The organism is Pseudomonas sp. IPO3774, from assembly GCF_013386835.1.
Taxonomy (GTDB): Bacteria; Pseudomonadota; Gammaproteobacteria; order Pseudomonadales; family Pseudomonadaceae; genus Aquipseudomonas.
Map to the genome: position 1 here is coordinate 22732 of NZ_JACAQY010000008.1, position 56792 is coordinate 79523.

A 56792-nucleotide genomic window follows, 5' to 3' on the forward strand; every position below is an offset into this window, starting at 1 on the left:
CCCGCTCCCACATTTGATGGGGTTTGCAAAACGGGTTTAGAAGTCGCCCCAGAGTTGTTGGGCTACGGCCAGCGCCACGACTGGCGCAGTTTCGGTACGCAGCACCCGTGGGCCCAACCGTGCGGCATGAAACCCCGCACCTTGTGCCGTTTCGACTTCGCCATCAGTCAATCCACCCTCCGGCCCGATCAGGAAGGCCAGGCTCCCAGGCTTGGCGTGGCTCACCAGGGGCTCGGCCACCGGGTGCAGCACCAGCTTCAAATCCGCTTCGGCCTGTTTCAACCAATCCGCCAGCAACAGCGGTGGGTGAATCACCGGCACTCGCGAGCGACCGCACTGCTCGCACGCGCTGATCGCCACCTGGCGCCAGTGCTGCAGGCGTTTGTCGGCGCGTTCGTCCTTGAGGCGCACTTCGCAGCGGTCGCTGAAGATCGGGGTGATTTCATTCACCCCAAGCTCGGTGGCTTTCTGGATCGCCCAGTCCATTCGCTCGCCACGGGACAGGCCCTGGCCGAGGTGAATCTGCAACGGCGACTCGACCTGCCCGGCGAAGGTTTCGGTGACTTGCACCACCACGCGTTTTTTGCCGACTTCCAGCAAGCTGGCGCGAAACTCCTGGCCGGAACCGTCGAACAACTGCACGGGGTCGCCTTCGCTCATGCGCAATACGCGGCTGATGTAGTGCGCCTGGGCTTCCGGCAACTCGTGGTCGCCAAGGCTCAGGGGGGCGTCGACAAAAAAGCGGGACAGTCTCATTTCTGTTCTCTGGAAATAGTGTGCAGGGCGGACGCGGAGCGTCCATGGCTGCATTCCCACGCGGAGCGTGGGAACGATCAACTCAATCAGCCCGGATCACGAAACCCCGGGTGGAAATCCTTGGGCACCGCCACGCTGACCTTGCTGTTGGTGGCAATGTCGATCCCTTCGCTGGCCACTTCAGCCAGGAAGTCGATCTGCTCCGGGGTGATCACATACGGCGGCAGGAAGTACACCACGCTGCCCAACGGCCGCAGCAACGCGCCTCGCTCCAGCGCATGTTCGAACACCTTCAGGCCACGGCGTTCCTGCCACGGGTAGGCGGTCTTGGTGGCCTTGTCCTGCACCATCTCGATGGCCAGCACCATGCCGGTCTGGCGCACTTCCGAGACGTGCGGATGGTCCACCAGGTGCGCGGTGGCGGTGGCCATGCGCTGGGCCAGGGCCTTGTTGTTTTCGATGACGTTGTCTTCTTCGAAGATATCCAGGGTCGCCAGGGCCGCCGCACAGGCCAGCGGGTTACCGGTGTAGCTGTGGGAGTGCAGGAAGGCGCGCAGGGTCGGGTAGTCGTCGTAGAAGGCGTCGTACACATCGTCGGTGGTGACCACCGCGGCGAGCGGCAGGTAGCCGCCGGTCAGGGCCTTGGACAGGCACAGGAAGTCCGGGCGGATGCCGGCCTGTTCACAGGCGAACATCGTACCGGTGCGGCCAAAGCCCACGGCGATTTCGTCGTGGATCAGGTGTACGCCATAGCGGTCGCAGGCTTCGCGCAGCAGCTTGAGGTACACCGGGTGGTACATGCGCATGCCGCCGGCGCCCTGGATCAGCGGCTCGACGATCACGGCGGCCACGGTGTCGTGGTTTTCGGCCAGGGTCTGCTCCATGGCCAGGAACATGTTCCGGGAATGTTCTTCCCAGCTCATGCCGTCGGGGCGCAGGTAGCAGTCGGGGCTCGGCACCTTGATGGTGTCCAGCAGCAGGGCTTTATAGGTCTCGGTGAACAGCGGCACATCGCCTACCGACATCGCGGCGATGGTTTCGCCGTGGTAGCTGTTGGTCAGGGTGACAAAGCGCTTTTTGTTCGGCAGGCCGCGGTTGAGCCAATAGTGAAAGCTCATCTTCAGCGCGACTTCGATGCACGACGAGCCGTTGTCGGCGTAGAAGCAGCGGGTCAGGCCTTCGGGGGTCATCTTCACCAGGCGCTCGGACAGCTCGATCACCGGCTGGTGACTGAAACCGGCGAGGATCACGTGTTCCAGCTGGTCGACCTGGTCCTTGATGCGCTGGTTGATGCGCGGGTTGGCGTGGCCAAACACGTTGACCCACCAGGAACTGACGGCGTCGAGGTAGCGTTTGCCTTCGAAGTCTTCCAGCCAGATGCCTTCACCGCGCTTGATCGGGATCAGCGGCAGTTGCTGGTGGTCTTTCATCTGGGTGCAGGGATGCCACAGCACCGCAAGGTCGCGTTGCATCCACTGGTTATTCAAACCCATGTTCATTCTCCTCGAAGCGGCTCGCGACGTGCGCGGGCGAAACAATCGCGCAAGCCTATGCAATGCCGGCCTGTGTCACAACCCATTGCGAGTCTGAAGCGTAAATTGGTGGTAAACGCAGGACAGTCCGTCACGTTTCTTCTGGATAGTCCTTAATCTCTTGTTAACTTACTCTGCATACGCTCTTGATCGTATTTCTCGATATTTCAAAGCGAAATTTTCCGCTTTAATTCGATAGGTAAATCGATAGTCTTGCCACAGCTCTTACGGGATTTGGGACATGCAACTACGTAATTCACCGGCCCGCTATGGCTGGGTCAGCATCGTTTTGCACTGGGGCGCGGCCCTGGTGGTGTTCGGTCTGTTCGCATTGGGCCTGTGGATGGTCGGTCTCGACTACTACAGTGCCTGGCGCAAAGACGCCCCGGACCTGCACAAGAGCATCGGCATTACGCTGTTCGCCATCATGCTCGTGCGGATCGTCTGGCGCCTGGTCAGCCCGCCGCCGCCACCGCTTGCCAGCTATAGCCGCATGACGCGTCTGGGGGCTGCGTTTGGCCACGCGTTCCTGTATCTCGGGCTGTTTGCCGTGATGATTGCCGGTTACCTGATTTCCACCGCAGACGGTGTCGGGATCCCGGTGTTTGGCTTGTTTGAGATTCCTGCGCTGGTTTCCGGGCTACCGGACCAGGCAGACACTGCAGGTGTGGTGCATTTGTACCTGGCCTGGGTATTGGTGGTGTTCGCCGGCCTGCATGGCGTGGCCGCGCTGAAACACCATTTCATTGATCGTGATGTGACCCTGGTTCGTATGCTGGGGCGCAAAGCCTGATGTTCAACCTCGACTCACAAGGAATAGAAAGCATGTTGAAAAAGACTCTCGCCGCTCTGGCCATCGGTTCTGCCCTGCTGACTGCCGGTCAGGCGATGGCAGCTGACTACGTTGTCGACAAGGAAGGCCAGCACGCCTTCGTTGACTTCAAGATCAGCCACTTGGGCTACAGCTTCATCACCGGTACCTTCAAGGACCTGGACGGCAAGTTCAGCTTCGATGCTGCCAAGCCTGAAGACAGCAAGATTGAGTTCAACGTCCGCACCGCCAGCGTGTTCACCAACCACGCCGAACGTGACAAGCACATCGCCAGCAAAGACTTCCTGGACGTTGGCAAGTTTGCCGATGCCAAGTTCGTCTCCACCAGCGTCAAGACCACTGGCAAGAATGCCGCTGGCCAAGTCACTGCTGACGTGACCGGCGACCTGACCTTTCACGGCGTGACCAAGCCGATCGTCGTCAAGGCGACCTTCCTGGGTGAAGGCAAGGATCCATGGGGCGGCTACCGTGCCGGCTTTGAAGGTACTACCTCCTTCAATCGCCAGGACTTCGGCAAGCAGATGGACCTGGGCCCAGCGTCCAACAACGTTGAGCTGTACGTGACGTTTGAAGGTGTGAAAGCGAAGTAATTTTCGCCGGCCACACAAAAATGCCCCGGATCTCGCGATCCGGGGCATTTTTTATGGCGCTTTGAAAACTCAGCGGTTGCGGGTCAGCAACGCCGGTTTTTCACCACGTGGACGGCCCGGCAGTTGATCCAACTGCTCAGGTGTCAGCGTGCGATCGCTTTTCGACTCTTTGTGGATGATCTTCGGTGCCGGGCCGCCGCGCGGGTTTTGCACCGCTGGCTCCGACAGGCGAGGTTGATCATCACGCGCCGGGCGACGGTTGCGCGACTCTTCGCGACGGGCCTGGCCGTCACGCGGTGCACCGTTGCGCGGGCCGCTGCGCTTGGCAGGCGGGGTGCCGGTGGTGGCGCCGTTGCTGCTGCGCGGACCGTTCTGGCGACCTTGCGGCTGCCCGCCGGTACGCGGAGTACCTGCGCCTGCGCCCTGGGCTGGAGCGCCCGGACGACGACCACGGCCCTGGGCCGGCTTGGCCTGGGGCACGTAGTCAACGCGGTTACCGAAGTTGTCCACGTCGTCGTCCAGGAACTCGTCCGGAGCACGGTCGGCAGCAGCACGTGGCGGCTGGCTCGGCTGGCGCTGTTCGCGGGCCGGGGTGCCTTCACGGGGCTTTTGCTCACGGGCCGGGCGTTCGCCACGGCCATTGGTCGCAGCCTTGTCCTTGCCGCCCTTGTCCTTGCCCTTGTCTTTACGACCGCCACCACCGCCGCCGCCGTTCGGGCCATCGCCCTTCGGACCGCGTGGGTTGTTGCGCGGGTTGCGCACGTCCGGACGTTCGCGCACTTCAGGCTTCTCGGCCTCAACGGCGCTGGAGTCGAAGCCCATCAGGTCGCCGTCGGCGATTTTCTGCTTGGTCATGCGCTCGATGCTTTTCAGCAGCTTTTCTTCGTCCGGTGCGACCAGGGAAATGGCCTCGCCCGAACGACCGGCCCGGCCAGTACGGCCGATACGGTGCACGTAGTCTTCGTCGACGTTTGGCAGCTCGAAGTTGACCACGTGGGGCAGTTGGTCGATGTCCAGGCCGCGAGCGGCGATGTCGGTGGCGACCAGGATGCGCACTTCACCGGCCTTGAAGTCGGCCAGGGCTTTGGTGCGGGCGTTCTGGCTCTTGTTGCCGTGGATCGCGACGGCGGTGAGGCCGTGCTTGTCCAGGTACTCGGCCAGGCGGTTGGCGCCGTGCTTGGTGCGGGTGAACACCAGCACCTGTTCCCACGCGCCGGCGGTGATCAGGTGGGCCAGCAGCGAACGCTTGTGGGCGGCCGGCAGGCGGAATACGCGCTGCTCGATACGCTCGACCGTGGTGTTCGGCGGCGTGACTTCAATGCGCTCGGGGTTGTGCAACAACTTGCCCGCCAACGCGGTGATGTCGTTGGAGAACGTGGCCGAGAACAGCAGGTTCTGGCGTTTGGCCGGCAGGCGCGCGAGGACCTTTTTCACGTCATGGACAAAGCCCATGTCGAGCATGCGGTCGGCTTCGTCCAGCACGAGGATTTCCACGTGGGACAAATCGACGCTGCCTTGGCCGCACAGGTCGAGCAAGCGACCCGGGCATGCAACCAGTACGTCGACACCGCGGGACATGGCCTGAACCTGTGGGTTCATGCCGACGCCGCCGAAGATGCAGGCGCTGACGAACTTCAAGTCGCGGGCATACAGCTTGAAGCTGTCATGCACTTGGGCGGCGAGTTCGCGGGTAGGGGTCAGGACCAGTACGCGCGGTTGGCGCGGGCCATGACGCTGGGATTTGTCCGGGTGACCGTTGGGGAACAACCGCTCCAGGATCGGAAGGGCGAAGCCGCCGGTTTTACCAGTACCTGTCTGAGCCGCAACCATCAGGTCGCGGCCTTGCAACACGGCGGGAATGGCCCGCTGTTGCACCGGAGTAGGCTCGGTATAGCCCGCTGCCTCGATGGCGCGGACTAAAGCCTCGGAGAGACCGAGGGAAGCAAAGGACATGAGTAATCCTGTTTTAGTTAGGGCTTGGCCCAGAGGGATAGTCTTGCCTGGCGTGAATGGCGTTTAGATGAACGCAATCCCGTCCGGTCCTGCTGGGGCTGGCGGGCACTCAGACGGCTCGCGCGGGCTTGAAAGCTGCGCTGTAGCGGGGTCGGGTGCCTTTTGCAAGACCGAAGCGTCCGGGCGTAAGCCTGGCGGAAAGGCCGGAGTATAACAGAGCAATCACTCTGCGCTGCTTTCCTGCTGCTCAACGGTGCGTACGGGCAGGGCCGATGCGCTGGTTTGCGGGCTGCTGCCCGCATATTTGGCGCTCAAGGCCGCGTAGGCAGGCTCTTGCTTGAAGCGTTTGAGTTCGGCGGCGAAGCGTTGCACCAGCAAATCCATGCCGGCACCGCGGCGCACGGCCAGGAACTGTGGCTGGCTGCTGACCACCTGGGGTGCCTGGGTGACCTGGTCCTCAAGTCCAAGGGCCTTGAGTACATGCTGGCCAACCCGACGGTCCGTGATCACCAGGTCGATCCGGCCAAGGGCCAGTTTGCCGAAGTTGGCCTCATGGCTGGCGGCCGGCTCCTGCTTGAAGAGGGTGGACTCGCTGAATTCGGCGCCATAGAGGTAGCCAGGCGAGGTGCCGATGGTCAGGCCGCGCAGGTCGTCGAAGGTCTGGAACGGGTGTGGGCGCTGATTGGCGTAGAACAGCACGAACTCCACCTCGGACAGCGGCTCGCTGGGGTACAGCAGCACCGCGTCGCGTTCATGGCTGTGGAAAATATCCAGTGCGCCGTCGGCCTGGCCCTGGTCGAGCATCGCCAGGCAGCGCTTCCAGGGCAGGAATTGCCAATCCACATCGATGCCCAGGCGCTGGAACACGATCACCGTGGTCTCGTAGTCGAGCCCGCGCATGGTGCCGTTGTCGTCGTAGACGTAAGGCGCCCAGGGCTCGGTGACAATGCGCAGTTTCTCGCCATGGGCACCGAGGCTCAGGCAAGCGAAAAGAACAGCAGTCAATAACCGGAAAGTGACAGGCATACCCTGAGATTACGACTGTATCGGGCTAAAGAGAAGCTCTGGCACAGTGATCTGCGGGCGCCCGCCAGGTTTACTTGCCCGGAGATTTGATCAGGTGTTCGTAGATCGCCTCGCGCCGCTCGCCGAGAATCAGCCGCACCACGGGATTGTCAAACCAGTGCTCCAGCAGATGGGCATCCACCGGTCGACCCTGGCGCTCTTCCTGGTTTTGTCGGGCCTTGTCCCACCAAACCGGGCCACACGCCTGGTCGAACTCGTTTTCATGTTCGTAGCAGCCGTAGAGGATTTCCCGGATGAACTGCTGTTGGTGCTTGGGCAGTGCCAGGGTGATCAGCTTGTACATCAAGCGTTGCAGACGAGGCGGGCGGGGCAGGTGGGCGGAAACCTGGCGCGTGTCATCCAGGGCCGTGGCGCCGGTGGGGTTTGCCCCATGCTTGGCGATCCACGCCTTGACCTTGGCCCGGAACAGCTGCTTGCGGCTCCAGTAATGGTGGATCAGGTCCGGGCATTCGCGCACGTTGAGGGTGCGATAGGCGGCAATGGACAGGCAGAACTCTTCCAGGGTGTAGGCGCCCTGGGCATGGGGAAACAGTTCGTCCATCAACTCGATCGAGCGGTCGAGGATGTGCGCGTCCCGCTGCGTCAGGCCCATGACCCCCGAATTGAGGGTCATCATGTCATCGTCGGCCACGCCCATGTCCAGCAGGCGCTGGTACAGGGCGCTGTACAGAATGCTTTCGTGGTTGTCGCCGTATTTGGTGTAGAAGGCGTTGCACAGCAGGGTGCCCGGCTGCACGCGTTCAAACAGCGCCAGGGGCGAATGGTGGAAAAACGTATCGGTGTCGATCAGCAGCGCCACTTCGGATTCTTGCAACACTTGCCGCAGCACTACGTGCTTGGTGCGAAAGTGGTAGCCGTGAGGCTCGCTCCAGCGTTTGCGCGTGGCTTCGTCCAGCGGGCGTACCCGTACCGGCAGCAGGCGGTAGGGCTCGGGGTTGTCGGTGAAGACCTGGATGTCGATGCCTGTGTCCGGCTCGTCCCGCAGGAACGACAGGGCGCTGGCGATGCTGAATACCGCTTCCTGATGGTAAGTCTCTGCGCCGAACACCAGGTAGACCAGTTGCGGGCGGGACGTCGGGGCGGTTGTATTCATGGACTGCAGAATTCCGTGGGCGTTTAGAACGGCAAAGGCCCTCATTATGAGGGCCTTTGCATTTCGGAACAGACCTTAGCGTGGCAGCTTCAGGTTGTTCCAGACAGCGAGGCTTGGCTCAGCCTGGTTCAGGGTATAGAAGTGCAACCCTGGCGCGCCACCTTGCAACAATTGTTCACACATTTCGCTGATGACCTGTTCGCCGAACGCCTGGATGCTCTTGACGTCGTCGCCGTAGGCTTCCAGTTGTTTACGAATCCAGCGTGGGATTTCCGCGCCGCAGGCGTCAGAGAAGCGCGCCAGTTTGCTGTAGTTGGTGATCGGCATGATGCCCGGCACGATCGGGATGTTCACGCCCATCGCTTGTACACGCTCAACGAAGTAGAAGTAGCTCTCTGCGTTGAAGAAGTACTGGGTGATCGCGCTGTTGGCGCCGGCGTTGGCCTTGCGCACGAAATTCTGCAGATCGTCTTCGAAATTGCGCGCCTGGGGGTGCATCTCCGGATAAGCGGCCACTTCGATGTGGAAGTGATCGCCGGTTTCTTCGCGAATGAAGCTCACCAGGTCATTGGCGTAGCGCAGCTCGCCGCTGGCCATGCCCATGCCGGACGGCAGGTCACCGCGCAGGGCGACGATGCGCTTGATGCCGGCTTGCTTGTATTGGGTCAGCAGGCTGCGCAGGTCGGCCTTGCTGTCGCCCACGCAGGACAAATGCGGAGCTGCAGGTACTTTGACTTGGCTTTCCAGCTGCAGCACGGTGTTGATCGTGCGATCGCGGGTGGAGCCACCGGCACCGTAGGTGCAGGAGAAGAAATCGGGGTGGTAGCTGGCCAACTGCTTGGCAGTTGCCATCAGTTTTTCATGCCCAGCATCGGTCTTGGTCGGGAAGAACTCGAAGCTGTAGCGACGGTCTTGGGACATGGTCATACCTATGGAAACTCATAAAGCCAGAAGGTGCACACCGTCAATGTGGGAGCGGGCTTGCTCGCGAAGGCGGTATGTCAGTAGTAGATAAGTCGACTGACACACCGCCTTCGCGAGCAAGCCCGCTCCCACAAAAGCCTGCCCCCACATGGGGAGCAGGCAGCAGGCAAATCAGTAGCGGTAAGCGTGCGGCTTGAACGGGCCTTCGACCGTCACGCCGATGTAGTCGGCCTGGGTCTTGGTCAGTTGAGTCACTACGCCGCCGAAGCCGCGGACCATTTCCAGGGCCACTTCTTCGTCGAGTTTCTTCGGCAGTACTTCCACGGTCAGGCGCTCGGCTTTCTGGGCGGGCGACAGGTCGGCGTATTTCTGGCCGAACAGGAAGATCTGGGCCAGTACCTGGTTGGCGAACGAGCCATCCATGATGCGGCTTGGGTGGCCAGTGGCGTTGCCCAGGTTGACCAGACGGCCTTCGGCCAGCAGGATCAGGTAGTCATCGTTCTGCGGGTCGAAATCGCCAGCACCGGTACGGTGAACCTTGTGTACCTGTGGCTTCACTTCTTCCCATGCCCAGTTCTTGCGCATGAAAGCGGTGTCGATTTCGTTGTCGAAGTGACCGATGTTGCACACCACGGCGCGCTTTTTCAGGGCCTTGAGCATGTTCGAGTCGCACACGTTCACGTTGCCGGTGGTGGTCACGATCAGGTCGATCTTGCCCAGCAGGGCCTTGTCGATGCTGGCTTCGGTGCCGTCGTTCTGGCCGTTGATGAACGGCGAAACCACTTCGAAACCGTCCATGCAGGCTTGCATGGCGCAGATCGGGTCGACTTCGGAGACTTTAACGATCATGCCTTCCTGACGCAGGGACTGGGACGAACCCTTGCCCACGTCACCGTAGCCGATCACCAGCGCTTGCTTGCCGGACAACAGGTGGTCGGTGCCGCGCTTGATCGCATCGTTCAGGCTGTGACGGCAGCCGTACTTGTTGTCGTTCTTGCTCTTGGTCACCGAGTCGTTGACGTTGATGGCCGGGATTTTCAGCTCGCCCTTGGCCAGCATGTCCAGCAGGCGGTGTACGCCGGTGGTGGTTTCTTCGGTCACACCGTGGACGCGGTCGAGGATCTGCGGGTACTTCTTGTGCAGCAGTTCGGTCAGGTCGCCGCCGTCGTCGAGGATCATGTTGGCGTCCCATGGCTTGCCATCCTTGAGGATGGTTTGCTCCAGGCACCACTCGTACTCTTCTTCGGTTTCGCCTTTCCAGGCGAACACGGCGATACCGGCAGCAGCGATAGCGGCAGCGGCCTGGTCTTGAGTCGAGAAAATGTTGCAGGACGACCAGCGTACTTCGGCACCCAGGGCAACCAGGGTTTCGATCAGCACGGCAGTCTGAATGGTCATGTGGATGCAGCCGAGAATCTTCGCGCCCTTGAGCGGCTGCTCAGCGGCGTACTTGCGACGCAGGCCCATCAGGGCTGGCATTTCGGATTCGGCGATAAAGGTTTCGCGACGGCCCCAGGCAGCGAGGGACATGTCGGCGACTTTGTAGTCGGTAAAACCTGCAGGCGTGATTACAGCGCTCATGAAGAGCCTCCATTCGTAGTGTGCGAATGGGCGCCGTTGTGCGTTTAGTATCCAGCTGGCTAACCAGGCCGGACAACGCCCCATCCGAGCCTGACAGGTCGAGCCTGCTGCAGCGCCCCTCGGACAGGTGGCGGGAGAACGGTATCAATCGAAGATGACCGTTTTGAAGCGGAGGCGATTATAGCCGCCTGCGCCTGACTTCTAAAGCCTTTCTGTCGGCGGCATGAAGATCGCTCATGGGGTTGATAGGCAATGGCTCATAGAGCTTGGGCCCGGCCTCTGCCATGATGTTGCCCATCATTTCGCAACACGCTTTGGAGTGAACATGAACTTCCACACTCGCAAATGGGTAAAACCCGAAGACCTCAACCCCAACGGCACCCTGTTCGGTGGCAGCCTGCTGCGCTGGATCGACGAAGAAGCGGCCATCTACGCGATTGTCCAGTTGGGCAACCAGCGGGTGGTGACCAAGTACATCTCCGAAATCAACTTCGTCAGCGCCTCGCGCCAGGGCGACATCATCGAACTGGGCATCACCGCCACCGAGTTCGGTCGCACCTCCATCACCCTGACCTGTGAAGTGCGCAACAAGATCACGCGCAAGAGCATTCTGACGGTGGAAAAAATGGTCTTCGTGAACCTGGGTGAAGACGGTCTGCCGGCGCCCCACGGCCGTACCGAGATCAAGTACGTGAAGGATCAGTTCCAGTCGGAAGGCCTCGGCGAGTAATCCTGCGCAGGGCCAGTGAACGCTCTTGATCAACCATAGGTCGTACCTGAACATCGCCCCCCGTTCAGGTATCACCATGGCCACGCAAGAAGACGGCAAGACCCCCAATCTGTCGCAGGAAGAGCAGCACGACGTCGACAAGAACCAGCCGCCTCGCGCGGCGGTTCTGCATGAAATCATCCGCACTCAAGGCGATCAGGAACTGGAGCGCAACGTCGCCGCGTTGTGGTGGTCGGCGCTGGCCGCCGGCCTGACCATGGGCCTGTCACTGATGGGCATGGGCTTGCTCAACTCGCGCCTGCCGGATGGCGAAGAGTTCAAGGTGATCGCCAGTTTTGGTTACTGCGCCGGCTTTCTTGCCGTGATCCTCGCCCGTCAGCAGTTATTCACCGAAAACACCCTGACCGCGGTGTTGCCGGTGATGAGCAAACCCACGCTGAAGAATTTCGCACGCCTGCTGCGTTTATGGGCCGTGGTGCTGGTGGGCAACCTGTGCGGCACCTTGCTGGTGGCGTACGTGATGCTGCACTTGCCGATCTTTGACACCAAGACCGACCTGGCCTTCCTGGAAATCGGGCGCAAGGTCATGGAAAACGACGCCTACCAGATGTTCGCCAAGGGCATCGTGTCGGGCTGGATGATCGCCACCATGGTCTGGATGATCCCATCCATGGAAAGCGCCAAAATCTGGATCATCATCCTGATCACCTACCTGATGGCACTGGGAGACTTCACCCACATCGTGGTGGGCTCGGCGGAAGTGTCGTACCTGGTATTCGCCGGCGAGCTGCCGTGGAAAGACTTCTGGCTGGTGTTCGCCGGGCCGACGCTGGCGGGCAATATCATCGGCGGCAGCTTTATCTTTGCGTTGATCAGCCATGCGCAGATTCGCAGCGAAAGCAGCCTGCCGGGCAAAGCCGCTGCGGACCCGAGGCATCCGCAGCAGATCAACAAGGGTCAGTGAGTCTCCGGCGCCGCAGCAGGCGCCGGCTCATCCTTGGTCACATGCTTGACCAGCTTGCCGATGCTCAAGCCCTGCAACAGGATCGAAGACAGCACCACGATGTAGGTGATGCTCAGCAGCAAGTCACGCTCCGGGCCCAGTGGCAGGGCCAGGGCCAGTGCCACGGAAACCCCGCCGCGCAAGCCGCCCCATGTGAGGATGCGGATGGTGCCGCGGGGCACCGTGCGCCAGCGCCGCAGCAGCAGGATCGCCGGGGCCACCGTCAGCAGGCGTGACAACAGGATTGCCACGGCCAGCAAACTGGCGGCCAACACGTGCAGCCAGTTGAACGGCAACAGCAGCAGTTCCATGCCGATCAGCGCAAACAGCAGGGCGTTGAGCATGTCATCGAGCAGTTCCCAGAAGCCGTCCAGGTAGCGCCGGGTCATGTCGTTCATCGCCAGCTTGCGGCCGAGGTTGCCGATGATCAGGCCCGCCACCACCATCGCAATCGGTGCCGAGACGTGCAGTTCAGTGGCCATCGCCGAGCCGCCGATCACCAGGGCCAGGGTCAGCATCACTTCGATCTGATACTGCTCGATGCTCTTGATCATCAGATACACGATGTAGCCGATCAGCCCGCCAAACACCACGCCGCCAATCGCCTCATGGGCAAACAGCATGGCCGTGGCGCCGACCGTAGGCGTCTCGCCCAGTTGCGCGATGCCCAGCAACACGGTGAACACCACCACCGCCGTGCCGTCGTTGAACAGCGATTCGCCGACGATGGTGGTTTTCAGTGGTTTCGACGCATTGGCGGTCCGCAGCACACCGAGCACGGCAATCGGGTCGGTGGGGGAAATCAGCGCGCCGAACAGCAGGCAGTACAGGAAACTCACGTGCCAGCCGAACAGGGCAAAGATGTAGAAGGCCAGGCTGCCGATCACCATCGTGGCAATCAATACGCCGAAGGTGGCAAGCAGGCCGATGGGCCAGCGGTAGCTGCGCAGGTCGCTCAGGTTGACGTGCAAGGCGCCGGCGAACAGCAGGAACGAGAGCATCCAGTTCATCAGCAGGTCGCCGAAGTCGATCTGGCCGATCAACTGCTGGATGCGCTCTTCAAGGCCGGGGTAGCCGATAAAGCTCAAGCCTTGCAGCAGCAGGGAAAACATCAGTGCCGTGACCATCACACCGATGGTGGGCGGCAGGCCGATGAAGCGGTAGTTCACATAGGTGAGCAGGGTGGTGAGGCAAATAAACGCAGCGACAAGTTCAAGCATCCGGGGTCCTTGGATGGAGGAGTGAGTAGAGATCATATGTGGGAGCTGTCGAGCCCCAGCGAGGCTGCGATGGCATTACCTGGGTGAGGCTGCAAGACCGCAGCGCCTGTATCGAAGCCGCCCTAAAGCTCGACAGCTCCCACACAGAACACATTTATCAGTTGGCTACGTTGACCGCAGCAAGGCGACGACGTTGCAGGTCGATGAACAAAAGTGCCGCCGCCACCATCCCGCGGATCCAGGCACCGAGCGGCAGGCGAGGATCTCCTTCGGTAATCGTGACGCTCTGATCAGGCATACGCAGGCCGACCCCCGGATCGGCGAAGATCGGGCAGCAGCAAAAATTTATTGGTCCAGGTCTTTGCGCAACTGAGTGCGGCGTGGTCGGCTTTAGTATAAACAGGTGCTGAAATATGGCGAATCAATTCCGCTTTTTATGACTGGGGAGTCACCGTGATTGCAACAGCTCTGGTACTGGTAGCGGCGTTGTTGCATGCGACGTGGAACACCTTGATCAAATTCAGCGGCGAGCGCCTGTTGGTCATCGCGTGCATGGACACGGTGGCGTTGCTGTTTGTGGTGCTGGCGGTGGGGTTTGTATCGTTTCCGCCACTGGAAATCTGGCCGTGGATCATCGCCTCGGCGTTGTTTGAATTGCTCTACCGCTACCTGCTGATCCAGGCCTATCGCGTGGGTGACCTGGGCTTGGTGTACCCATTGATGCGCGGCTTGTCGCCTTTGGTGGTGCTGGCGCTGACGCTGGTGTTTGCCGGTGAGGTGCTCAGTACCCAGCAGATTCTCGGCATTCTGCTGATTCCGTTCGGCATGCTGTGCCTGTTATGGCAGGGCGGCGGTGGCGACCGGTTGCCCTGGTCGATGCTGCCGGTGGTGGCGTTGATCGGCTTGTGTATCGGTTGCTACACCTTCCTCGATGGCCAGGCATTGCGCCGTTGGTCACACCCGCTGGACTACCTGGTGTGGCTGACGCTGATAAGCGCATGGCCGTTTCCGTTGCTGGCGATGGTGCGCAAACGGGCGGCGTTCGGGCTGTTCTGGCGCACGCAGTGGCGGCTGGGGCTGAGTGTCGGGTTGTGCGTGTTGTTGAGCTACGCTCTGGTGCTTTGGGCCATGCAGTTGGGCTCGATTGCCGAAGCCGCTGCGCTGCGGGAAGTCAGCGTGATCCTGGTGGTGCTGTTCGGCATGCGTTACCTGAAAGAACCTTTCGGCCGCCCACGGCTCATAGCCTGTGGGTTGGTGCTGATCGGCATGTTCGTGATGAAACTCTAACCGTCGGATAAAACTAAAAAAGGAATGGGTTATGACAGTCGCTTTCTGGTGTGTGTTGATCGCAATCTTTCTGCCGTACCTGTGCACGGGCGTGGCCAAGTTCAGCGGCGGCAAGTTCGGGCCCCGGCAGAACCATGACCCGCGGGCGTTCCTCGACACCCTCGAGGGGTTTGCCAAGCGCGCCCACAGTGCGCAACTCAACAGCTTCGAAGTGACCCCGGCCTTTGCGGCCGCGGTGATCATTGCCCATCTGGCTGGCGTTGCGTCGCTGGTGACGATCAACGTCCTGGCGGTGCTGTTCATCACCAGCCGGTTGCTCTACATCATCTGCTACCTGGCGGACTGGGCGATGCTGCGGTCGGTGGTGTGGGCGGTGGGGATGGCGTTGATTGCGAGCTTCTTCTTCGTCTCGATCTGAAGCCTGACACTGTTCAAATGTGGGAGCGGGCTTGCTCGCGAATGCGGTCGATCAGTCGATACATCCGGTGACTGACACACCGCATTCGCGAGCAAGCCCGCTCCCACACAAGCCCGCTCCCACATAGACCTTGGTGTTCTTCAGGTGCCTGTCGGCGCGTCCGGCACTTTTGGCAATGCTGCGCCTTTGGGCCACAGCATCCAGATCTGGCCCTGCTGCTTCATGTTGCCCGCCAACTCACCAGCGGCATCACCGGTGCCCCAGAACAGGTCGGCCCGCACTTCGCCGGTAATTGCACCGCCGGTGTCCTGCGCGGCCACCGGGCGGGCAATCGGCGCGCCATCCGGTCGGGTAGTCGACAGCCACAACAGGCTGCCCAGCGGAATTACCTTGCGGTCCACCGCGACGCTATAACCCGCAGTCAGTGGCACGTTCAGCGAGCCACGGGGGCCTTCGTTGCTGTCGGGGCGTGCACTGAAGAATACGTAGCTGGGGTTGCTTGCCAGCAATTCAGGAATGCGCTGCGGATGCGCCTTGGCCCAGGCCGCGATGGCGCCCATGGTCACGTCTTCTTTTTTCAGCTCGCCTTGCTCCACCAGCCAGCGGCCGATGGGGCGGTACGGGTAGCCATTCTGGTCGCCGTAACCGACACGCAATTGGCGGCCATCGGCCAGTTGGATGCGGCCAGAACCCTGAATCTGCAGGAATTGCAGGTCCATCGGATTGGTCAGCCAGGCGATGGGCTTGGCGGTGGAGCCTTGGTGGTTGATGGTGCTGGCGTCGTCATAGGGTTTGAGTACCCGGCCTTCCAGGCGACCGCGCAGGCGCTTGCCCTTGAGCTCCGGGTAGATGCTTTCCAGGTTGACGATGATCAGGTCATCCGGCACGCCGAACACCGGTACATGGGCGGTGGCGGTTTCGGTGAGGCTGCCGGGGTAAACCGGTTCGTAGTAGCCGGTGATCAGGCCGTTGGGGCTGTTGTCGGCCGAGCGCAGGCCGTAGACGTCGAGGTTGGCCTTGAGGAAGTCACGAATCGCCACTGCGGTCGACGGCACGGTGGCCGATGCCGCGCACGTCGGGCCCCATACCGGGTCAGCCTTGAGGCGTTGACAGGCACTGCGCCAGGATTCAAAGCCGGCTTGCAGGTCGCTGTCCGACACGGCCGGCAGGTTTTCCCAGGTGGCGCCGACGTAGGTAGCAATGGCGTGGGGCTTGGCTTTTTCGTCCTTGCCGGTGTCGCAACCGGCCAGCAGCGCGATCATTGGCAGGGCCCACACGAGGCGGCGCCAAGGCTTAAAACGGGTATTCATACACAAAATTCCTGAAGCGATTGCTCGTATCGGCTGGCGTTCGAGCAACCCTTATTATTAATAGGGGTATTGGTCTTTGCGGGCGGGGCGAGGATACTGGCCGCCGTTTCCCGTGACCTTGAGCCATCATGACTTTTAAAAGACTGACCGTTGTATTGCTGGCCTGCCTGACACTGTCCGCCTGCGGCGGGGTTGATCCGAATTCGCCCCTTGGCCAGCGCAAGGCCATTTTCAAGCAGATGCTCAAGACCGGCGAAGACCTGGGCGGCATGTTGCGTGGGCGCATTCCATTCGACGGCGGCAAATTTGCCGAAGGCGCGGTCAAGCTTGATGCGTTGTCCCACGAACCGTGGAAACATTTCCCGAGCGTGCGTGAAGAAGACCACACCAGCGCCAAGGACGACGTGTGGCAGCAGCAGGCACGTTTCCAGGAAATGGCTCGAAACCTTGAAACGGCCACCGGTGAATTGGTGATCACCAGCCAGGTCCAGCCCTACAAGGCCAGCAACCTCGGGCCGGCGGTGCAGAAAGTCGAAGATGCCTGCACCGCGTGCCATAAACAGTTCCGCGATCACTGAGGCCGTCTTACTTGTCCAGTTCGTCCAGGGCTTCCTGCAAGTCCTTGCGTGACTGGGCCAGCTTGTCCTTGCGCTTGTTGATCTTGTCGGAGTCACCCTTCTTCATGGCCTTGTCGAGGTCAGCCTGACGGCGGCTGACTTCGTGCTTGGCGTCGAGCACCTTGTTTTCCCGCTCCTTTTTCAAGGAGGCATCGGTGCAGTTGGCGGTGACTTCACTCAAGGCTTTTTCCAGGCCGGCTTGTTGCTCACTGTTGCCGTGGGCCTTGGCTTGTTCGATCTGGGTGCTGATGGACTCGCGCTTGGCGGCGCAGCCTGTGAGTGGCGCAGCTTCCTCGGCTGCCAGCAATGGCGCGGACATAAGGGTAGCGACGGTCAACAGGGCAAAAGGTGCAAGAAATTTCATAAAGGCTCCAAGGCAAACAAGGTCGCAATCAGGTGGGCAGGATGAATTCTGCCGGCACCGGTTAATGCCGTCGGGCAGAGGTCAAAAACCATCTATCCCGGCAGCCCGTAATGTTTCACTCAAGGCCAGCACCTGCGGGTCGCGAAAAAAGGCGCTCAGTTGCGCCGCGCGACCCGGGCCTATGCCGTCTTCGGCCAGCCAGGCTTGAGTGTCTCTGGCGGCCAGGGTTTGCCAGCCGCCTTGTAGATTGTTGCGGGCCGTGGGCGGTACTCCCAGGGCCATCAGCCATTGCGCGAACGGTCGCTGCCGGGCGCTGCGCAAGCTGTCGAGTAAACGCGCACTGCTGCGTTCGCCGAAGCCATCAATGTTAGCAAGCTCTGCCTCATCCAGGGTTAACCAATCGAGCAGGCCGTCGATCAGGCCGGCCTGGATCAAGGTGTTCCAGGTTTCGCGGCCGATGTGTGGCAGGGCCAGGCCCTGGGCGCCGCTCAGCCAGGTCAGGCGCGCGAGCAGCTGTTCTTCGCAACCCGGGGCCAGTTGCCAGCAACTCAAGGGGTGGAAGTCCCTGGCCTGCGGGACCTGCAACTCGGCCCGTGGCTGGCTGCGCAGGATGACGCGGTCAAGGCGTGGGATGACGTGCCCGGCGAGGCTGATGGAGACCTGGTCGCCAGTACGGATATCCAGTTCCCGCCAGCGTTTCAGCGAACCGACACTGACCCGGCTGATCTTCCGGTCATCGAGCAGTACCGGTTCCAACTCCAGGATGGAGGTGATGCGCCCGGTGCGGCCAATCTTGAAGTGCACCTTGCGCACATGGGCCAATGCCTTGGCCACCGGGTACTTCCAGGCAACCGCCCAGTAGGGCGCGCTGACCCGCCAGCGCTCGGCCGGGGCCCGCTGGCCTTGATGCAATACCACGCCGTCGCTGGCGAAGGGCAGCGGGTGGCTGTACCAATAGCTGCGCCAGTGCGCCGCTTCGGTAATGTCCTTGATCGGGTGGCTGTAGCGCCCGCTGTCGGTGAAGCCCCATTGCGCCAGTTGGCTCAGCCGCTCGGAAAAGTCATCAGGGCCCTGGGGCCAGGCCCAGACAAACAGACCGATATTGGCGGCCTCGGCGTCGCTCAACTGCCGGCGATTCATCAGCCCGGCCACTTTGCCGCGGGCGCCGAGGCCACCTTTGGCAGCTTGCACATGGTCATTCAGTCGCCAATAGAGTTCGCCCTGCAACAGCAGGTCAACGGGCTCGGGCAGTTGCTGCACGATCCCCGGAATCCGGCGGGCGGAGGCTGACCAATCCTGGCCCAGCCGGCCATCGCCGCGACTGATGACCCGGCTCAACCGGCCCTTGCGGTAAACCAGCGTGACGGCGACGCCATCGACCTTGGGCTGGATCCACACGTCCTGGCGAGTCCCCAGCCAGGTTTGCACGGCGTTATCGTCCAGCAGTTTTTCCAGGCCGGTGTGGGGCGTCGGGTGGGCGGTCGTGCCTCGCGCGCTGCCCAGCGGGTCGTCCGTGACTGGGGCGGAGGGAGTGAAACACCTGCGCCATTGGGCAAGGCGCTGGCTGGCCTGGTCATACAGCTCATCGCTGATCAATGACTGGCCGAGCCGGTGGTAGCTGTCATCCCACAAGCGGATTTGTTGCGCCAGGGTGCTGATCTGGGCCCGGGCGTGATCGGCCGCCCAGTCGGGGCACCCCTGCGACCACGCAGTGAGTGGCGAGAAGCTGAGTAAAAGGAAAAACAGCCAGCGCATAAGTGACGTCATCATGAGCATCCTTGCTCTGAAAAGGGCGCCCAGCCTAAGCCATCCCAGCGGGCATAAAAAAGCCCCGCAACCGCGAGGCTTTTTACCCGATGTTTCTGCTCGTTTGAACAGAACGCCGGGGCTTTGTGTACACCGTAGGACGATTACAGGCCGGCGGCAGTACGCAAGTCGTTGGCACGGTCGGTCTTTTCCCAGGTGAACGTAGTGAACGTGTCGTTGCCGACAGTCTTCTGCTCAGGGGTACGACCGAAGTGGCCGTAGGCCGCAGTTTCCTGGTACATCGGGTGCAGCAGGTCGAGCATGGTGGTGATTGCGTAAGGACGCAGGTCGAAGATCTCACGCACCAGCTTGACGATCTTGTCGTCGCTGATCTTGCCGGTACCGAAGGTGTTCAGCGAGATCGACGTAGGCTGGGCCACACCGATTGCGTAGGACACCTGAATCTCGCAACGCTCGGCCAGGCCTGCGGCCACGATGTTCTTGGCCACGTAACGACCGGCGTAGGCCGCCGAACGGTCAACCTTGGATGGATCCTTGCCGGAGAACGCGCCACCGCCGTGACGGGCCATGCCGCCGTAGCTGTCGACGATGATCTTGCGACCGGTCAAGCCGCAGTCGCCCACCGGGCCACCGATGATGAACTGGCCGGTCGGGTTGATGTGGAACTGGGTGTCCTTGGTCAGCAGTTCGGCAGGCAGCACGTGCTTGACGATCAGCTCCATGACGCCTTCGCGCAGGTCGGCGTAGGAAACGTCCGGGTTTTGCTGGGTCGACAGTACCACCGCGTCGATGGCGACGACTTTGCCGCCTTCATAGCGGCAGGTCACCTGGGACTTGGCGTCCGGGCGCAGCCATGGCAATGCACCGGATTTACGGGCTTCGGCCTGGCGCTTCACCAACTGGTGGGAGAAGGTGATCGGTGCCGGCATCAGCACGTCGGTTTCGTTGCTGGCATAGCCGAACATCAGGCCCTGGTCGCCGGCGCCCTGATCTTCAGGCTTGGCACGGTCGACACCCTGGTTGATGTCAGGGGACTGCTTGCCGATGATGTTCATCACGCCGCAGGTCGCACCGTCGAAGCCGACGTCGGAGCTGTTGTAGCCGATGTCGATGATCACATCACGCACGATCTGCTCCAGGTCTACCCAGGCAGAGGTGGTGACTTCGCCGGCGATGATCGCCACGCCCGTTTTCACCAGAGTCTCGCACGCCACTCGGGCGAACTTGTCTTCAGCGATGATGGCGTCCAGCACCGCGTCAGAGATCTGGTCGGCGATTTTGTCCGGATGCCCTTCAGACACGGACTCGGAGGTGAAAAGGGAGTATTCGCTCATCTCGATGTTTTCCTGATATTTACCGATGGTGAGTGTCGCCAGCCGGCCGCTGAAAATGGCGGACCTGAATCTGGAAACCATTACGTAAACCTACATAGAGGCTTTCCCCGGGAACGAGTCCCGCAGCGGTGGCCCAACGGGCCAGATCGTCCTGTTCAAAACCCAGCCAGAGATCACCGCAGGCTTCCCTGGCCCAACTCTGGTTGTGGCTGCATAAATCCGTGACCAACAGGCTGCCGCCTGGTTGCAGCAAATTTGCCATCTGCCTGAGGGCGTCTGCCGGGGCGGCGAAATGGTGCAGGACCATGTTCAGCACCACGCAATCGGCCCGCAGGCTGGTGTCATTCAGGGCGTCCGCCAACTGCAGGTGGACATTGCCCAGCGCTTCGCGCTCACACAATTGGCGGGCCAGCTCCAGCATCGCCGGGCTGTTGTCCAGCGCCGTGACCTGATGAAAGCGCCGCGCCAGCTCCGGCAGGAAGCCGCCATCACCCGGGCCCACTTCGACCGCCGTAGCCTCATCACTGAAGCTCAGCTTGTCCAAAAGTGCCAGCACGCTTTCGCGGTATTGCGCCAAGCCGGCGATCAGATCCTGCTGGGCGCGAAACTTCTCGGCTACCCGTGAGAAAAAGTCCTGGCTGGCGGCAGCACGTTGCCCGTGCACCTGGCTGATGCGCGACTGCACGTCAGCCGGCAGCGCCAGGCTGTCTATTTCTTCGAGCAGCGCGGCGTGCAGCTTGCCGCCCAGTTGCTCGGTGTGGGGCAGGGCGCGACGGTAAAAAATCGCATTGCCCTCGCGGCGGGTCGCCACCAGGTCGGCCTGGGCCAGTACCTTCAAGTGGTGGCTCATGCCGGATTGGCCGATGGCGAAAATCTGCGCCAGCTCCAGCACCCCGAACGAATCGTTGGTCAGCGCGCGCAACACATTCAGGCGCAACGGATCGCCACCGGCCTTGCACAGGGCCGCCAGCTCGTCGCTGTCGTCGGGTCGAATGGAAGGTGCGCTCAGGTTCATAAGGCCAGCAGTCTAGTGACGGTGGGAAAACCCCGCAAGGGCAATATCAAAAAGTTTTGATATTAGTCGATAATCGGTGGTTATAAGCAGCCGCTATAACCCATGGACGAAGCGGTAAACGGTTTCTCCAGTCAATCCGCAGGAAAAACACCCCCAAGTGACTATCTGTCATTGCCCCGAGGGCCGTGGCTGAGGGAAAATGCCGATCCTTTTTTCCGTTTCTTTTATTCAACCTCCAGGAGATCAGCGATGCCCAGCCGTCGTGAGCGTGCCAACGCCATTCGTGCCCTCAGCATGGATGCCGTGCAAAAAGCCAACAGCGGCCATCCCGGTGCCCCGATGGGCATGGCGGATATCGCCGAGGTACTTTGGCGTGACTACCTGAAACACAACCCGAGCAACCCGTCGTTCGCCGACCGTGACCGGTTCATCCTGTCCAACGGCCACGGTTCGATGCTGATCTACTCGTTGCTGCACCTGACCGGCTACGACGTCACCATCGACGACCTGAAAAACTTCCGCCAGATCCACAGCCGCACCCCGGGCCACCCGGAATACGGCTACACCCCTGGCGTTGAGACCACCACCGGTCCACTGGGCCAGGGCCTGGCCAACGCCGTGGGTTTTGCCCTGGCTGAAAAAGTGCTGGCTGCGCAGTTCAACCGCCCGAACCACAACATTGTCGACCACCACACCTACGTGTTCCTCGGTGATGGCTGCATGATGGAAGGCATTTCCCACGAAGTCGCCTCCCTGGCCGGTACCCTGGGCCTGGGCAAGCTGATCGCCTTCTACGATGACAACGGCATCTCCATCGACGGCGAAGTCGAAGGCTGGTTCACCGACGACACACCGAAGCGTTTCGAAGCCTACAACTGGCAGGTGATCCGCAATGTCGACGGTCATGACCCGGAAGAAATCAAGATTGCGATCGAGACGGCCCGCAAAAGCGAGCAGCCGACCCTGATCTGCTGCAAGACCACCATCGGCTTCGGTTCGCCGAACAAGCAAGGTAAAGAAGACTGCCACGGCGCCCCACTGGGTGACGCGGAAATCGCCCTGACCCGCGCTGCGCTGAAGTGGAACCACGGCCCGTTCGAAATCCCGGCTGACATCTACGCCGAGTGGAACGCCAAGGAAGCCGGCCTGGCGGTCGAAGCCGAGTGGGACCAGCGTTTCGCGGCCTACTCCGCCGAATTCCCTGAGTTGGCCAACGAACTGGTTCGCCGCCTGGCCGGTGACCTGCCTGCCGACTTCGCTGAAAAGGCCTCGGCCTACATCGCCGAAGTGGCGGCCAAGGGCGAAACCATCGCCAGCCGTAAAGCCAGCCAGAACACCCTGAACGCGTTCGGCCCGCTGCTGCCTGAGTTCCTCGGCGGTTCGGCTGACCTGGCCGGTTCCAACCTGACCCTGTGGAAAGGTTGCAAAGGTGTCTCGGCGGAAGACGCCAGCGGCAACTACATGTACTACGGCGTGCGCGAGTTCGGCATGAGCGCCATCATGAACGGCGTTGCCCTGCACGGCGGCCTGGTGCCTTACGGCGCGACCTTCCTGATGTTCATGGAATACGCGCGCAACGCCGTACGCATGGCGTCGTTGATGAAGAAGCGTGTGATCTTCGTCTACACCCACGACTCCATCGGCCTGGGCGAAGACGGCCCGACGCACCAGCCGGTCGAGCAATTGACTAGCCTGCGCACCACGCCGAACCTCGATACCTGGCGCCCATCGGACGCAGTCGAGTCGGCTGTGGCCTGGAAGCACGCAATCGAGCGCAAGGACGGCCCTTCGGCGCTGATCTTCTCCCGTCAGAACCTGCAGCACCAAACCCGCGACGCGGCGCAGATCGAAGGCATCAGCCGTGGTGGCTACGTGCTGAAAGACTGCATCGGCGAGCCGGAGCTGATCCTGATCTCCACCGGTTCCGAAGTGGGCCTGGCGGTTCAGGCGTACGACAAGTTGACGGCCGCAGGTCGCAACGTGCGCGTGGTTTCCATGCCGTGCACCAGCGTCTTCGAAGCCCAGGACGCCGACTACAAGCAATCGGTATTGCCGTTGCAGGTCAGCGCACGTATCGCCATCGAAGCGGCTCACGCCGACTACTGGTACAAGTACGTGGGCCTGGAAGGCCGCGTGATCGGCATGACCACCTACGGTGAGTCGGCGCCGGCGCCAGCGTTGTTCGAAGAGTTCGGTTTCACCCTGGAAAACATCCTGGGTCAGGCTGAAGAGCTGCTGGAAGACTAAGGCTGTAGATTGGGGCGGCTGTACTGGCCTCTTCGCGAGCAAGCCCGCTCCCACATTAGATCGCGGTCTAAATGTGGGAGCGGGCTTGCTCGCGAAGGCGGCGGCACATTCACCCCATTACCCAATGGTAATCGAGAACCCCATGCCTCAACCGCGTCCCTACAAAGTTGCACTCAACGGCTACGGCCGGATTGGTCGTTGCGTCTTGCGTGCTCTGTTCGAGCGAGGGCCGGCGGCCGGGTTTGAAATTGTCGCGATCAACGATCTGGCGGACATGGCCAGCATCGAATACCTGACACGCTTTGACTCCACCCACGGCCGGTTCCCCGGCGAAGTGCGGGTCGAGGACGATTGTCTGCATATTAATGGCAACTGCGTGAAGGTCCTGCGCAGTGCCACCCCTGAGGGCATCGACTGGGCGGCGCTGGACGTCGACCTGGTGCTGGAATGCTCCGGTGCCTATCACACCCGTGCCGACGGCCAGCGGTTTCTCGACGCCGGCGCACCACGGGTCCTGTTTTCCCAGCCGATGGCCAGCGAGGCGGATGTCGACGCCACCATCGTCTACGGCGTGAACCAGGATTGCCTGACCGGTGCCGAATTGCTGGTGTCCAACGCCTCCTGCACCACCAACTGCGGCGTGCCGCTGTTGCGCCTGCTGGACCAGGCGATTGGCCTGGAATACGTGTCGATCACCACCATTCACTCGGCAATGAACGATCAGCCGGTGATTGACGCTTACCACCATGAAGACCTGCGCCGTACGCGTTCGGCGTTTCAGTCGGTGATTCCGGTGTCCACCGGCCTGGCGCGCGGTATCGAGCGACTGTTGCCGGAACTTGCCGGGCGAATCCAGGCCAAAGCCGTACGGGTACCGACGGTGAATGTGTCTTGCCTGGACATCACCATGCAAACCGTCAGCGACACCGACGCCGGCGAAGTCAACCGGATCCTGCGCGACGCCGCCACCAGCGGCCCGCTCAAAGGCCTGTTGGCCTACACCGAGTTGCCGCACGCCAGCTGTGATTTCAACCACGACCCGCATTCGGCCATCGTCGATGCCAGCCAGACCCGCGTTTCCGGCCCACGGCTGGTGAACATCCTGGCTTGGTTCGACAACGAATGGGGTTTTGCCAACCGAATGCTGGACGTTGCAGAACACTATCTGCAAACAGCCTCTCCACAACTTTAGCTCTCAGGAATTGCCCCCCATGACCGTGTTGAAGATGACCGACCTCGATCTGCAAGGTAAGCGCGTACTGATCCGCGAAGACCTCAACGTCCCAGTCAAGGACGGTGTTGTCACCAGCGATGCGCGAATCCTGGCCTCGCTGCCGACCATCAAGCTGGCCCTGGAAAAAGGTGCGGCCGTGATGGTCTGCTCCCACTTGGGTCGTCCGACCGAAGGTGAATTCTCGGCAGAAAACAGCCTCAAGCCTGTAGCTGAATATTTGAGCAAGGCCCTGGGCCGCGACGTGCCGCTGGTTGCCGACTACCTGAACGGTGTGGACGTGAAGGCTGGCGACATCGTGCTGTTCGAAAACGTGCGCTTCAACAAGGGCGAGAAAAAGAACAGCGACGAACTGGCCCAGCAATACGCTGCCCTGTGCGACGTGTTCGTGATGGACGCCTTCGGCACCGCGCACCGTGCCGAGGGTTCGACCCACGGCGTGGCCAAGTTTGCCAAAGTTGCCGCAGCTGGCCCGTTGCTGGCGGCTGAACTGGACGCACTGGGCAAGGCCCTCGGCGCTCCGGCCCAACCGATGGCCGCCATCGTTGCCGGCTCCAAGGTGTCCACCAAGCTCGACGTGCTGAACAGCCTGAGCCAGATCTGCAACCAGCTGATCGTCGGCGGCGGCATTGCCAACACCTTCCTGGCCGCTGCCGGTCACCCGGTGGGCAAATCGCTGTACGAGCCGGACCTGCTGGACACCGCCCGCGCCATCGCCGCCAAGGTCAGCGTGCCGCTGCCGGTAGACGTGGTGGTGGCCAAGGAATTCGCTGAAAGCGCCGAAGCCACCGTCAAGCTGATCGCTGACGTTGCCGCTGACGACATGATCCTGGACATCGGCCCGCAAACGGCAGCCAACTTCGCTGAACTGCTGAAGTCGTCCAAGACCATCCTGTGGAACGGCCCGGTCGGCGTGTTCGAGTTCGACCAGTTCGGCAACGGCACCAAAGTGCTGGCCCACGCCATCGCTGAAAGCTCGGCATTTTCCATCGCTGGCGGTGGCGACACCCTGGCGGCCATCGATAAATATGGCGTTGCTGACCAGATCTCCTACATTTCTACGGGGGGTGGTGCGTTCCTCGAATTCGTTGAAGGCAAGGTACTGCCGGCTGTCGAAGTGCTGGAAAGCCGGGCCAAGGGATAAGGCACTTGCTGAGGAAAAGGAGCATTCCGATGATCAGGTCGTTGGCACTGGTGATTGCAGCGGGCCTGCTGGCCGGCTGCGGCAGCACGCCGAAAGCGGCGCCCGAGTCTGAAAAGGCCGGGGCGGCTCGGCAAAAGAGTTGCTATCAGGCTGACTGGCAGGCCGAAACCATGCCGGTGATCAACAAGCGCATCGGGCCGGACGGGTTGGAGAAATACGACTCTGCGCCCAACGGTCAGGAACAGGGTTGCCCTTGACGGGTCTGATTCACTAACCGACAGCCGCGGTGGCCGCAGGTCGCCGCTTGAGGATTGGCAATGAAAGGCGTTTTCGCCCTGGCGGCACTGGCGTTATTGGCCGGATGCACCAACCTGAACATGTTCGACAAGAAGGCAGAGCCGGCAGACAAGTGGACCACCTGGACGTGTGACAGCCAGGCGCAAGTCAACTGGCGGTTTGCCGACCAGGCCCGCACCCAGGTGGATGTGCGCCTCGGCGGCTCGGACCAGGTGTATCGCCTCAAGCAGGATGTGGCGGCCTCGGGCGTGCTGTACAGCGACGGCCAGTTGGCGTTTCACACAAAAGGTGAGGAAGGCCTGGTTTACTGGGTTGCCACCGATGATTTGATCGGGCGTGGCTGTAAAGCGCAATAGCACGCCGCGATCACCTGTAGGAGCCGGCTTGCCGGCGATAGCGTCAGCCGCCATCGCCGGCAAGCCGGGTCCTACAGACAGGTTTAACGATTAAGCAGGGCAGGCTTTGAAAGCCTGACCTTCAATAACTTGAATAGCAGCCGCCGCTACGGCAGGCTTGCACGATTAACGACCCTCGACCGGGAGAGAGACTCACAATGGCACTTATCAGCATGCGCCAGATGTTGGACCACGCAGCCGAATTCGGCTATGGCGTTCCAGCCTTCAACGTCAACAACCTTGAGCAGATGCGCGCCATCATGGAAGCCGCTGACAAGACTGACTCTCCAGTGATCGTCCAGGCTTCGGCCGGCGCGCGCAAATACGCCGGTGCCCCGTTCCTGCGTCACCTGATCCTCGCCGCGATCGAAGAATTCCCGCACATCCCGGTGTGCATGCACCAGGACCACGGCACCAGCCCTGACGTGTGCCAGCGCTCCATCCAGTTGGGCTTCAGCTCGGTAATGATGGACGGTTCCCTGGGCGAAGACGGCAAGACCCCGACCGACTACGAATACAACGTACGCGTCACCCAACAAACCGTGGCCATGGCTCACGCCTGTGGCGTTTCGGTTGAAGGCGAACTGGGCTGCCTGGGTTCCCTGGAAACCGGCATGGCCGGTGAAGAAGACGGTATCGGCGCCGAAGGCGTACTGGATCACAGCCAAATGCTGACCGATCCTGAAGAAGCCGCCGACTTCGTGAAAAAGACCCAAGTTGACGCCCTGGCCATCGCCATCGGCACCAGCCACGGCGCCTACAAATTCACCAAGCCACCTACCGGCGACGTGTTGGCCATCGACCGCATCAAGGAAATCCACAAGCGCATCCCTAACACCCACCTGGTGATGCACGGTTCTTCCTCGGTACCGCAAGAGTGGCTGGCGATCATCAACCAGTACGGCGGCGACATCAAAGAAACCTACGGCGTGCCGGTTGAAGAAATCGTCGAAGGCATCAAGTACGGCGTGCGTAAGGTCAACATCGACACTGACCTGCGCCTGGCTTCCACCGGTGCGATGCGTCGCCTGATGGCCACCAACCCGAGCGAATTTGACCCACGTAAATTCTTCGGCGCTACCGTGACGGCCATGCGTGATGTATGTATCGCACGTTACGAAGCCTTCGGTACTGCGGGCAACGCTTCGAAGATCAAGCCGATCTCCCTGGAAGCGATGTACCAGCGTTACCTGAAAGGTGAGTTGAACGCCAAGGTCAACTAAGCCTTACGCGTTAATGAAAAGCCCGCAGCGATGCGGGCTTTTTTGTGGCTGAAATTTGATCAGGCGGCTGCGGGGGTGTCGAAGCCGCGGTATTCGATGACGCGGAATACGTCGCTTACGTCCTGCATCAGGATGCGGGCGGTGTTGGCTACGTGGTTCAGGTCACGCTCCGCAAAATCGGGCAGGCTGGAGCAGGCCATCAGGTTGAGGTGTTCGAGGGCGGCGTTGAGGCGTTCACGCAGGCAGGCGTGCAGGTCCTGCAGCGGAGCTTCGCTGTCGATCAGGAGTACCGGGTATTCGGTGGCTGTTTCGGTGCAGGGGGTGAAACGGCGGGGCGGGAGTTCTGGCGTCATGGCAAATATTCCTCGTATCTAAAAAGGACTACCGCCATTCGCTGCGAAACGAATGGGTGGTAGCTGTGTGCGGGTTCGCAGACCGAGGATACGAGGAACCCGGCAGACCCGAAGGTCTCCCACACACAGCCACCATAAAATAAACGACGGACGTAGAAGCGCTAGTCGTTGCATTCATGATGCTTGGTTACACACGTATCGTTAGGGCTGCGAAACCCTGTCGCCGTTCAATGCCGGCGACGGGGCGAACTATAAGCGGCGCTCCGATTCACCGCAACGGCCCTGTAGGACACAGAATCCCTGTGGGAGCCGGGCTTGCCCGCGATGGCGGTGTGCCAGTCGAAGAATAAGTTGGCTGACCCACCGCCATCGCGGGCAAGTCGAATCGTCGCACCGCCAGCTCCCACAGGGATACGTGTTGGTTAAGTGATTGTGTTAATCACCGAATGATCCTTGGGTCCATAGGACAGTGCCTACGAGATGTGAGGAGACTTAGTTCTCCACCAGCACCTTCGGATTCGAGTTACCCCACACCGTATACAGATCCGCCAGCAACGCACCGTTGATGTCTTCAACCTCCGCCTGGCTGGTCTCCACCGCGCCCTGCTTGCCGAACAACACCACCTCATCGCCGCTCTTCACGGTCGGCACGTCGGTGACATCGACCATCAGGGTGTTCATCGACACCTTGCCCACCACCGGCACCCGGTGCCCGTTGATCAGCACGATGCCTTTGTTGGTAAACGCCCGGCGATAGCCGTCGGAATAACCCACGGTGATGTTCGCCAGTTTCGAATCCCGCGCCAGGGTGTAGGTGCGGTCGTAGCCTACGGTGTTGCCTTTCGGGTAGCTGTTGACCGACGCCACGTGGGATTTGAACTGCATCACCCGCTTGTATTCGGTGAACGACGGTACGGTATCGCCAAACAGCAGGCCGCCCGGACGAACCATGTCCAGCCGCGACTCGGGTACTTCCAGGGTGGCGAAGGAGTTGGCGGCGTGCAGGGTGATTTTGCTGCGGTCGAGCTGGGCGACGCTGATCAGCCAGTTGGCTTGTTCGTTAAACGCCTTGAGCCCGGTGCGCACGTCGGCGGCGTCTTCGACGGCGAAGTGGGTCATGATCGCCGTCACCTGCAGGTTTGGCACCTTGGTAATGGCTACGGCGTCGCGGCGGCCCTGGGCGGTGGTCATTTCCACACCGTTGCGGCTCATGCCGCTGGAGTTCAGGCCCAGGTGCACGACCAGTGGGCGGCCGTGGTTTTCGGCGATCAGGCTGGCGCGCACGGCGAAGTCCAGATTGCCCACCAGCTCTTCGACGTTATACGGCAACGCAGCTTCCAGCTCGCTCAGGGCGGCGGTGCGTACGCGGATCAGTTGGCCCTTGAAGCCGCTTTCACGGACCACGCGGGCTTCTTCGTTGCTGGCGATGCCGACGCAGGGCACGCCCAGTTTGATCACCGAGGGCATCAGTAAACCGATGCCGTGACCGTAGGCATCCGCCTTGAGCACGGCGCAGATTTTCGACTTGTCAGCGAGGCTGGCTTGGAGGGTGCGGATATTGTTTTCGAAGGCGACCTTGTTGATTTCGACCCAGGCGTTGCTGTCCTGGATATTGACCTGGGCCACCCCGTCGGCCATCGAGAGGGGCGGGGCGGCAAAGGCCGGGTTTTGCAGCAGTGCCATGCCCATAGAGAGGGCTAGCAGGGTGCGGGAAAAGGGCATTGGGCAGTCTCCATGACTTTCTTGTAGGGGGTAGTGCGCGTGCGCGGCGCCATACTCGGATTGTCCTACAAGAAAGTCGAGACCCTGGGTCGCGGTTCTGTCCTAAAGCGTCGTGGGACCGGTCGCTGAAGCGAATCAGCTTCAGTCGTGGTCAATGTCCAGCTTGGCAAACGTCACGCGGGCGCCTTCCTTGCTGTTGCCGCTGTTGTCCTGCACGTAGGCGCCGGCCTTGAAGTACAGCGGCTGTTTGCCCCACGCAGCGCCGATGCGTTCGTTCCATTGCCCGTTGGCGGCGTCGACGCTCAGCAGGCCGGCCTTGTTCAGGTGGATGACGTAGGTGAAGTTGCGGTCCAGCGGTACGTTCTCGGCGACGATGATCACCCGGCCTTCCGACTCGTCAGGGCGCATGCGCACCTTGGCGACGATGTTGCCGGTCTGGGTTTTTTCCTTGTATTGGTATTCGACCTTGATCAGTGGCTTCTGGCTTTCGTAGGCGTGGATTTGACCGATCACCACCTTGCCGGACGACGGCACCTTGTTGATCGCCAACGTGGCACGCAGGAAATTGTCGGCGTCGCTGTACAGCCAGTTGCGCAGGCGGCCGTCGGCGTAGGTTTCCCGCAGTTCGCTGCGAGGGTAGACGGCGTTCTCGGTACGCGTGCCGGTTACCGGGGTCCAGAATTGCACGCTGCTGCCTTCGGCCTGGAAGTATTGGTCCTTGAACCCGCTGAGCAGTTTCGGCGTGTCGATGGTCGAGGGCGGGGAGCCAACGGGGATGCTCAGGTTCCAGGTGGACAGATCAATCATTGAATACGCCTTTAACGGGGAGAGAAGGCCTTGGCTCGGGAGCCGGCACTTTCTTTATAGGTGCCTCGAAATGGATTGTTAATGGCTTTGTGGCGGATTGTTGGCGCCAATGAAATGTCAAAAAGCCATGTTTCCCGTAAACCGCGGGCTGTAGGCACTGACCGTTAGTCGGTTGTCTGGGCTTTGGCGCAATGATGGCACCGTCGTGGCTTCTGCTTTATGGGATCCAGGGCTAGAGTGAGCCCTTATTGTTTATCCGGTTTTGTCGCAAAAATGACCGGAATGACTCCGACGAAAGAGAAGCAGCAATGGAATGCGCTCCAATCAAGCCTCGCGATGGTTGTTCAGTGCTTTTGGTGGTCGATGACTATCCCGAAAACCTGATCAGCATGCGTGCGTTATTGCAGCGTGAAGATTGGCATGTGGTGACGGCGGCCTCCGGGGTGGAAGCCCTGGGATTGCTGCTCGAACACGACGTCGACCTGGTGTTGCTGGATGTGATGATGCCCGGCATGGACGGGTTCGAGGTGGCCCGGCTGATGCGCGGCAGCCAACGCACGCAACTGACCCCGATCATCTTTCTCAGCGCTCACGCCCAATCGCCGGCGGCGATGCTGGAAGGCTATGCCAGCGGCGCGATCGACTATCTGCTGAAACCCTTCGACCCGAATATCCTCAAGCCCAAGGTCCAGGCCCTGCTGGAGCACCAGCGCAACCGCCGTGCCTTGCAGCGCCTGAGTCACGATCTGGAATCGGCCCGGGCCTTCAATGCCTCGGTGCTCGACAATGCCGCCGAAGGCATCCTGGTGGTGGGCGAAGACGGCGTGATCAGCTACGCCAACCCGGCGATTTCGCGGCTGATCAATGCGCCGGTCGCCGAGATCCAGGGTGCCGAGTTCCTGGGCTTCCTACAGAAGCCCCATGTGCCTGGGTGGTCCGATTCTGCCTTGTATGAAGGCTACAAACGTGGTGAAACCTGGCGCCTGCACGACGCCATCTTGCGCACCGCGCCCGGCCAGCAGTTGCCCGTGGCGATGTCGTGCGCCCCGCTGCCGGCCGAGCAGAAAGCCATGGTGGTCACGGTGCTGGACATGTCCGAGGTGCGCCATCTGCATCAGCAACTGGAGTTCCAGGCCGTCACCGACCCGCTGACGGGCCTGCTCAATCGGCGTGGGTTTCACCAGTCGGTGGAGAATGTGCTGTTGCGCAGCGAGCGTAACGAGCAGTCGCTGGTGCTGCTGTACCTGGACCTGGACGGGTTCAAGCGGGTCAACGATTCCCTCGGCCACGACGCCGGAGACCGCGTGCTGCGCTGGGTCTCGGAACAGTTGAAGGCGTGCCTGCGCTCCTACGACATTCTTGGCCGCATGGGCGGGGATGAATTCACCGCGCTGCTGGAGCTGGAATTCCCGGAGCAGGCGGCCAAGATTGCGGAAAAACTGATCGAACGGGTGTCGATCTGTCAGCAGGTCGACGGTCTGGATGTGATGCTGGGCGTCAGTATCGGCATCGCCACTTTCCCGGACTGCGGCTCGGACCTCAACGGCCTGCTGCGCGCGGCGGACGTCGCGATGTACGAGGCCAAGCGCGCCGGGCGTCAGCAATATCGCTACTACGACCAGGAAATGAACGGCCGGGCCCGCTCGCGCCTGATGCTCGAAGACAGCGTACGCAGCGCCATCGACAGCAAGGATTTCACCCTGGTGTACCAGCCGCAGGTGTCGTTGCACGACGGCCATCTGCGGGGCGTCGAAGCGCTGCTGCGCTGGCAGCACCCGAGTGTCGGCGATGTGCCGCCGGGGCTGTTTCTGCCGTTGCTCGAAGAGGCGCGGCTGATCAGCCAGTTGAGCACCTGGATCTACCAGCAGGTGGCCGCCCAGCGGCAGGCATGGGCAGGGGTGTTCAGCGATGAGTTGGTCCTGAGCGTGAGCTTGAGCAGCAGCCAGTTCAATATGCCGAACCTGGCCAGCCAGCTGCAGCAGGTGCTGGAGCGACATGGGTTGCAAGGCCGGCAGCTTGAGGTGGAGATCAGTGAAGAAAGCCTGATGCACAATCTGGATGAGTCCACCAAGCAGCTCAAGCTGTTGCGCCGGGCCGGCGTGCGGATTGCCCTGGATGATTTCGGCGCGGGCAACTGCTCCCTGGCCCACCTGCGGGACCTGGAATTCGACACCCTAAAGCTCGACCCGAAGCTGATCGCCCGCCTGCCGGGTTCATCCCGGGACGCGGCGATGGCGCGCAGCATTATCGAATTGTGCCGGCATTTTGATCTGCTGGTGATTGCCGAAGGTGTCGAGACCCAGGAGCAAGTTGAATGGCTCAAGGCCAACGGCTGCCAGTTCATCCAGGGCCCGCAGGTGGCGCCGCCGTTGATCGCGGATGAAATTGCCGACTGGCGCCTGCGCGCAGCGGCCCGCTGAATTCGCTACACTGGCGCCCATTCAAATACCCGTTGTTGACCCCATGACCGCGCTGAAATACCTCCAGGCCTACCCCCCAGCATTGCAGGAGCAAGTGCGCCAGTTGATTGCCAAGGACCAACTCGGCGACTACCTGACCCAGCGCTACCCCGAACGGCATGGCGTGCAGAGCGACAAAGCGCTGTACAGCTACGCCCAGGCCCTGAAGCAGGAACACCTGCGCAACGCCCCGGCCATCGACAAGGTGTTGTTCGATAACCGCCTGGACCTGACCCACCGAGCCCTCGGCCTGCACACCACCATCTCTCGGGTGCAGGGTGGCAACCTCAAGTCGAAGAAAGAAATCCGTATCGCCTCGCTGTTCAAAGAAGCCGCGCCGGAATTTCTGCGCATGATCGTGGTACACGAACTGGCGCACTTCAAGGAATCGGACCACAACAAGGCGTTCTACAAACTCTGTGAATACATGTTGCCGGGCTACCATCAGGTGGAATTCGACCTGCGGGTGTACCTGACCTGGCGGGACCTGCAGGGCAAGCCCTGACCTTCAAAGGCGATCGAGCATGGATGTGAGCAAGACCAAAAGCAGCTTCTACCGGCGCCTGTATGTGGCGTACCTGATTGATAGCCAGCTGGCCAGCAGCGTCCCGGCACTGACCGAGGTGACGGGCATGCCCCGGCGTACTGCACAGGACACGATTGCGGCGTTGGCGGACCTGGATATCGTGTGTGAGTTTGAACAGGAAGACGGCGCCCGCAACCATGCCGGGCGCTATCGGATTCGTGATTGGGGCGCGATTGATCGGCGCTGGATCGAGGCGAACCTAAGCCGGATCAAGGCTGTCCTGGATTACCCCTGAAGGCTTGTGGTGACCGGGCTGACGCCTTCGCGAGCAAGCCCGCTCCCACATTCGACCGCATTCCAAAGGTGGAACTCGGTCAAATGTGGGAGCGGGCTTGCTCGCGAAGAGGCCCTCATGCCCGGCGCATGCCTATATGTGGAATGTCATCCTCAAGGTATTCCTCACCGTCCACCACAAACCCGTACCGCCCGTAATACCCCTGCAAATGCGCCTGGGCCGACAGATAGATCGGCACGTCGGGCCACTGTTTCTCTGCCTGCCTGAGGGCCTCATCCATCATCTGGTGGCCCAGCCCGGTACCCCGCGCGCTCGGCGCAACGATCACCCGGCCGATCACCACATCACCACCCTGTGATTCAGGATCCAGCAGGCGCAGGTAGGCCTGCAGTTGACCATCATCCCAGGCCATCAGGTGATGGGTATCACCGTCCAGGTCCTGGCCGTCGATGTCCTGGTACACGCATTTCTGCTCGACCACGAAGACCTCCGAGCGTAGGCGCAAAATGGCGTACAGCTGCTCCTTGCCCAGGTCACTATGGTGTTTGCAGACCCATTCGACTGTCATGGTGTTCTCTCGGCTGATTGTCTGGTCAGGATAGTAAGCGCGCGGGAGGCGAGTGTCTAAATTGCGGTTTTTTTGTGAGTGAGATCAATTTGCCATCATTCTCTGCGTGCGACGCTGCCGTCTTTGTGTAATCTGCAGTACAGGCTCATTGATGAGCTACTGTTAAATCCTCGGGTTGCCCCAGAGGTCAGGCCATAGAATGCCCGCCAAGGACTTGAGCATGCCGCGATTTTCTCGTGCCGTTGCTTTGATCGGTTTGTTGTTGCTGGCCCAGGCGGCGGCGGCAGAACGCTTGCGACTGGTGGCGGATGCCTGGCCGCCGTTCACTGACGCCACCCTGGTCAATGGTGGTTTGGCCACCGACATCGTGACCACCGCCCTGGCCCGTGCCGGCTATGCCAGTGAGTTTGAACAGGTGCCCTGGGCGCGGGCGCTGATGGGCGTGGGCGATGGGCGTTACGACGTATTGGTGAACGCCTGGTACGACGATGCGCGTACTCAGTTGGGGCAGTTTTCCGGCGAATACCTGCTCAACCGGGTGCTGTTTCTCAAGCGCCGCGACGATCCCATCGACTACCAGAACCTGGAGCAGTTGCACGACTACCCCGTCGCGGTGGTGCGTGGCTATGCCTATTCAGCGGCGTTCGATGCCGATCCGCAATTGCAGAAAGTCCCGGTGCATAACTTCGCCATGGCCGTGCGCATGCTGGCGGCGCAGCGGGTGCGGCTGACGCTGGAGGACGAATTCGTCGCCCGCTACTACCTGGCTCGGGAGTCCGCCACCGTGCGCAACGCGGTGGAGTTTTTGCCGGTGCCGCTGAGCGAAAACAGCCTGCACATTCTGGTTAGCCTGAAAAATCCTCAGCATCAGCAGATTGTTGCCGGGTTTGATCGGGAGATTGCCAGGATGAAGGCAGATGGCAGTTATGCGCGGTTGATGAAGCAGCACGGGATGTAGTGAGGCTAATGGCCCCTTCGCGAGCAAGCCCGCTCCCACATTCGACCGCATTCCAAAGGTGGAACTCGGCCGAATGTGGGAGCGGGCTTGCTCGCGAAGAGGGTTCAGGCTTCGCTGGTATCTTTGATCAGGTGAGCCGCCAACGTGCGCAACGGCCCCAGTTGCCGGCAGATCAGCGCCAATTGCGTCTGCACCAGCCGCTGCCCTTCGTCAATCTCATCCGGCATCTGCTCCAGGTCCACTGCCAAGGCTTCCTCGGCATCGCTCTGAATCGCGATCGGCTGCTTGTTCGCCAGCCCCATGGCGATCTCGTCAATGCTCGCCGCCAGCGTCTTCCCGGCGCCTTCAATCAAGTGCTCGCGCACTTCCGCCGGCAGTTGGGTTTCCCGGTGGGCGCCCAGCCCCGACAGGTAGCTGAGCAGCGTGTGGGACAGCACCAGGAACCTGAACCCCACGTCCGCTTCCTTACGGAAATGCCCCGGCTCCATCAGCATGTTCGCCAGGGTGGTGGACAGCGCGGCGTCGGCGTTGTGGGCATTGCGCCGGGCGAGGCGGTAAGCCAGGTCGTCGCTTTTGCCCGCGGCGTACTGCTGCATGATCTGGCGCAGGTAGATGCTGTTGCAGGTCAGGGTATTGGCCAGCACCTTGTTCAGGCGCCGGCCCTGCCAGTCCGGCAGGAACAGGAACACCGCCAGCCCGGCGATCAGGCTGCCGAGCAAGGTATCGAACAGCCGTGGCAGGAACAGCCCGTAGCCGTCGCCCACCTGGTTGAAGCAGAACAGCACCATCAGCGTGATCGCGGCAGTCGCCAGGGTGTAGCGCGTGGTGCGGTTGATAAAGAACACCAGGCCCGCGGCGATGGCGAACATCGACTGGATCAGCGGGTTGGGGAACAGGTCGAACAGCGCCCAGGCGATGGTCAGGCCGATGGCGGTGCCGATGATCCGCTGGCCCAGCTTGCGCCGGGTGGCGCCGTAGTTTGGCTGGCACACGAACAGCGTGGTGAGGATGATCCAATAGCCTTGGGACGGGTGAATCAAGTGCACCATCCAGTAGCCGATACTCAGCGCCAGGGGCAGGCGCAGGGCATGGCGGAACAGCAAGGAGGTTGGTGTCAGCTGCGTGCGCAGGCGGGTCCACATCTCCTTGAGGTTGCGCGGTGCACGGTCCAGCAGGCTGCTGTCGGTGGCATCGGCCAGGCTGTCGGGGTTGGCGGCGTCGCCCAGCAGGCGGTCCAGGGTCGACAGGTTGGCCGCCAGGGCGCGCAGGGAGCGCAGCAGGCCGCGCCAGGCCGGGTTGCTCTGGATGCGCAGGTGTTCCAGGGAGGCGTTGAGGTCGCCCAGGGCTTCGGCGAAGCTGTCGTCATAAACGAACGGCTGGCGCATCTGGATCGATTCGGCCAGGGTCTGGCAGGCCTTGCCTTGCTGGCGCAACAGGCGCTGGCAGCGGAACAGCACGTCGCTGTGGAAGAAGGCTTCGGCGAGGGCGTTGTAAGGGTAGTGCGACGAGCTGGCGCGCTCGTGGATGTCCTGGGCCAGGAAGTACAGCTTGAGGTAGCGGCTGACCTTGGAGCCCGGGCGACCATTGCCGACCCGGTGCAGGATGATCTCTTTGGCGGCGTTCAGTGCTGCCACCACCCGGCCGTTCTGCTGCGCCAGTTCCAGGCGCCGCGCTTCCACATCCAGTTGGCGGATCGGTTCGAACAGTGACGACTTGAGCTTGAGGTAGCGTCCCAGCTCGCGAAACAGTCGCGCCAGGCTCTGCTGCACCGGCTGGTTGGAAAACAGCACCTGCCACAACACCGACAGCGCGCCATACCACGCGGCGCCGGCCACCAGCAGCAAGGGTTCATGCCAGAAGTCGGTGACGGCGCCACCGCGCTGGTCCACGCCGATCATGGTGTAGACCGAGAGAATCAGGGTGGCCGAAGCGATCGCCCCATAACGCTCGCCGAGGGCACCGAGCATGGTCAGGCCGAAGCTGGATAGAGCCAGGAAGATCGCGAAGATCCAGGGATAAGGGAAAAGCAGTTCGACGGACAGTGCCGCAGTGCTGAAGCACACCAGTGTCACGGCCAGGGCGTTGAGCCGGCCTTGCCAGTTGTCATCGGTCTCGGCCAGGGCGCTGGCGATAATCCCCAGGAACAGCGGGATCAGCAGCGCCATTTCATTCTGGTACCAGCACAGCGCCATGCTGCCGGTCAGGGCGATGAATACCCGTACGCTGTAACTGAACTTGTCCAGTGCCCAAAGGCGCCGCATGGACTGCTTGAAGGAGGTCGATGACATGAAGTCTGGGGTCTTCCGGGACGATGCCGCTAAATTGAGCCAGTAATGACGCCACGGCAAGCGTGGCGATCACATCTGAGAGCAAAATTTATTCCAGTCATTACTTCCAAGCACACCACGAACCAAATGTGGGAGCGGGCTTGCTCGCGAAGGCGGTGTATCAGTCACTGATGTATTAGCTGACACTCCGCCTTCGCGAGCAAGCCCGCTCCCACATTTTTTTACCGGGTTCCGTCAGGCAAATTGGGCAGCGGCATAACCGGAAGCCCACGCCCACTGGAAATTGAACCCGCCCAGGTGACCGGTCACATCCAACACTTCGCCGATGAAGTACAGGCCGGGGCTTTTCAGGGATTCCATGGTCTTGGACGAGACTTCCCGGGTGTCCACGCCACCCAGGGTGACCTCGGCGGTGCGATAGCCTTCAGTACCCGCCGGCACCAGTTGCCAGCTCCCCAGTTTGCCGGCGATGTCGGCAATCTCGGCGTGGGTGTACTGCTTCATCGGCTTGGAAACGAACCAGGTTTCCGCCAGCAGGTTGGCCATCTTCTTGGTGAAGATCTCACCCAGCAGGGTTTTCAGCTCGCTGTTCGGGCGCTCCACCTGTTGCGCTTGCAGCCAGGTGTGGGCGTCGTGGTCGGGCAGCAGGTTGATTTCCACGGTGTCGCCGGGTTCCCAGTAGGAGGAAATCTGCAGGATCGCCGGCCCGCTCAGGCCGCGGTGGGTAAACAGGATGTTCTCGCGAAAGCTTTGGTCGTTGCAGCTCACCAGGCAATCCACGGACGTACCGGACAGCTCGCCGCACAATTCCTTGAGCTGGTCGGTGATGGTGAACGGCACCAGCCCGGCGCGGGTTGGCAGCAGTTCATGGCCGAACTGCTTGGCCACTTGATAACCAAAGCCGGTGGCCCCCAGGGTCGGGATCGACAGCCCGCCGGTGGCGATCACCAGTGATTCGCAGCGCAACTCACCCAGGGTGGTTTGCAACTGATAGCCGCCATCGACCTTGGCAATCTCCTGCACCGAGGTGTCCAGGTGCATGCTCACGCCGACCTGGATGCACTCATCCAGCAGCATCCCGAGGATGTCGCTGGACTTGTTGTCGCAGAACAGCTGGCCGAGTTTCTTCTCGTGGTACGGCACGCCGTGCTTGGCCACCAGCCCGATGAAATCCCACTGGGTGTAGCGGGCCAGGGCGGACTTGCAGAAGTGCGCGTTGTGGGAGAGGAAGTTGGCAGGCTCCGTGTACATATTGGTGAAGTTGCAGCGGCCACCGCCGGACATCAGGATCTTTTTGCCGGCCTTGTTCGCGTGGTCGATCAACATCACCTTGCGCCCACGTCCGGCGGCGGTCAGCGCACACATCAAGCCTGCGGCGCCGGCGCCAATGATCACAACTTCGGTCGAGCGCACAGCCATGTCCTCATACAAATTCTGAATTGGAATACAGTCAAATGTGGGAGCGGGCTTGCTCGCGAATGCGCAGTGTCAGTCGCCGAATCTGTCGACTGATATACCGCATTCGCGAGCAAGCCCGCTCCCACATTTTGATCTCGGTATAGCTTGAGATCTTTACAGGATACGCACGCGCAACGAACGGCCTTTGATCTTGCCGTCATTCAAACGCTGCAATGCCTGCTTGGCGATCCCGCGTTCCACGGCCACGAACGCCTGGAAATCAAAGATCGCGATCTTGCCGACCTGGGCCCCCGGGATCCCGGCTTCACCGGTCAGTGCGCCGAGGATGTCGCCCGGGCGAACCTTGTCTTTACGGCCGGCGGCAATGCACAGGGTGCTCATCACCGGCAGCAACGGGCCGCCGCTCTGAGGCTTGAGGTTGTCCAACTGGTCCCAGTTCAGCGGCGACTTCTGCAACTGCTCGATGGCCTGGGCGCGGTGGGCTTCAGACGGGGCAACCAGGCTGATAGCGATGCCAGTCTCACCCGCGCGACCGGTACGGCCCACGCGGTGGATGTGGATTTCCGAGTCGCGGGCCAGTTCGACGTTGATCACCATGTCGAGTGCATCAATGTCCAGGCCACGGGCGGCAACGTCAGTGGCGACCAGTACCGAAGTACTGCGGTTGGCGAACATCGCCAGTACCTGGTCACGGTCGCGCTGTTCCAGGTCGCCATGCAGGCCAACGGCGGAGATGCCCTTGGCGGTCAGGTGATCCACGGTTTCCTGCACTTGCTGCTTGGTGAAGCAGAAGGCTACGCAAGACGCCGGGCGGAAATGCGCCAGGACCTTGGTCACCGCGTCCATGCGCTCTTCCGGAGAAATCTCGTAGAAGCGCTGCTCGATCTGATCGTCCGAGTGGAACGCTTCGGCCTTGACCTGTTGCGGCGCGCGCATGAATTTCGAGGCCAGCTGCTTGATGCTCACCGGGTAGGTGGCCGAGAACAGCAGGGTCTGGCGGCGGGCCGGGGTCTTGCTGATGATGTCTTCGATGGCGTCGTAGAAGCCCATGTCGAGCATGCGGTCGGCTTCATCGAGGATCAGCGTGTTCAAGCCGTCCAAAACCAGCGAACCCTTGCGCAGGTGCTGCTGGATGCGGCCCGGGGTGCCGACGATGACGTGGGCGCCGTGCTCCAGGGAGGCGATCTGCGGGCCGAGGGACACGCCGCCGCACAGGGTCAGCACCTTGATGTTGTCTTCGGCGCGGGCCAGGCGACGGATTTCCTTGGCCACCTGGTCAGCCAGCTCGCGGGTCGGGCACATGACCAGTGCCTGGCAACCGAAGTAGCGCGGGTTGATCGGGTTCAGCAGGCCGATGCCGAAGGCTGCGGTCTTGCCGCTGCCGGTCTTGGCCTGGGCAATCAGGTCCAGCCCTTTGAGGATCACCGGCAAGCTTTGCGCCTGGATCTGCGTCATCTCGACATAACCCAGCGAGTCGAGGTTAGCCAGCATGGCGGCGGACAGGGGCAAAGTATTAAAAGCGGTGGCGATGGTAGTCACGGGACTGGCTCTGCAAAACAAAATGTCGCGCAGTGTACCAGCCTCGTGGGATTTTCCCTGCAAGTTCTAGACGAGAAGCCTGTTAATGCTCAATGTCGTGCTCACGGCTGACCACGCGTTTGCCGTCTTTTGGCGACAATTGCAGGAAGATCGCCGCCGCCAGCATCGCCATGATGCCCACGGTGACGAAGGTCAACTGGAACGCGCCGAGCACGGTGTCGACCCCGTCGTTGCCCACTTCGGCGGTAAAACCACCCAGCAGCGCACCGGCGCAGGCCACCCCAAGGCTCAGGGACAACTGCGCCACCACCGACAGCAAACTGTTGCCGCTGCTGGCCTGGGCGTCGTCGAGGTCGATCAGGGTCACGGTGTTCATCGCGGTGAATTGCAGCGAGTTGATCGCCCCGAGGATCGCCAGCATGCTCAGCAGCAGCGGGTAGGGCGTGTGTTCGCTGACCAGGCCCATGCTTGCCAGCATGATGCCCAGCGCCAGGGTGTTGCCGGTCAGCACCACGCGGTAGCCCAGGCGCTCGATCAGCGGCCGGGCGATGGACTTGGCAAACATCGCCGCCGCCGCCAGGGGCAGCATGCTCATCCCGGCTTCGGACGGTGAGTAACCGAGCGCCACCTGCAGCAACAGCGGCACCAGGAACGGCAACGCGCCGCTGCCCAGGCGAGCGAACAGGTTGCCAAGGATGCCCACCGCAAAGGTCCGGGTCTTGAACAGCACCGGCGAGAACAGCGGGTTGTCGATATGCCCGGCGCGCAGCCAGTAAGCCGCCAGGCACGCGAGGCCGCCGAACAGCAGCAACATCACCCGCAGGTGCGGCAGGTGCAATTCGCCGAGGCCTTCCATGGCGATAGTGATCAGCACCATCGCCGCGCCGAACAGCAGGAAACCCACGCCGTCGAACCGCGTACGTTCGCTGCCGCGCAGGTCGGGGATGAATTTCCAGACGGCGTAGCAGCCGATGATGCCCACCGGCAGGTTGATCAGGAAGATCCAGTGCCAGGTCAGGTATTGCACCATCCAGCCGCCCATGGTCGGGCCGAGCAGTGGGCCGAGCAGCCCGGGAATGGTGATGAAACCCATGATCCGCACCAGCTCCGAGCGCGGGTAGGCGCGCAGCACCACCAGCCTGCCCACCGGCAACATCAACGCACCGCCCAGGCCCTGGATCACCCGGGCGCCCACCAGCATGGTCAAGGTGCTGGAGAGTGCGCAGAGCAATGAGCCAATGCTGAACAGCATGATCGCGCCGAAGAAGATCTTCTTGGTGCCGAAGCGGTCGGCCACCCAACCCGAGGCGGGAATCAGCAGGGCCACGGTGAGCATGTAGGCAATCACTACGCCTTGCATGCGCAAGGGGTTCTCCGCCAGGTCTCGAGCCATGGCCGGCAAGGCGGTGTTGAGAATCGTCCCATCCAGCGACTGCATGAAGAAGGCAATCGCTACCACCCAGGGTAGCCAGCGGGCGGTCTTGGCATCGAGAGGGGCGCGATTCGGCATGAGTTACCTTTTTGTTAGCAGCCTATGTGTCGGCGATTATGCGCCATCGGCGGCTCCTTTTCCCACAGGCCCTTCGTCTATATCTGACAACGCCACGTGTTTGCCCACCAGGAAATCAATCAGCGCGCGGTGCACGGCCAGGGCCGCTTCGCGGGATTCCAGGTCAAGCAAATGGCCAGTGTGCTCGGCGGTGGCGAAGCTGCTGCGGCCTACGTATTTCTTGAACAGTTGGGCTTCGTCTGCCGGGGTGTACTCGTCCAGCACGCCGTTGAGGAAGTGCACCGGGGTTTCGATCCGGGTCAGTTGCGGCAGGTAGTTGCCGTCACCCAGCGCCAGCACCTGATGGATATGGAAGCGTGCCTGGCGATACTCGGTGGTGGCCATGGTCGACAGGTGCCGGTGGTTGTTGCGCTTGAGCCGGGGCGACAGGTATTTGCCCACGGTTTCATTCAGCAGATGGCCGACGGCGGATTTGTCATCGGCCTCGATCAGCACGCGCACCCGCTCTACGTATTCGAGCATGGCCTGGTTGAGGTTGGGCGCCAGTGCCATCACCACCGAGCTTTCAATCGACGGCGGGTTGTGGGCGAGGGTCAGCAGCGTGGAAATCCCCCCCCATGAGGCAGACACCAGGTGGTTGACCTCAAAGCGTTCCACCAGAGCGCGCAGGATCTGCACTTCATCGTCCTTGGTCACAAGGTCGAGGTCGGTGTTGTGCGGGCGTGAATAGCCGGAGAACGGCAGGTCGAACATCAGCACATTGAAGTGCTCGGACAGGCACTTGCTGGTGCGTGCAAACGAGCGGGTGGTGGACAGCGCGCCGTTGACCAACAGCACGGTTTTCTTCTCTGGGTTGTTACCAAGCTGCTCTACGTGAACGTTGTAGTGCTTGAACAGCTTTTCAATGACAAAACTTCCATGGTTCATGTCAACGCTCCAGCTTGCCCTATCCCGGGCAAGGTCGTGCATCACTTGCGTGCAAGTGGGTTGAGGACGGCGGGGTGTTGTTTGAGTTTTTTTACCGCGCGGACGTGGCTAGGTGCCACCAACCTTTATAACGAGGTTTTTCGCGAGCGACAACTGGCCGGACGGCCAGGTGTCTGGAGTGGGGCTTTGAGGATGAACCGAATCAAAATGTGGAATGCGATCAACTGTGGGAGCGGGCTTGCTCGCGAATGCGGTGCCTCAGTCACAGATGTAGTGGCTGACACGCCGCATTCGCGAGCAAGCCCGCTCCCACATGGGTTTTGCGTTGCTTATAAGGTCAGGGTCAGGCGTTTTACCAGCGCCCCCGGCAGCAGATTGGATGACGTATTGCGCTGGCTATACGTACTCGCCGACAGCAGCAATTCCCGATCAGCGGTCAGCGCTTCCAGTTGCGAGCCCAGCAGGCTGTACACGCTGTCATCAAAACGCATGGTGCTGACCGGCGCCTTGATCTCGCCGTCTTCAACCCAGAACGTGGCAAAGCGGGTCATGCCGGTCAGGCGTGCGGCGGGCTGGTCGGAGTAGTTCAGGTACCACAGGTTGCTGATGTACAAACCGGTGCCCAGTTGCTTGAGGATATCGGCCTGGGCCAGGTCGCCGGCGGCCATCTGCAGGGCGCTTGGAGATTCATCGCCGCTGGCGCCATTGGTGCTCAAGCCGTATTCGGCAGCACTGCGGGAGTTCACCAATTGGCCTTCAGCCTTGCCGGCATTGATCAGTTTCACATCACTGCGCGGATAGCCGTCACGGGAAAACGCCGAGCTCAGGGAGCCGCTGACCTGTTCGTCCAGGGTCACCAGCGGGCTCAAGGACTGATCACCGCCATACAACCGTTGCAACGGGCTGCCTTTGCTGGCGATGGCCTGGGCGGAAAACCCGCCCCAGGTCAGCATGCTGATGATTTCTTCCATGGCCGCCGGGGCAAGGTAGGCGCGGTATTGCCCCGGTGCCAGCGGGTGCAGCGGGCGACCAAGGTATTCCAGTTGCTCACGGGCCTGCTTGAAACGCTGCGCGAAGGCCACGCTGTCCCAATCGTTGCCGGCGTAGCTGGCTTTCACCGCTTCACCGTTGGCGTGGAACAGGCTGAAGTCGAAGTTGAAACTGTTGGCCTGGTGCCAGCCGAAGGCGCCTGATGAACTGGCGAAACCACGGCTGATAGGGCCGGCGGCGTAGAAGCCGACCATGTCCACACCTTCAGCGGCCAGGCTGATTGCTTCCAGCACCTGGGCCAGGTCCGGCAGCGGTCGGTCCTGCTGGTCCTTGTTTTGCCAGGCGTTGTGGTTGAGCAGCAGGTACGGATCCTGGGGCAACAACGGCAAGGTCTCGCGCAGTTGTTGCAGGCCGTCGGCCAGGCGCTGGCGATCCAGTTCAGGCTCGCCCGCCAGGGTGATACCGAGGTCGGCGTGGCGCCCGTCGTTGATCAGCTTCAGGTTCAGGCTGGCCTGTTGCACCTGGCCGGCCTGGCGCACTTTGCCGTGGTTGAAACGCACAAACTCGGAGGACTCGTCGGCGTAGCCGAGGTGGAATTGTTCGTGGTCGGTGATGGCCTGCTTGAGCCAATCCACCAGGGCTTTGAAATTATTCATCAGGCGTCTCCCCCGAACACGTCCACGTTGCTGAACACACAGGCCGGCGACGCATGGCCGACGCGGATCACCTGGTTGGGTTCGCCCTTGCCGCAGTTCGGCGTGCCCAGCACCTTGAAGGTGCTGGCGTCGCCGACGGCGCTGAGGTTGCGCCAGAACTGCGCGGAAATCGCCCGGTAGTTGGGGTTCTTTACCACGCCTTTGAGCTCGCCGTTTTCAATCAACTGGCCCCACTCGCAGCCAAACTGGAATTTGTTGCGTGCATCGTCAATCGACCACGAACGGTTGGTGGACATCAGGATGCCGTTCTCGATGCCGCCAATCAGCTGCGCCATGTTCTGGTCGCCGGCCTCGATATTCAGGTTGGCCATGCGGTCGATCGGCGCGCGGTTCCAGCTGCAGGCACGGCTGTTGGCCACGCCTTGCATGCCGGCGCGGTATTGCGACAACGCACCGCCCAACGGCTTGAGCAGCAAGCCTTCGCGGATCAGGAATTGTTTGCTGGCCTTCGTGCCGTCGTCGTCATGCCCGTAGCTGGCGAGCTGCTCGGGAATGTCCGGGTCGAAGGTCACGTTCAGCAGGTTGGAGCCGTATTGCAGGTGACCGAAATCGCTGGCCTTGACGAAGCTGGTGCCGGCGTAATTGCGCTCGTCGCCCAGGATGCGGTCGAGTTCCAGCGGGTGGCCGATGGATTCGTGGATCTGCAGGATCATCTGGTCGGGCATCAGCAGCAGGTCGCGCGGGCCCTGGGGTGTGTTCGGGGCCAGCAGCAGTTGCAGCGCCTGGTCGGCAATCTGCGGCGCGGCGCCCACCAGGCCGAAGCGGCTGATCACGTCAAAGCCGCCTTGCTGGCCGAAGTTGGTGCCGCCCAGGGTGCGGGTCTGGCTGTCGTTGCCGTCGTAGGCCGTGACGTTGACACCCGGGAACACAAACTGCTGGGCCTGGCGCAGTTCGGCGCCGGCGCTGTTGAGGTAGATCTGTTCGACGTGGGTGGTGCCCAGGCTGACTTCCCAGTTCACCAGGCGCTCGTCCTTGGGCACGGCGGCCGATTCGGCGCCGAGCAGTTGGTAGCAGTCGCTCAGGGACGGGAAGGGCTGGTCGAGGCTCGGCGAAAGGTAGTCGGCAATGTCGCTGGACACTGGCTGGTCGCGCAGGTCGAGCAGGGCGTGGGGCTTGATGAGCCGGGCTTGCTGTTCGGCGCGCTCAAGGGCGGCTTGCAGGCCGGGCAGGGAAATGTCGTGGGTGGCGGCGTAGGCTTCGACGCCATTGAGGCGCACGGTGAGCATCGCGCCTTCGTCCTGGCTGAGGTGTGGCGGCTCGGCGACGTTCTTGCGTACCGACAGGTACTGGCCGGACTCGCGGACGTAGCGCAGGGAAAAGAATTCGGCGGTAGTGCGCAGGGCACTGAACTGCTTTTTGAGTGTGGCGTGGTGTTCGAACATGGGGCCTTCCTTGTGGGCGGCTCGGCGCGGGCAGGCAAACAGAGTAGGCCTGGGCTGGGAGCTGATCAAGGAAAGTGTAGGCGGGCGGGAGGTCTTGCGGTGTCAGATCGGGCCTCTTCGGGAGCAAGCCCCCTCCCACATTTGATCGTGTTCACACGGTCAAAAATGTGGGAGCGGGCTTGCTCGCGAAGGGAGCACCTCGGTCCATCAGTTACTGCGCAGTAGGACCCACTTCACGCATCGGCTTGCCACGCACCGGCGCATCGCCTGCCACGTAGTAATCCGCAGTGCTGCGCGGCAGTGGCTTGCGGCCACGGATCTTGTCGGCGATTTTCTCGGCGATCATGATCGTCGGCGCGTTCAGGTTGCCGGTGGTGATGATCGGCATGATCGACGCGTCAACCACGCGCAGACCCTGCATGCCATGCACACGGCCTTCGGCGTCAACCACGGCCATCTCGTCGGTGCCCATCTTGCACGAGCAGGACGGGTGGAACGCAGTCTCGGCGTGCTCGCGGATAAATTTATCCAGTTGCTCGTCGGTCTGTACGTCGATGCCCGGGCTGATTTCGCGGCCACGGTATTGGTCGAGTGCCGGCTGTTGCATGATTTCACGGGTCAGGCGGATGCCGTCGCGGAATTCCTGCCAGTCCTGTTCGGTAGACATGTAGTTGAAGAGGATGCTCGGGTATTCCCGTGGGTTCTTCGACTTCAGCTGCACGCGGCCACGGCTCGGCGAACGCATGGAACCCATGTGCGCCTGGAAACCGTGCTCTTTCACACCGTTGCTGCCGTTGTAGTTAATCGCTACCGGCAGGAAGTGATACTGGATGTTCGGCCAATCGAATTCTTCACGGGTACGGATGAAACCGCCCGCTTCGAACTGGTTGCTGGCGCCGATGCCGGTGCCGTTGAACAGCCACTCGGCACCAATGGCCGGCTGGTTGTACCAGAGCAGCGACGGGTACAGCGAGACCGGTTGGGTGCACGCGTATTGCAGGTACAGCTCAAGGTGATCCTGCAGGTTTTCGCCGACGCCAGGCAGGTCGTGGACCACCGGAATGTCGAGGCTTTCCAGCAGTTTCGCCGGGCCAACACCGGAGCGTTGCAGCAGTTGCGGCGAAGCGATTGCGCCGCTGCACACCAGGACTTCCTTGCGGGCACGGGCTTCAACACGTTCTTCAGCGGCACCGATCAGGTAGCGAACGCCAACGGCGCGCTTGCCTTCGAACAGGACTTTGTCGGTCAGGGCATGGGTGACGATGGTCAGCGTCGAGCGCTTCTTGGCCGTGTCCAGGTAACCGCGAGCGGTGCTGGCGCGACGACCGTTTGGCGTCACGGTACGGTCCATCGGGCCGAAGCCTTCCTGCTGGTAGCCGTTCAAGTCGGAGGTAGCGGGGTAACCGGCCTGTACGCCGGCTTCAACCATCGCGTGGAACAGCGGGTTGTTGCCGGCCTTTGGCGTGGTCACGCTGACCGGGCCGTCGCCACCGTGGTAGTCGTTCGGGCCGATGTCGCGGGTTTCGGCTTTACGGAAATACGGCAGGCAGTCCAGGTAGGTCCAGTCTTCCAGGCCCGGCAGTTTCGACCAGTTGTCGTAGTCCATCGCGTTGCCACGGATGTAGCACATGCCGTTGATCAGCGAAGAACCACCGAGGCCTTTGCCGCGACCGCATTCCATCCGGCGACCGTCCATGTGTGGCTCTGGATCGGTTTCGTAGGCCCAGTTGTAGCGGCGGCCTTGCAGCGGGAACGCCAGGGCGGCTGGCATCTGGGTACGGAAATCGAGACGGTAGTCCGGACCGCCGGCTTCCAGCAGCAGGACGGTGACGCCTTCGTCTTCGGTCAGACGGGTCGCCAGGGTGTTACCGGCGGAGCCGGCACCCACAATGATGTAGTCGTATTCTTGGGACATTAAATGCACCCTCGTGAAAGTTGGTTCAGGCTGCTTTTGTGGCGAGGGAGCTTGCTCCCGTTCGACTGCGCAGCAGTCGCAAAGTCAGCGCTCGAGTTCTGTCTGAAAGAACTGCGGTACCTGGCATGGGGCTGCTTCGCAGCCCGACGGGAGCAAGCCCCCTCGCCACATGGGCCATGCCAGGCTCAATCAGGTTTTAGAACACCGAGGCGTAGTCGCCCAGCTCAACCTGTACCGATTTGATGCGAGTGAAGTTGTTCAGCGAGCTGATCCCGTTTTCACGGCCCACGCCCGACTGCTTGTAGCCGCCCACCGGCATCTTCGCGTCGGACTCGCCCCAGGCGTTGATCCAGCAGATACCGGCTTCCAGCTGATGAATCACGCGGTGGGCGCGGTTCAGGTCCTTGGTCACCAGGCCCGCGGCCAGGCCGAAGTCGGTGTCGTTGGCACGGCGGATCACTTCTTCTTCGGTGTCGTAGGTGAGGATGCTCATCACCGGGCCGAAGATTTCTTCACGGACGATGGTCATTTCGTCGGTGCAGTCAGTGAACACGGTCGGGGCCACGTAGGCACCCTTGGCGAATTCACCGTCGGTCAGACGGTCGCCGCCGCACAGCACGCGGGCGCCTTCTTCTTTACCTTTGGCGATGTAGCCGAGCACGCTTTCCATGTGGGCGAAGCTGACCAGCGGGCCGAAGTTGGTGTTTTCATCTTCCGGGTTGCCGATGCGGATGCGGGCAACGCGCTCGGCGATCTTGGCTTCGAACGCGCCTTTGAGGGCGGTCGGAACGAACACGCGGGTGCCGTTGGTGCAGACCTGGCCCGAGCTGTAGAAGTTGGCCATCATCGCGATGTCGGCGGCGCGGTCGAGGTCGGCGTCGTCGAAAATGATCAGCGGGGATTTGCCGCCCAGTTCCATGGTGACTTCCTTGAGCGAAGAGCTCGAAGCGCTGGCCATGACTTTCTTGCCGGTGTCGGTGCCGCCGGTGAAGGAGACTTTCTCGATGCGCGGGTGTTCGGTCAGCCAGGTGCCGACTTCACGGCCGCTGCCGGTCAGGACGTTGAACACGCCATCCGGAACGCCGGCGGCGGTGTAGATTTCAGCCAGTTTCAGGGTGGTCAGCGAGGTGACTTCGCTTGGCTTGAAGATCATCGCGTTACCGGCCGCCAGGGCAGGTGCGGATTTCCACAGGGCGATCTGGATCGGGTAGTTCCACGCGCCGATACCGGCCACGACGCCCAGTGGCTCGCGACGGGTGTAGACGAACGAGGTGTCACGCAGCGGGATCTGCTCGCCTTCGATGGCGGGCACCAGGCCTGCGTAGTATTCCAGCACGTCAGCGCCGGTGACGATGTCGACGTATTGGGTTTCGGAATACGGCTTGCCGGTGTCCAGGGTTTCCAGGGCGGCCAGTTCGTCGTTGCGCTCACGCAGGATATCGACGGCACGACGCAGGATGCGCGAACGCTCCATGGCAGTCATGGCGGCCCAGATTTTCTGGCCCTTTTCGGCGCTGACCACAGCGCGCTCGACGTCTTCTTTGGTAGCGCGTTGCACGTTGGCGAGAACTTCACCGTTAGCCGGGTTGATGGCTTCGAAAGTGGCATCGCTGCCAGCGTCGGAGTAGCCGCCGTCAATGTAGAGTTTTTGCAGTTCGAAACGGGCCATAAAGTCCTCGCAAGTGCATTAGTGGTTGGCGCGGTTCGGGAGTTGAGCGTTTATGTGTGCTCTAACTCACCTGCTTGGCCAATTGGAAATCCATGTATTCGTAAGCGATCCGTTGCGCCTGCTCCGTGTCGAAAGCGTCTCCCGACAGGGCGCCGCGCAACCACAAACCGTCGATCAGGGCCGCCAGGCCTCGGGCTGCGCTGCGTGCCTCGGGCAACGGCAACGCTCGGCGGAACTGGCAACACAGGTTGGAATACAGACGGTGATCGTTGATCCGCTGCAGCCTGTGCAATGACGGGTGGTGCATGCTGGTGGCCCAGAAGGCCAGCCAGGTTTTCATAGCCGGGCCGTTGACTTGGCTGGCGTCGAAGTTGCCTTCGATGATCACCTGAAGATGGGCCCGCGGGCTGTCATCTTTCAGCGCCAACCGGCGCTCGGTGACGTTCTCGATCAGCACGTTCATCAGGTACCGCATCGTGGCGGCGATCAGGCCATTCTTGTCCTGAAAATAGTGACTGATGATGCCATTCGAGACACCGGCCAGACGGGCGATCAGCGCAATGCTGGCATCCCCCATTCCGACCTGATCGACGGCCGTCAATGTGGCTTCGATCAACTGCTGGCGGCGTATGGGTTGCATACCGACCTTGGGCATCGTGCACCTCTCCTTAGGCCTGCCAACGGGCGATAAACGTCCGTCGGCTTGAGGGCCAGTCTATTTTGTTTTGATTGAACGTTCAATCAACAAAGAATAAGATCTGCGACAAATGGTCGCTGCCTACAGGTATTTCCTACGTGCATGTGGCGCCACCTGACATCGGGAAAACCCATGAAACAGCCCGGCACAGCGGTTCGCCGGGGGTTTATGGTTTTTCGGGGTGTCTTTATACACCCGTCCGTCGACTGCCGAAAAATCGATGGCTCGGGTCAAGCGTTGCCTTGTGTTTCTCTGCACTGCCCGGAGCATCTGTGCCATGAGTTCTGCCTCTCTTATAAAGACCCCGCCAGAAAAGGTGCGGGTCAACGGTTGGGTGTTCTACACCTCCACCGCGCTGATTCTGTTGTTGACCGCGATTCTGATCATCGCCCCGCAGGAAGCCGGCAGGATGCTCGGTGTGGCCCAAGCCTGGTTGTCGAAAAGCTTTGGCTGGTACTACATGGTCGTGATCGCCGCCTACCTGGTGTTTGTGGTGGGCCTGGCGTTTTCGTCCTATGGCAAATTGAAACTGGGCAGCAAGGACGACACCCCGGACTTCAGCTACGGCGCCTGGGCCGGCATGCTCTTCTCGTCGGGTATCGGCATCTCGCTGCTGTACTTCGGTGCGTCCGAGCCGCTGGACCACTACTTCAACCCGCCTGAAGGCGCATCGGCCACTGGCGACGCTGCGCGTCAGGCGTTGCAGTTGACGTTCCTGCACTGGGGCCTGCACGGCTGGGCGATCTACGCACTGGTCGGCCTGGCCGTGGCGTACTTTGCCTACCGTCATAACCAGCCGCTGGCCTTGCGTTCGGCGCTGTACCCGCTGGTGGGCGAGCGTTGGGTCAAAGGCGCGGCCGGTCACGCGGTAGACGGCTTCGGCATGTTCGTAACGCTGCTGGGCCTGGTGACGAACCTGGGGATTGGTTCGATGCAAGTGTCGTCCGGGCTGGAAAACCTGTTCGGCATGCAGCACAGCAACACCAACCTGCTGATCGTGATCATCGTGATGAGCACCGTGGCGACCATTGCCGCCGTGTCGGGTGTGGAGAACGGCATTCGCCGCCTGTCCAACCTGAACATCGTGCTGTTCAGCGGCCTGCTGATTTTCGTGCTGCTGTTCGGCCCGACCCTGCACCTGCTCAACGGCTTCGTGCAGAACATCGGCGACTACATGAACGGCATCGTGCTGAAGACCTTCGACCTGTACGTGTACGAAGGCGACGCCGACAAGACCGAACGCTGGATGGGCCTGTGGACCCTGTTCTACTGGGCCTGGTGGATTTCCTGGGCGCCATTCGTGGGCATGTTCATCGCGCGTATTTCCCGTGGTCGCACGGTGCGTGAACTGGTGGCCGGCGTGCTGCTGATCCCGCTGGGCTTCACCCTGGCGTGGCTGTCGATCTTCGGCAACTCGGCCCTGGACCTGGTGGTGAACCATGGCGCGGTGGAGTTGGGCAAGACGGCGCTGGAACAGCCGTCCATGGCGATCTACCAACTGCTTGAGCATTACCCGGCGTCGAAAATCGTCATCGGTGTGTCGATCTTCGTGGGCTTCGTACTGTTCCTGACCCCGGCGGATTCCGGCGCGGTAATGATGGCGAACCTGTCCTGCAAGGGCGGCAACGTTGACGAAGATGCGCCGCACTGGCTGCGGATTTTCTGGTCGGCGGTGATCACCCTGGTGACCATCGGCCTGCTGTTCGCCGGTAACTTCGAAGCCATGCAAACCATGGTGGTGCTGGCGGGCTTGCCGTTCTCGGTGGTGCTGGTGTTCTTCATGTTCGGCCTGCACAAGGCGATGCGCCAGGACGTGGCGATCGAGTTGGAGCAGGCGCAGTTGGCCGAGCGTGGTCGGCGTGGTTTCAGCGAGCGTTTGACTGCCCTGGACCTGCAACCGAGCCAGGGTACCGTGCAACGCTTTATGGACAAGCACGTCACGCCGGCGCTGGAAGAAGCGGCGACTGCGTTGCGTGACCAGGGGCTGGAAGTGCAGACCCTGCTGGGCAAATCCAAGCGCTGCATTGGTGTGCGCATCGAGATGCAAGAGGGCAATCCGTTTGTCTACGAGGTCAGCCTGGATGCTTATTCGTCGGCACCGAACGACTTGCCCGAGGAAGAACGCACGCGCTACTACCGCGCCGAGGTTTACCTGCACAACGGGCCTCAGGAATACGACCTGATGGGCTTCACCCAGGAGCAGATCACCCGGGACGTGCTCGATCAGTTTGAAAGCCATCGGCAGCTCCTTGGCCGTGTCTATAGCTGAGTGTTGAAAGGACAGGTGGTGTCGTTACTGACACCACCTGAGCAAAATGTGGGAGCGGGCTTGCTCGCGAATGCGCAGTGTCAGTCAGTACATCTGACACTGATACACCGCATTCGCGAGCAAGCCCGCTCCCACATTTTTTTTGCGGTGTCTGTTAGCCCAGGTTCTTGCCCAAGAGGGCGTGATAGAGCTCGCTGTCACCCAGAATCCCCACCACCTTGTTGTTGTCCTGCAACACCAGCTTGTTCCCTGTCTGATACCGAATCTGCAACGCCTCACGCATCCCGATATTCGAATCCACCAGCGTCGGCATCCGGCCCAGGCCCTCCACCGATTGCCCCGGTGCCCAGTTCTGCAGGTTCAGCACCGAACCGTTCTGCCGCGCGCCCTTGATGGTGTTGCCTTCGGCCAGGTCCAGCCACGAGTCACCGCCCGGGTCCAGGCTGATGGAGCCGTTGACGTGGGTGCAGTTATCCACCGTGCGCATCAGGCTGCGGCCACACAGCACATTCAGCGGGTTGGTGTGGGCCACGAAGGTCCGCACATAGTCATCCGCCGGGTTCAGCACGATCTCTTCCGGCACGCTGTACTGGATGATCCGCCCGTCTTTCATGATCGCGATGCGGCTGCCGAGTTTCAGCGCCTCATCCAGGTCGTGGCTCACGAATACGATGGTCTTGCTCAGCTTGCGTTGCAGCTCCAGCAACTCATCCTGCAAGCCCTGGCGGATCAGCGGGTCGAGTGCCGAGAAGGGTTCGTCCATCAACAGGATATCGGCGTCCATCGCCAATGCGCGGGCCAGGCCGACACGCTGCTGCATGCCACCGGAAAGCTCGTCGGGCTTCTTGTTGCGCCACTGCGACAGGCCCACCAGTTCCAGCTTGTCGTCCACCAGCTTGCGTCGTTCTTTCTCCGGGCGGCCCTGCATCTCCAGGCCGAAGCTGATGTTCTCGCGCACCGTCAGCCAGGGCATCAGGGCGAACTTCTGGAACACCATGGCGATGCGCTGGGTGCGCATCATTTTCAGCTCGGCGGGGGTGCAGGATGCGATGTCGATCTGGCGACCTTCATGCTCCACAAACAGCTTGCCGCGGCTGACGGTGTTCAAGCCGTTGATGCAGCGCAACAAGCTCGACTTGCCCGAGCCGGACAGGCCCATCAGCACGCAGATCTCGCCTTTCTCGACATCCAGGCTGGCGTTTTCAACGCCGACAATCTGCCCGGTCTTTTTCAGGATCTCGTTGCGCGTCATGCCCTGGTCCAGCAGCTTGAGCGCCTCGCGTGGGTCTTTGGAGAAGATCACGTCGACATTTTCGAATCGGATAATGCTCATGCATCACCCCCTACTTTGGCGTCGGGTTGTTTGCAGATGCGGTCGAGCATGATGGCCAGCAATACGATCGCCAGGCCGGCTTCAAAGCCCAGGGCGATGTCGGCGGTGTTCAGCGCGTTGACCACCGGTTTGCCGAGGCCGTCGGCGCCCACCAGGGCCGCGATCACCACCATCGACAACGACAGCATGATGCATTGGGTAATGCCGGCGGCGATGCTCGGCATGGCGTGGGGCAGTTCGATCCGCGAGAGCAACTGACGGCGCGAGCAGCCAAAGGCCTTGCCGGCGTCCATCAACTCTTGCGGCACATCACGGATACCCAGGTAAGTCAGACGGATAGGCGCGGCAATCGCAAACACCACCGTGGAAATCAGCCCGGGCACCACACCCAGCCCGAAGAGGGTCAGGGTAGGGATGAGGTAGACGAAGGTCGGTACGGTCTGCATCAGATCGAGCACCGGCCGCATCAGGGTGTAGAACATCGGTTTGTGCGCGGCAACAATGCCCAGCGGCACCCCGATCACCACGCAGACCAGGGTGGCGAACAGCACTTGCGCCAGGGTCTCCATGGTTTCCTGCCAGTACCCCAGGTTGAGGATCAGCAGGAAGGAGGCGATGACAAAAACGGTCAGGCCCCATTTGCGTTGAATGAAGTGAGCGAGCAGCGCAATCAGACCGATCAATGCCAGTGGATTGAACCAGGTCAGCGCGAACGTCACGCCGTGGATCATCGTTTCCAGGGTCGATGCGATTGCGTCGAAGTAGGCAGCCCCGTGTTGGGTCAACCACTCAACGAAGGCAGCGATGTACTGGCCTAGCGGGATTTTATGTTCAGTCAGCATGGTAGTGAATGTCCACATGCGAAGAGGAAAAACATCCCGGGCCAGCGTACCGGCCCGGGGTCAGCGGTTACTTGGCGAGGTAAGCTTTGACGGCCTCCAATCCTGGTTTGCCATCGACCGTGGTGACACCGGCGAGCCAGGTGTCGAGCACTTGCGGGTTCTTCTTCAGCCACGCCTTGGCGGCGGCGTCAGGCTTCATTTTGTCGTCCAGGACATTACCCATCAGGGTGCTTTCCATGTTCAGGGTGAACGACAGGTTTTTCAGCAACTGGCCCACGTTGCTGCATTCCTGGGTGTAGCCCTTGCGGACGTTGGTGTAGATGGTGGCCTGGCCGTAGTTGGGGCCGAATGAATCATCACCCCCGGTCAGGTACTTCATCTTGAAGCGGGTGTTCATCGGGTGCGGTTCCCAGCCGAGGAACACGATGGCCTGGTCGCGCTTGGTGGCGCGTTCCACCTGCGAAAGCATCCCGGCTTCGCTGGATTCGACCACTTTGAAACCAGCGGTTTTCAGGCCGAAAGCGTCCTTGTCGATGAGGGTCTGGATGGTCCGGTTGCCGTCGTTGCCCGGCTCGATCCCGTAGATCTTGCCGCCCAGCTCATCCTTGAATTTGACGATGTCGGCGAAGTCTTTCAGGCCCTTGTTGTACAGCGCTTCCGGTACGGCCAGGGTGTACTTGGCGTTTTCCAGGTTGGCGCGCACGGTTTCCACGGTGCCGGCATCACGGTACTGCTTGATGTCGTTTTCCATGGTCGGCATCCAGTTGCCGAGGAAGATGTCCATGTTCTTGCCGTCGGCCAGGGACTTGTAGGTCACTGGTACTGAAATCATCGTGGTGCGGGGTTTGTAGCCGAGGCCCTTGAGGACTTCGCTGGTGGTGGCGGTGGTGACGGTGATGTCGGTCCAGCCGACATCGGAGAAGTTGACGGTCTGGCATTGCGCCGGTTCTGCAGCGTGAGCCACGACTGGCAGACTCAGCATGGCGGCCAACAACAACGACGGGGAACCTTTCATGGGGGTGGACTCCTGGTGTTTTTCTGGCGGCAATAACACCGCGCTTATAGGTGTTGCGGTTGGGCGTGCGGCACAGCTCTGCCACGCAACTGTGCAAACGAGTCGAGACTGATCATGTACCAGTGAAAATCTGACGCCTACAGGGGGCGTCGTATCCAGTACAGGGATGGTCGTATCCAGTGTCGGTGACGTCGCTTACAGATTTTTTCCACGGCAAAACTGCACTTTTTACCGATCTGCACCGCAAAAAACGGCCAAAACGTCGCCTTCCACAACAGCGGCGCTGATGAGCATGGGTACGTCGGTGTGAGACGCCGTGAGCGCCAGCAAAAGCTTGATGATGGCCGCATCTGGGCGGATTGCGACATGAGCGTAGCAGCTCCGTCACCAGGCGTTATGTGCGCCTGGCCTGTGCTCATCGAGGAGTTTCACGGCAATGGCTATCAGCGTTTTCGACCTGTTCAAGATCGGCATTGGGCCTTCGAGTTCTCACACCGTCGGCCCCATGCGCGCCGCGGCGTTGTTCGTTCAAGGATTACGTGAACGTGATGTGTTGGAACAAGTCAGGCGCGTCGAAGTTCAGCTGTATGGCTCCTTATCGGCCACGGGCATCGGTCACGGCAGCGACAACGCGGTGATCATGG

The 56792-nt window shown here is 61.3% G+C and carries 50 protein-coding genes and 1 riboswitch (1 of these 51 running past the window's edge); of the genes, 19 read left to right on the top strand and 31 right to left on the bottom strand.

Features of this window, described 5'->3' with window-relative positions:
- Positions 1-36: 36 nt before the first annotated feature.
- Together HYE77_RS03720 and HYE77_RS03725 are read right to left on the bottom strand one after the other, a co-directional pair.
- The gene (locus HYE77_RS03720; protein ID WP_087693231.1) at positions 37-756 is read right to left on the bottom strand and encodes a 16S rRNA (uracil(1498)-N(3))-methyltransferase; all 720 of its coding nucleotides are present in this window, start codon (positions 754-756) and stop codon (positions 37-39) included.
- An 86-nt stretch (positions 757-842) separates the two neighbouring features.
- Positions 843-2249: an adenosylmethionine--8-amino-7-oxononanoate transaminase gene (locus HYE77_RS03725; RefSeq protein WP_003216840.1), complete on the bottom strand. Its 1407-nt coding sequence runs from the start codon at positions 2247-2249 to the stop codon at positions 843-845.
- A gap of 280 nt (positions 2250-2529) precedes the next feature.
- On the opposite strand from HYE77_RS03725, the gene HYE77_RS03730 reads away from it, so the two are divergent.
- Both HYE77_RS03730 and HYE77_RS03735 read left to right on the top strand, forming a co-directional pair.
- Positions 2530-3081 (top strand): cytochrome b, encoded by a 552-nt coding sequence (locus tag HYE77_RS03730; RefSeq protein WP_177068422.1) that lies wholly within the window; start codon positions 2530-2532, stop codon positions 3079-3081.
- A 32-nt stretch (positions 3082-3113) separates the two neighbouring features.
- The gene (locus HYE77_RS03735) at positions 3114-3710 is read left to right on the top strand and encodes a YceI family protein (protein WP_003216844.1); all 597 of its coding nucleotides are present in this window, start codon (positions 3114-3116) and stop codon (positions 3708-3710) included.
- Between the two features lie 69 nt (positions 3711-3779).
- Here the strand turns inward: HYE77_RS03735 and HYE77_RS03740 are convergent, their stop codons facing one another.
- The 5 genes from HYE77_RS03740 to ahcY all read right to left on the bottom strand — a co-directional run bounded on the left by HYE77_RS03740 (position 3780) and on the right by ahcY (position 10347).
- Positions 3780-5663 carry a DEAD/DEAH box helicase gene (locus tag HYE77_RS03740; RefSeq protein WP_003216846.1) on the bottom strand — a complete coding sequence of 628 codons (1884 nt, stop codon included), beginning with the start codon at positions 5661-5663 and terminating at the stop codon, positions 3780-3782.
- A gap of 222 nt (positions 5664-5885) precedes the next feature.
- The gene (locus HYE77_RS03745; RefSeq protein ID WP_023659310.1) at positions 5886-6689 is read right to left on the bottom strand and encodes an ABC transporter substrate-binding protein; all 804 of its coding nucleotides are present in this window, start codon (positions 6687-6689) and stop codon (positions 5886-5888) included.
- Between the two features lie 70 nt (positions 6690-6759).
- Positions 6760-7842 carry a hypothetical protein gene (locus HYE77_RS03750; protein ID WP_177068423.1) on the bottom strand — a complete coding sequence of 361 codons (1083 nt, stop codon included), beginning with the start codon at positions 7840-7842 and terminating at the stop codon, positions 6760-6762.
- A 75-nt stretch (positions 7843-7917) separates the two neighbouring features.
- Positions 7918-8763 carry a methylenetetrahydrofolate reductase [NAD(P)H] gene (gene metF / locus HYE77_RS03755; protein ID WP_008434100.1) on the bottom strand — a complete coding sequence of 282 codons (846 nt, stop codon included), beginning with the start codon at positions 8761-8763 and terminating at the stop codon, positions 7918-7920.
- Positions 8764-8937: 174 nt separating this feature from the next.
- Positions 8938-10347 (bottom strand): adenosylhomocysteinase, encoded by a 1410-nt coding sequence (gene ahcY / locus HYE77_RS03760; protein ID WP_003216850.1) that lies wholly within the window; start codon positions 10345-10347, stop codon positions 8938-8940.
- 21 nt (positions 10348-10368) lie between these two features.
- Positions 10369-10474: riboswitch (S-adenosyl-L-homocysteine riboswitch) on the bottom strand.
- Between the two features lie 198 nt (positions 10475-10672).
- On the opposite strand from ahcY, the gene HYE77_RS03765 reads away from it, so the two are divergent.
- Both HYE77_RS03765 and HYE77_RS03770 read left to right on the top strand, forming a co-directional pair.
- Positions 10673-11077 (top strand): acyl-CoA thioesterase, encoded by a 405-nt coding sequence (locus HYE77_RS03765; protein WP_003216852.1) that lies wholly within the window; start codon positions 10673-10675, stop codon positions 11075-11077.
- A gap of 76 nt (positions 11078-11153) precedes the next feature.
- Complete coding sequence (locus HYE77_RS03770) at positions 11154-12041, top strand: formate/nitrite transporter family protein (protein ID WP_008434095.1); 888 nt, start codon at positions 11154-11156, stop codon at positions 12039-12041.
- On the opposite strand, the gene HYE77_RS03775 is transcribed toward HYE77_RS03770, so the two are convergent.
- The gene (locus tag HYE77_RS03775) at positions 12035-13300 is read right to left on the bottom strand and encodes a sodium:proton antiporter (RefSeq protein WP_177068424.1); all 1266 of its coding nucleotides are present in this window, start codon (positions 13298-13300) and stop codon (positions 12035-12037) included. The two genes, HYE77_RS03770 and HYE77_RS03775, sit on opposite strands and share 7 nt — an antisense overlap.
- Before the next feature lie 157 nt (positions 13301-13457).
- On the bottom strand, positions 13458-13598 hold the full coding sequence (locus HYE77_RS03780) for a hypothetical protein (protein WP_177068425.1): 141 nt from the start codon (positions 13596-13598) through the stop codon (positions 13458-13460).
- A 155-nt stretch (positions 13599-13753) separates the two neighbouring features.
- Between HYE77_RS03780 and HYE77_RS03785 the strand changes: the two genes are divergently transcribed.
- The gene (locus HYE77_RS03785; RefSeq protein ID WP_063026578.1) at positions 13754-14587 is read left to right on the top strand and encodes an EamA family transporter; all 834 of its coding nucleotides are present in this window, start codon (positions 13754-13756) and stop codon (positions 14585-14587) included.
- Between the two features lie 31 nt (positions 14588-14618).
- Positions 14619-15005, top strand: coding sequence for an MAPEG family protein (locus HYE77_RS03790; protein WP_003216858.1), 387 nt, complete (start codon positions 14619-14621; stop codon positions 15003-15005).
- 140 nt (positions 15006-15145) lie between these two features.
- On the opposite strand, the gene HYE77_RS03795 is transcribed toward HYE77_RS03790, so the two are convergent.
- Entirely contained in the window at positions 15146-16315 is a 1170-nt protein-coding gene (locus tag HYE77_RS03795) for a murein transglycosylase A (RefSeq protein ID WP_177068426.1), read from the bottom strand.
- 128 nt (positions 16316-16443) lie between these two features.
- Between HYE77_RS03795 and HYE77_RS03800 the strand changes: the two genes are divergently transcribed.
- The gene (locus HYE77_RS03800) at positions 16444-16893 is read left to right on the top strand and encodes a cytochrome c (RefSeq protein WP_177068427.1); all 450 of its coding nucleotides are present in this window, start codon (positions 16444-16446) and stop codon (positions 16891-16893) included.
- A gap of 7 nt (positions 16894-16900) precedes the next feature.
- Here the strand turns inward: HYE77_RS03800 and HYE77_RS03805 are convergent, their stop codons facing one another.
- The 4 genes from HYE77_RS03805 to HYE77_RS03820 form a co-directional block, all read right to left on the bottom strand.
- Complete coding sequence (locus HYE77_RS03805; protein ID WP_008434082.1) at positions 16901-17296, bottom strand: DUF1090 domain-containing protein; 396 nt, start codon at positions 17294-17296, stop codon at positions 16901-16903.
- An 81-nt stretch (positions 17297-17377) separates the two neighbouring features.
- On the bottom strand, positions 17378-19063 hold the full coding sequence (ligB, locus tag HYE77_RS03810) for an NAD-dependent DNA ligase LigB (RefSeq protein ID WP_256347108.1): 1686 nt from the start codon (positions 19061-19063) through the stop codon (positions 17378-17380).
- A 143-nt stretch (positions 19064-19206) separates the two neighbouring features.
- On the bottom strand, positions 19207-20397 hold the full coding sequence (gene metK / locus HYE77_RS03815) for a methionine adenosyltransferase (protein ID WP_177068428.1): 1191 nt from the start codon (positions 20395-20397) through the stop codon (positions 19207-19209).
- A gap of 19 nt (positions 20398-20416) precedes the next feature.
- On the bottom strand, positions 20417-21412 hold the full coding sequence (locus tag HYE77_RS03820) for a metalloregulator ArsR/SmtB family transcription factor (protein ID WP_003216864.1): 996 nt from the start codon (positions 21410-21412) through the stop codon (positions 20417-20419).
- Positions 21413-21661: 249 nt separating this feature from the next.
- Between HYE77_RS03820 and tkt the strand changes: the two genes are divergently transcribed.
- The 6 genes from tkt to fba all read left to right on the top strand — a co-directional run bounded on the left by tkt (position 21662) and on the right by fba (position 27949).
- Positions 21662-23659 (top strand): transketolase, encoded by a 1998-nt coding sequence (tkt, locus tag HYE77_RS03825; RefSeq protein ID WP_087693225.1) that lies wholly within the window; start codon positions 21662-21664, stop codon positions 23657-23659.
- Between the two features lie 142 nt (positions 23660-23801).
- Positions 23802-24851 carry an erythrose-4-phosphate dehydrogenase gene (epd, locus tag HYE77_RS03830; RefSeq protein ID WP_008434077.1) on the top strand — a complete coding sequence of 350 codons (1050 nt, stop codon included), beginning with the start codon at positions 23802-23804 and terminating at the stop codon, positions 24849-24851.
- Positions 24852-24870: 19 nt separating this feature from the next.
- Positions 24871-26034, top strand: a complete 1164-nt coding sequence (locus HYE77_RS03835) for a phosphoglycerate kinase (protein ID WP_003216867.1) — start codon at positions 24871-24873, stop codon at positions 26032-26034.
- 29 nt (positions 26035-26063) lie between these two features.
- The gene (locus HYE77_RS03840; RefSeq protein ID WP_008434073.1) at positions 26064-26291 is read left to right on the top strand and encodes a hypothetical protein; all 228 of its coding nucleotides are present in this window, start codon (positions 26064-26066) and stop codon (positions 26289-26291) included.
- 60 nt (positions 26292-26351) lie between these two features.
- The gene (locus HYE77_RS03845; RefSeq protein ID WP_003216869.1) at positions 26352-26687 is read left to right on the top strand and encodes an MliC family protein; all 336 of its coding nucleotides are present in this window, start codon (positions 26352-26354) and stop codon (positions 26685-26687) included.
- Between the two features lie 197 nt (positions 26688-26884).
- Positions 26885-27949 carry a class II fructose-bisphosphate aldolase gene (fba, locus tag HYE77_RS03850; RefSeq protein ID WP_003177554.1) on the top strand — a complete coding sequence of 355 codons (1065 nt, stop codon included), beginning with the start codon at positions 26885-26887 and terminating at the stop codon, positions 27947-27949.
- 59 nt (positions 27950-28008) lie between these two features.
- On the opposite strand, the gene HYE77_RS03855 is transcribed toward fba, so the two are convergent.
- The 3 genes from HYE77_RS03855 to HYE77_RS03870 form a co-directional block, all read right to left on the bottom strand.
- Complete coding sequence (locus tag HYE77_RS03855; RefSeq protein WP_177068429.1) at positions 28009-28302, bottom strand: fructose-bisphosphate aldolase; 294 nt, start codon at positions 28300-28302, stop codon at positions 28009-28011.
- A gap of 492 nt (positions 28303-28794) precedes the next feature.
- Positions 28795-30024 (bottom strand): alanine racemase, encoded by a 1230-nt coding sequence (alr, locus tag HYE77_RS03865; RefSeq protein ID WP_134327449.1) that lies wholly within the window; start codon positions 30022-30024, stop codon positions 28795-28797.
- Positions 30025-30165: 141 nt separating this feature from the next.
- On the bottom strand, positions 30166-30831 hold the full coding sequence (locus HYE77_RS03870) for a polysaccharide lyase family 7 protein (RefSeq protein WP_177041230.1): 666 nt from the start codon (positions 30829-30831) through the stop codon (positions 30166-30168).
- Positions 30832-31139: 308 nt separating this feature from the next.
- Here HYE77_RS03870 and HYE77_RS03875 point away from each other — a divergent pair, with 308 nt between their 5' ends.
- From HYE77_RS03875 to HYE77_RS03885, 3 genes are read left to right on the top strand one after another with little or no spacing between them, the layout of a single operon-like run.
- Positions 31140-33251: a bifunctional diguanylate cyclase/phosphodiesterase gene (locus tag HYE77_RS03875; RefSeq protein WP_087693222.1), complete on the top strand. Its 2112-nt coding sequence runs from the start codon at positions 31140-31142 to the stop codon at positions 33249-33251.
- A 43-nt stretch (positions 33252-33294) separates the two neighbouring features.
- Entirely contained in the window at positions 33295-33795 is a 501-nt protein-coding gene (locus HYE77_RS03880; protein ID WP_003216881.1) for a M48 family metallopeptidase, read from the top strand.
- Between the two features lie 19 nt (positions 33796-33814).
- Positions 33815-34111, top strand: a complete 297-nt coding sequence (locus HYE77_RS03885) for a helix-turn-helix domain-containing protein (RefSeq protein WP_087693220.1) — start codon at positions 33815-33817, stop codon at positions 34109-34111.
- Between the two features lie 115 nt (positions 34112-34226).
- On the opposite strand, the gene HYE77_RS03890 is transcribed toward HYE77_RS03885, so the two are convergent.
- On the bottom strand, positions 34227-34679 hold the full coding sequence (locus HYE77_RS03890; protein ID WP_177068430.1) for a GNAT family N-acetyltransferase: 453 nt from the start codon (positions 34677-34679) through the stop codon (positions 34227-34229).
- Positions 34680-34899: 220 nt separating this feature from the next.
- Between HYE77_RS03890 and HYE77_RS03895 the strand changes: the two genes are divergently transcribed.
- A complete protein-coding gene (locus tag HYE77_RS03895) occupies positions 34900-35637 on the top strand; it encodes an ABC transporter substrate-binding protein (protein WP_043226204.1) in 738 nt (245 codons plus the stop codon).
- 104 nt (positions 35638-35741) lie between these two features.
- On the opposite strand, the gene yccS is transcribed toward HYE77_RS03895, so the two are convergent.
- The 10 genes from yccS to betI all read right to left on the bottom strand — a co-directional run bounded on the left by yccS (position 35742) and on the right by betI (position 50647).
- Entirely contained in the window at positions 35742-37925 is a 2184-nt protein-coding gene (gene yccS, locus HYE77_RS03900) for a YccS family putative transporter (RefSeq protein ID WP_177068431.1), read from the bottom strand.
- 234 nt (positions 37926-38159) lie between these two features.
- Positions 38160-39338 (bottom strand): NAD(P)/FAD-dependent oxidoreductase, encoded by a 1179-nt coding sequence (locus HYE77_RS03905; RefSeq protein ID WP_003216890.1) that lies wholly within the window; start codon positions 39336-39338, stop codon positions 38160-38162.
- A 159-nt stretch (positions 39339-39497) separates the two neighbouring features.
- Positions 39498-40835, bottom strand: coding sequence for an ATP-dependent RNA helicase DbpA (gene dbpA / locus HYE77_RS03910; protein ID WP_236260841.1), 1338 nt, complete (start codon positions 40833-40835; stop codon positions 39498-39500).
- Positions 40836-40965: 130 nt separating this feature from the next.
- A complete protein-coding gene (gene mdtD, locus HYE77_RS03915; RefSeq protein WP_003216894.1) occupies positions 40966-42393 on the bottom strand; it encodes a multidrug transporter subunit MdtD in 1428 nt (475 codons plus the stop codon).
- 36 nt (positions 42394-42429) lie between these two features.
- Complete coding sequence (locus tag HYE77_RS03920; protein ID WP_003216895.1) at positions 42430-43320, bottom strand: alpha/beta fold hydrolase; 891 nt, start codon at positions 43318-43320, stop codon at positions 42430-42432.
- A 329-nt stretch (positions 43321-43649) separates the two neighbouring features.
- Complete coding sequence (locus HYE77_RS03925) at positions 43650-44966, bottom strand: TldD/PmbA family protein (RefSeq protein ID WP_177009114.1); 1317 nt, start codon at positions 44964-44966, stop codon at positions 43650-43652.
- The gene (locus HYE77_RS03930; protein ID WP_177068432.1) at positions 44966-46408 is read right to left on the bottom strand and encodes a TldD/PmbA family protein; all 1443 of its coding nucleotides are present in this window, start codon (positions 46406-46408) and stop codon (positions 44966-44968) included. The genes HYE77_RS03925 and HYE77_RS03930 overlap by 1 nt, the downstream gene beginning before the upstream one ends.
- Before the next feature lie 211 nt (positions 46409-46619).
- Positions 46620-48323, bottom strand: coding sequence for a choline dehydrogenase (gene betA, locus HYE77_RS03935; RefSeq protein WP_177068433.1), 1704 nt, complete (start codon positions 48321-48323; stop codon positions 46620-46622).
- Positions 48324-48519: 196 nt separating this feature from the next.
- Positions 48520-49992, bottom strand: a complete 1473-nt coding sequence (gene betB, locus HYE77_RS03940) for a betaine-aldehyde dehydrogenase (RefSeq protein ID WP_003216900.1) — start codon at positions 49990-49992, stop codon at positions 48520-48522.
- Between the two features lie 61 nt (positions 49993-50053).
- Positions 50054-50647, bottom strand: coding sequence for a transcriptional regulator BetI (betI, locus tag HYE77_RS03945; RefSeq protein ID WP_003216902.1), 594 nt, complete (start codon positions 50645-50647; stop codon positions 50054-50056).
- Positions 50648-51023: 376 nt separating this feature from the next.
- Between betI and HYE77_RS03950 the strand changes: the two genes are divergently transcribed.
- Positions 51024-52958 (top strand): BCCT family transporter, encoded by a 1935-nt coding sequence (locus HYE77_RS03950; RefSeq protein WP_371318518.1) that lies wholly within the window; start codon positions 51024-51026, stop codon positions 52956-52958.
- 154 nt (positions 52959-53112) lie between these two features.
- Here HYE77_RS03950 and choV read toward each other — a convergent pair whose 3' ends face one another.
- From choV to HYE77_RS03965, 3 genes are all read right to left on the bottom strand, one after another.
- A complete protein-coding gene (choV, locus tag HYE77_RS03955; protein ID WP_003216907.1) occupies positions 53113-54291 on the bottom strand; it encodes a choline ABC transporter ATP-binding protein in 1179 nt (392 codons plus the stop codon).
- Positions 54288-55133: a choline ABC transporter permease subunit gene (gene choW, locus HYE77_RS03960; RefSeq protein WP_003216909.1), complete on the bottom strand. Its 846-nt coding sequence runs from the start codon at positions 55131-55133 to the stop codon at positions 54288-54290. Before choW ends, choV begins: the two co-directional genes overlap by 4 nt.
- Positions 55134-55200: 67 nt before the next feature.
- The gene (locus HYE77_RS03965; protein WP_003216912.1) at positions 55201-56148 is read right to left on the bottom strand and encodes a choline ABC transporter substrate-binding protein; all 948 of its coding nucleotides are present in this window, start codon (positions 56146-56148) and stop codon (positions 55201-55203) included.
- A gap of 436 nt (positions 56149-56584) precedes the next feature.
- On the opposite strand from HYE77_RS03965, the gene HYE77_RS03970 reads away from it, so the two are divergent.
- Positions 56585-56792: the 5' end (the start) of an L-serine ammonia-lyase gene (locus tag HYE77_RS03970; RefSeq protein ID WP_177020218.1), read on the top strand. The gene runs 1169 nt beyond the window's last position; 208 of the gene's 1377 nt are visible here — the first part of the coding sequence; it begins with the start codon at positions 56585-56587; its stop codon lies off the right edge, out of view.

What these genes read in the sequence shown, in the direction of transcription:
- HYE77_RS03965 (WP_003216912.1), bottom strand. Translation starts at nt 56,148, where the DNA reads ATGAAAGGTTCCCCGTCGTTGTTGTTGGCCGCCATGCTGAGTCTGCCA.
- HYE77_RS03775 (WP_177068424.1), bottom strand. Translation starts at nt 13,300, where the DNA reads ATGCTTGAACTTGTCGCTGCGTTTATTTGCCTCACCACCCTGCTCACC.
- fba (WP_003177554.1), top strand. Translation starts at nt 26,885, where the DNA reads ATGGCACTTATCAGCATGCGCCAGATGTTGGACCACGCAGCCGAATTC.
- HYE77_RS03770 (WP_008434095.1), top strand. Translation starts at nt 11,154, where the DNA reads ATGGCCACGCAAGAAGACGGCAAGACCCCCAATCTGTCGCAGGAAGAG.
- betI (WP_003216902.1), bottom strand. Translation starts at nt 50,647, where the DNA reads ATGCCCAAGGTCGGTATGCAACCCATACGCCGCCAGCAGTTGATCGAA.
- HYE77_RS03870 (WP_177041230.1), bottom strand. Translation starts at nt 30,831, where the DNA reads ATGATTGATCTGTCCACCTGGAACCTGAGCATCCCCGTTGGCTCCCCG.
- dbpA (WP_236260841.1), bottom strand. Translation starts at nt 40,835, where the DNA reads ATGCTGGCTAACCTCGACTCGCTGGGTTATGTCGAGATGACGCAGATC.
- HYE77_RS03795 (WP_177068426.1), bottom strand. Translation starts at nt 16,315, where the DNA reads ATGAATACCCGTTTTAAGCCTTGGCGCCGCCTCGTGTGGGCCCTGCCA.
- HYE77_RS03875 (WP_087693222.1), top strand. Translation starts at nt 31,140, where the DNA reads ATGGAATGCGCTCCAATCAAGCCTCGCGATGGTTGTTCAGTGCTTTTG.
- HYE77_RS03855 (WP_177068429.1), bottom strand. Translation starts at nt 28,302, where the DNA reads ATGACGCCAGAACTCCCGCCCCGCCGTTTCACCCCCTGCACCGAAACA.
- HYE77_RS03790 (WP_003216858.1), top strand. Translation starts at nt 14,619, where the DNA reads ATGACAGTCGCTTTCTGGTGTGTGTTGATCGCAATCTTTCTGCCGTAC.
- HYE77_RS03740 (WP_003216846.1), bottom strand. Translation starts at nt 5,663, where the DNA reads ATGTCCTTTGCTTCCCTCGGTCTCTCCGAGGCTTTAGTCCGCGCCATC.
- mdtD (WP_003216894.1), bottom strand. Translation starts at nt 42,393, where the DNA reads ATGCCGAATCGCGCCCCTCTCGATGCCAAGACCGCCCGCTGGCTACCC.
- HYE77_RS03800 (WP_177068427.1), top strand. Translation starts at nt 16,444, where the DNA reads ATGACTTTTAAAAGACTGACCGTTGTATTGCTGGCCTGCCTGACACTG.
- HYE77_RS03750 (WP_177068423.1), bottom strand. Translation starts at nt 7,842, where the DNA reads ATGAATACAACCGCCCCGACGTCCCGCCCGCAACTGGTCTACCTGGTG.
- HYE77_RS03725 (WP_003216840.1), bottom strand. Translation starts at nt 2,249, where the DNA reads ATGGGTTTGAATAACCAGTGGATGCAACGCGACCTTGCGGTGCTGTGG.
- alr (WP_134327449.1), bottom strand. Translation starts at nt 30,024, where the DNA reads ATGCCCTTTTCCCGCACCCTGCTAGCCCTCTCTATGGGCATGGCACTG.
- HYE77_RS03845 (WP_003216869.1), top strand. Translation starts at nt 26,352, where the DNA reads ATGAAAGGCGTTTTCGCCCTGGCGGCACTGGCGTTATTGGCCGGATGC.
- choW (WP_003216909.1), bottom strand. Translation starts at nt 55,133, where the DNA reads ATGCTGACTGAACATAAAATCCCGCTAGGCCAGTACATCGCTGCCTTC.
- HYE77_RS03920 (WP_003216895.1), bottom strand. Translation starts at nt 43,320, where the DNA reads ATGAACCATGGAAGTTTTGTCATTGAAAAGCTGTTCAAGCACTACAAC.
- HYE77_RS03880 (WP_003216881.1), top strand. Translation starts at nt 33,295, where the DNA reads ATGACCGCGCTGAAATACCTCCAGGCCTACCCCCCAGCATTGCAGGAG.
- HYE77_RS03835 (WP_003216867.1), top strand. Translation starts at nt 24,871, where the DNA reads ATGACCGTGTTGAAGATGACCGACCTCGATCTGCAAGGTAAGCGCGTA.
- ligB (WP_256347108.1), bottom strand. Translation starts at nt 19,063, where the DNA reads ATGACGTCACTTATGCGCTGGCTGTTTTTCCTTTTACTCAGCTTCTCG.
- betA (WP_177068433.1), bottom strand. Translation starts at nt 48,323, where the DNA reads ATGTCCCAAGAATACGACTACATCATTGTGGGTGCCGGCTCCGCCGGT.
- HYE77_RS03885 (WP_087693220.1), top strand. Translation starts at nt 33,815, where the DNA reads ATGGATGTGAGCAAGACCAAAAGCAGCTTCTACCGGCGCCTGTATGTG.
- metK (WP_177068428.1), bottom strand. Translation starts at nt 20,397, where the DNA reads ATGAGCGAATACTCCCTTTTCACCTCCGAGTCCGTGTCTGAAGGGCAT.
- HYE77_RS03820 (WP_003216864.1), bottom strand. Translation starts at nt 21,412, where the DNA reads ATGAACCTGAGCGCACCTTCCATTCGACCCGACGACAGCGACGAGCTG.
- HYE77_RS03930 (WP_177068432.1), bottom strand. Translation starts at nt 46,408, where the DNA reads ATGTTCGAACACCACGCCACACTCAAAAAGCAGTTCAGTGCCCTGCGC.
- HYE77_RS03840 (WP_008434073.1), top strand. Translation starts at nt 26,064, where the DNA reads ATGATCAGGTCGTTGGCACTGGTGATTGCAGCGGGCCTGCTGGCCGGC.
- HYE77_RS03745 (WP_023659310.1), bottom strand. Translation starts at nt 6,689, where the DNA reads ATGCCTGTCACTTTCCGGTTATTGACTGCTGTTCTTTTCGCTTGCCTG.
- choV (WP_003216907.1), bottom strand. Translation starts at nt 54,291, where the DNA reads ATGAGCATTATCCGATTCGAAAATGTCGACGTGATCTTCTCCAAAGAC.
- HYE77_RS03925 (WP_177009114.1), bottom strand. Translation starts at nt 44,966, where the DNA reads ATGAATAATTTCAAAGCCCTGGTGGATTGGCTCAAGCAGGCCATCACC.
- tkt (WP_087693225.1), top strand. Translation starts at nt 21,662, where the DNA reads ATGCCCAGCCGTCGTGAGCGTGCCAACGCCATTCGTGCCCTCAGCATG.
- HYE77_RS03805 (WP_008434082.1), bottom strand. Translation starts at nt 17,296, where the DNA reads ATGAAATTTCTTGCACCTTTTGCCCTGTTGACCGTCGCTACCCTTATG.
- HYE77_RS03890 (WP_177068430.1), bottom strand. Translation starts at nt 34,679, where the DNA reads ATGACAGTCGAATGGGTCTGCAAACACCATAGTGACCTGGGCAAGGAG.
- HYE77_RS03735 (WP_003216844.1), top strand. Translation starts at nt 3,114, where the DNA reads ATGTTGAAAAAGACTCTCGCCGCTCTGGCCATCGGTTCTGCCCTGCTG.
- betB (WP_003216900.1), bottom strand. Translation starts at nt 49,992, where the DNA reads ATGGCCCGTTTCGAACTGCAAAAACTCTACATTGACGGCGGCTACTCC.
- HYE77_RS03730 (WP_177068422.1), top strand. Translation starts at nt 2,530, where the DNA reads ATGCAACTACGTAATTCACCGGCCCGCTATGGCTGGGTCAGCATCGTT.
- HYE77_RS03895 (WP_043226204.1), top strand. Translation starts at nt 34,900, where the DNA reads ATGCCGCGATTTTCTCGTGCCGTTGCTTTGATCGGTTTGTTGTTGCTG.
- HYE77_RS03780 (WP_177068425.1), bottom strand. Translation starts at nt 13,598, where the DNA reads ATGCCTGATCAGAGCGTCACGATTACCGAAGGAGATCCTCGCCTGCCG.
- yccS (WP_177068431.1), bottom strand. Translation starts at nt 37,925, where the DNA reads ATGTCATCGACCTCCTTCAAGCAGTCCATGCGGCGCCTTTGGGCACTG.
- HYE77_RS03720 (WP_087693231.1), bottom strand. Translation starts at nt 756, where the DNA reads ATGAGACTGTCCCGCTTTTTTGTCGACGCCCCCCTGAGCCTTGGCGAC.
- ahcY (WP_003216850.1), bottom strand. Translation starts at nt 10,347, where the DNA reads ATGAGCGCTGTAATCACGCCTGCAGGTTTTACCGACTACAAAGTCGCC.
- metF (WP_008434100.1), bottom strand. Translation starts at nt 8,763, where the DNA reads ATGTCCCAAGACCGTCGCTACAGCTTCGAGTTCTTCCCGACCAAGACC.
- epd (WP_008434077.1), top strand. Translation starts at nt 23,802, where the DNA reads ATGCCTCAACCGCGTCCCTACAAAGTTGCACTCAACGGCTACGGCCGG.
- HYE77_RS03765 (WP_003216852.1), top strand. Translation starts at nt 10,673, where the DNA reads ATGAACTTCCACACTCGCAAATGGGTAAAACCCGAAGACCTCAACCCC.